At 39.7% G+C, this 57671-nt stretch carries 60 protein-coding genes and 3 pseudogenes (1 of these 63 running past the window's edge); 33 read left to right on the top strand and 30 right to left on the bottom strand.

The window, feature by feature from the left end:
• The 4 genes from BT147_RS11670 to BT147_RS11655 form a co-directional block, all read left to right on the top strand.
• A protein-coding gene (locus BT147_RS11670; protein ID WP_072335440.1) for a DNRLRE domain-containing protein crosses the window boundary here: on the top strand, positions 1-2352 show its final stretch. 4755 nt of this gene lie to the left of the window's left edge; the window shows 2352 of its 7107 coding nt (coding positions 4756-7107); its start codon lies off the left edge, out of view; its stop codon occupies positions 2350-2352.
• A gap of 112 nt (positions 2353-2464) precedes the next feature.
• A complete protein-coding gene (locus tag BT147_RS11665) occupies positions 2465-2863 on the top strand; it encodes a hypothetical protein (RefSeq protein WP_072335438.1) in 399 nt (132 codons plus the stop codon).
• A gap of 105 nt (positions 2864-2968) precedes the next feature.
• Complete coding sequence (locus BT147_RS11660; protein WP_072335436.1) at positions 2969-3379, top strand: hypothetical protein; 411 nt, start codon at positions 2969-2971, stop codon at positions 3377-3379.
• A gap of 129 nt (positions 3380-3508) precedes the next feature.
• On the top strand, positions 3509-3739 hold the full coding sequence (locus BT147_RS11655; protein ID WP_072335434.1) for a hypothetical protein: 231 nt from the start codon (positions 3509-3511) through the stop codon (positions 3737-3739).
• 316 nt (positions 3740-4055) lie between these two features.
• Here the strand turns inward: BT147_RS11655 and BT147_RS11650 are convergent, their stop codons facing one another.
• The 3 genes from BT147_RS11650 to BT147_RS11640 form a co-directional block, all read right to left on the bottom strand.
• On the bottom strand, positions 4056-4859 hold the full coding sequence (locus tag BT147_RS11650; protein ID WP_072335432.1) for a poly-gamma-glutamate hydrolase family protein: 804 nt from the start codon (positions 4857-4859) through the stop codon (positions 4056-4058).
• A 212-nt stretch (positions 4860-5071) separates the two neighbouring features.
• On the bottom strand, positions 5072-5629 hold the full coding sequence (locus BT147_RS11645) for a DUF4309 domain-containing protein (protein ID WP_072335429.1): 558 nt from the start codon (positions 5627-5629) through the stop codon (positions 5072-5074).
• Between the two features lie 53 nt (positions 5630-5682).
• The gene (locus BT147_RS11640; RefSeq protein WP_072335426.1) at positions 5683-6246 is read right to left on the bottom strand and encodes a DUF4309 domain-containing protein; all 564 of its coding nucleotides are present in this window, start codon (positions 6244-6246) and stop codon (positions 5683-5685) included.
• Positions 6247-6559: 313 nt separating this feature from the next.
• On the opposite strand from BT147_RS11640, the gene BT147_RS11635 reads away from it, so the two are divergent.
• Genes BT147_RS11635 through BT147_RS11625 form a run of 3 tightly spaced genes read left to right on the top strand, consistent with a single transcriptional unit; the run spans position 6560 to position 9113 of the window.
• A complete protein-coding gene (locus BT147_RS11635; RefSeq protein ID WP_083426539.1) occupies positions 6560-7276 on the top strand; it encodes a lysophospholipid acyltransferase family protein in 717 nt (238 codons plus the stop codon).
• A gap of 24 nt (positions 7277-7300) precedes the next feature.
• Positions 7301-8797, top strand: coding sequence for a phytoene desaturase family protein (locus BT147_RS11630; protein ID WP_072335423.1), 1497 nt, complete (start codon positions 7301-7303; stop codon positions 8795-8797).
• Positions 8798-8840: 43 nt separating this feature from the next.
• Complete coding sequence (locus tag BT147_RS11625) at positions 8841-9113, top strand: hypothetical protein (protein WP_072335420.1); 273 nt, start codon at positions 8841-8843, stop codon at positions 9111-9113.
• A 30-nt stretch (positions 9114-9143) separates the two neighbouring features.
• On the opposite strand, the gene BT147_RS11620 is transcribed toward BT147_RS11625, so the two are convergent.
• Complete coding sequence (locus BT147_RS11620; protein ID WP_072335417.1) at positions 9144-9317, bottom strand: twin-arginine translocase TatA/TatE family subunit; 174 nt, start codon at positions 9315-9317, stop codon at positions 9144-9146.
• A gap of 198 nt (positions 9318-9515) precedes the next feature.
• Between BT147_RS11620 and BT147_RS11615 the strand changes: the two genes are divergently transcribed.
• From BT147_RS11615 to sdhB, 3 genes are read left to right on the top strand one after another with little or no spacing between them, the layout of a single operon-like run.
• Positions 9516-10166, top strand: coding sequence for a succinate dehydrogenase cytochrome b558 subunit (locus BT147_RS11615; protein ID WP_255404704.1), 651 nt, complete (start codon positions 9516-9518; stop codon positions 10164-10166).
• Positions 10167-10183: 17 nt separating this feature from the next.
• Positions 10184-11947, top strand: a complete 1764-nt coding sequence (gene sdhA, locus BT147_RS11610) for a succinate dehydrogenase flavoprotein subunit (protein ID WP_072335411.1) — start codon at positions 10184-10186, stop codon at positions 11945-11947.
• Positions 11944-12696, top strand: coding sequence for a succinate dehydrogenase iron-sulfur subunit (sdhB, locus tag BT147_RS11605; protein ID WP_072335408.1), 753 nt, complete (start codon positions 11944-11946; stop codon positions 12694-12696). The genes sdhA and sdhB overlap by 4 nt, the downstream gene beginning before the upstream one ends.
• Positions 12697-12755: 59 nt before the next feature.
• Here sdhB and BT147_RS11600 read toward each other — a convergent pair whose 3' ends face one another.
• Positions 12756-13526: a YidC/Oxa1 family membrane protein insertase gene (locus BT147_RS11600; RefSeq protein WP_083426538.1), complete on the bottom strand. Its 771-nt coding sequence runs from the start codon at positions 13524-13526 to the stop codon at positions 12756-12758.
• Positions 13527-13727: 201 nt separating this feature from the next.
• Between BT147_RS11600 and BT147_RS11595 the strand changes: the two genes are divergently transcribed.
• The 3 genes from BT147_RS11595 (at position 13728) to BT147_RS11585 (ending at position 16395) form a co-directional block, all read left to right on the top strand.
• Positions 13728-14447: a YebC/PmpR family DNA-binding transcriptional regulator gene (locus BT147_RS11595; protein WP_072335405.1), complete on the top strand. Its 720-nt coding sequence runs from the start codon at positions 13728-13730 to the stop codon at positions 14445-14447.
• 228 nt (positions 14448-14675) lie between these two features.
• Positions 14676-15419, top strand: a complete 744-nt coding sequence (locus tag BT147_RS11590; RefSeq protein ID WP_286119395.1) for a hypothetical protein — start codon at positions 14676-14678, stop codon at positions 15417-15419.
• Positions 15420-15642: 223 nt separating this feature from the next.
• Complete coding sequence (locus BT147_RS11585; RefSeq protein WP_072335399.1) at positions 15643-16395, top strand: hypothetical protein; 753 nt, start codon at positions 15643-15645, stop codon at positions 16393-16395.
• A 133-nt stretch (positions 16396-16528) separates the two neighbouring features.
• On the opposite strand, the gene BT147_RS11580 is transcribed toward BT147_RS11585, so the two are convergent.
• The 5 genes from BT147_RS11580 to BT147_RS11560 all read right to left on the bottom strand — a co-directional run bounded on the left by BT147_RS11580 (position 16529) and on the right by BT147_RS11560 (position 21300).
• Complete coding sequence (locus BT147_RS11580) at positions 16529-17236, bottom strand: hypothetical protein (protein WP_143187993.1); 708 nt, start codon at positions 17234-17236, stop codon at positions 16529-16531.
• Between the two features lie 73 nt (positions 17237-17309).
• Positions 17310-18287, bottom strand: a complete 978-nt coding sequence (locus BT147_RS11575) for a leukocidin family pore-forming toxin (protein ID WP_072335393.1) — start codon at positions 18285-18287, stop codon at positions 17310-17312.
• 12 nt (positions 18288-18299) lie between these two features.
• Positions 18300-19028 (bottom strand): hypothetical protein, encoded by a 729-nt coding sequence (locus tag BT147_RS11570; RefSeq protein ID WP_072335390.1) that lies wholly within the window; start codon positions 19026-19028, stop codon positions 18300-18302.
• Positions 19029-19175: 147 nt separating this feature from the next.
• Positions 19176-20102 carry a leukocidin family pore-forming toxin gene (locus BT147_RS11565; RefSeq protein WP_072335387.1) on the bottom strand — a complete coding sequence of 309 codons (927 nt, stop codon included), beginning with the start codon at positions 20100-20102 and terminating at the stop codon, positions 19176-19178.
• Between the two features lie 244 nt (positions 20103-20346).
• Positions 20347-21300, bottom strand: a complete 954-nt coding sequence (locus tag BT147_RS11560) for an HBL/NHE enterotoxin family protein (protein WP_072335385.1) — start codon at positions 21298-21300, stop codon at positions 20347-20349.
• A 261-nt stretch (positions 21301-21561) separates the two neighbouring features.
• Here BT147_RS11560 and BT147_RS11555 point away from each other — a divergent pair, with 261 nt between their 5' ends.
• Positions 21562-22257 (top strand): hypothetical protein, encoded by a 696-nt coding sequence (locus BT147_RS11555; protein ID WP_072335382.1) that lies wholly within the window; start codon positions 21562-21564, stop codon positions 22255-22257.
• A 158-nt stretch (positions 22258-22415) separates the two neighbouring features.
• On the top strand, positions 22416-23042 hold the full coding sequence (locus BT147_RS11550) for a hypothetical protein (protein ID WP_072335379.1): 627 nt from the start codon (positions 22416-22418) through the stop codon (positions 23040-23042).
• A gap of 56 nt (positions 23043-23098) precedes the next feature.
• On the opposite strand, the gene BT147_RS11545 is transcribed toward BT147_RS11550, so the two are convergent.
• The 4 genes from BT147_RS11545 to BT147_RS11530 form a co-directional block, all read right to left on the bottom strand.
• The gene (locus BT147_RS11545; RefSeq protein ID WP_072335376.1) at positions 23099-25237 is read right to left on the bottom strand and encodes a peptidase domain-containing ABC transporter; all 2139 of its coding nucleotides are present in this window, start codon (positions 25235-25237) and stop codon (positions 23099-23101) included.
• A gap of 113 nt (positions 25238-25350) precedes the next feature.
• Positions 25351-28527: a type 2 lanthipeptide synthetase LanM family protein gene (locus BT147_RS11540; RefSeq protein ID WP_177239804.1), complete on the bottom strand. Its 3177-nt coding sequence runs from the start codon at positions 28525-28527 to the stop codon at positions 25351-25353.
• 104 nt (positions 28528-28631) lie between these two features.
• Positions 28632-28841, bottom strand: a complete 210-nt coding sequence (locus tag BT147_RS11535; protein ID WP_072335371.1) for a hypothetical protein — start codon at positions 28839-28841, stop codon at positions 28632-28634.
• A 60-nt stretch (positions 28842-28901) separates the two neighbouring features.
• A complete protein-coding gene (locus BT147_RS11530; protein WP_072335368.1) occupies positions 28902-29126 on the bottom strand; it encodes a hypothetical protein in 225 nt (74 codons plus the stop codon).
• Between the two features lie 714 nt (positions 29127-29840).
• Between BT147_RS11530 and BT147_RS11525 the strand changes: the two genes are divergently transcribed.
• A complete protein-coding gene (locus BT147_RS11525) occupies positions 29841-30227 on the top strand; it encodes a MaoC/PaaZ C-terminal domain-containing protein (RefSeq protein WP_286119382.1) in 387 nt (128 codons plus the stop codon).
• A gap of 135 nt (positions 30228-30362) precedes the next feature.
• On the opposite strand, the gene BT147_RS11520 is transcribed toward BT147_RS11525, so the two are convergent.
• From BT147_RS11520 to BT147_RS11510, 3 genes are all read right to left on the bottom strand, one after another.
• A complete protein-coding gene (locus BT147_RS11520; protein WP_072335365.1) occupies positions 30363-30821 on the bottom strand; it encodes a hypothetical protein in 459 nt (152 codons plus the stop codon).
• 20 nt (positions 30822-30841) lie between these two features.
• On the bottom strand, positions 30842-31321 hold the full coding sequence (locus BT147_RS11515; protein WP_083426537.1) for a YqxI family protein: 480 nt from the start codon (positions 31319-31321) through the stop codon (positions 30842-30844).
• 283 nt (positions 31322-31604) lie between these two features.
• The gene (locus tag BT147_RS11510; RefSeq protein ID WP_072335362.1) at positions 31605-31889 is read right to left on the bottom strand and encodes a hypothetical protein; all 285 of its coding nucleotides are present in this window, start codon (positions 31887-31889) and stop codon (positions 31605-31607) included.
• Positions 31890-32148: 259 nt separating this feature from the next.
• Here BT147_RS11510 and BT147_RS11505 point away from each other — a divergent pair, with 259 nt between their 5' ends.
• Positions 32149-33573: a helix-turn-helix domain-containing protein gene (locus BT147_RS11505; protein WP_072335359.1), complete on the top strand. Its 1425-nt coding sequence runs from the start codon at positions 32149-32151 to the stop codon at positions 33571-33573.
• Positions 33574-33820: 247 nt separating this feature from the next.
• Here the strand turns inward: BT147_RS11505 and lepB are convergent, their stop codons facing one another.
• From lepB to BT147_RS11470, 7 genes are all read right to left on the bottom strand, one after another.
• Complete coding sequence (gene lepB, locus BT147_RS11500; RefSeq protein ID WP_072335356.1) at positions 33821-34390, bottom strand: signal peptidase I; 570 nt, start codon at positions 34388-34390, stop codon at positions 33821-33823.
• Between the two features lie 136 nt (positions 34391-34526).
• On the bottom strand, positions 34527-35426 hold the full coding sequence (locus BT147_RS11495; protein ID WP_072335353.1) for a DUF1002 domain-containing protein: 900 nt from the start codon (positions 35424-35426) through the stop codon (positions 34527-34529).
• 132 nt (positions 35427-35558) lie between these two features.
• Positions 35559-37103: a fumarate hydratase gene (locus BT147_RS11490; RefSeq protein WP_072335350.1), complete on the bottom strand. Its 1545-nt coding sequence runs from the start codon at positions 37101-37103 to the stop codon at positions 35559-35561.
• A gap of 163 nt (positions 37104-37266) precedes the next feature.
• Positions 37267-37515, bottom strand: coding sequence for a DNA alkylation repair protein (locus BT147_RS11485; RefSeq protein WP_072335347.1), 249 nt, complete (start codon positions 37513-37515; stop codon positions 37267-37269).
• A 60-nt stretch (positions 37516-37575) separates the two neighbouring features.
• Positions 37576-37881, bottom strand: coding sequence for a winged helix-turn-helix transcriptional regulator (locus tag BT147_RS11480; RefSeq protein WP_072335344.1), 306 nt, complete (start codon positions 37879-37881; stop codon positions 37576-37578).
• Between the two features lie 152 nt (positions 37882-38033).
• On the bottom strand, positions 38034-38744 hold the full coding sequence (locus BT147_RS11475; protein WP_072335341.1) for a hypothetical protein: 711 nt from the start codon (positions 38742-38744) through the stop codon (positions 38034-38036).
• Positions 38745-38908: 164 nt separating this feature from the next.
• Complete coding sequence (locus BT147_RS11470) at positions 38909-40477, bottom strand: alkaline phosphatase family protein (protein ID WP_072335338.1); 1569 nt, start codon at positions 40475-40477, stop codon at positions 38909-38911.
• A gap of 153 nt (positions 40478-40630) precedes the next feature.
• On the opposite strand from BT147_RS11470, the gene BT147_RS11465 reads away from it, so the two are divergent.
• Positions 40631-41827, top strand: a complete 1197-nt coding sequence (locus BT147_RS11465) for a M24 family metallopeptidase (protein WP_072335335.1) — start codon at positions 40631-40633, stop codon at positions 41825-41827.
• A 184-nt stretch (positions 41828-42011) separates the two neighbouring features.
• Here BT147_RS11465 and BT147_RS11460 read toward each other — a convergent pair whose 3' ends face one another.
• Complete coding sequence (locus BT147_RS11460; protein ID WP_072335332.1) at positions 42012-42671, bottom strand: chloramphenicol acetyltransferase; 660 nt, start codon at positions 42669-42671, stop codon at positions 42012-42014.
• A 172-nt stretch (positions 42672-42843) separates the two neighbouring features.
• Between BT147_RS11460 and BT147_RS11455 the strand changes: the two genes are divergently transcribed.
• The 4 genes from BT147_RS11455 (at position 42844) to BT147_RS11440 (ending at position 46582) form a co-directional block, all read left to right on the top strand.
• On the top strand, positions 42844-44019 hold the full coding sequence (locus BT147_RS11455) for a GNAT family N-acetyltransferase (RefSeq protein ID WP_072335329.1): 1176 nt from the start codon (positions 42844-42846) through the stop codon (positions 44017-44019).
• Positions 44020-44257: 238 nt separating this feature from the next.
• A complete protein-coding gene (locus BT147_RS11450) occupies positions 44258-44437 on the top strand; it encodes a helix-turn-helix domain-containing protein (protein ID WP_072335326.1) in 180 nt (59 codons plus the stop codon).
• 53 nt (positions 44438-44490) lie between these two features.
• Positions 44491-45546, top strand: a complete 1056-nt coding sequence (locus tag BT147_RS11445; RefSeq protein WP_072335322.1) for a monodechloroaminopyrrolnitrin synthase PrnB family protein — start codon at positions 44491-44493, stop codon at positions 45544-45546.
• A 211-nt stretch (positions 45547-45757) separates the two neighbouring features.
• Positions 45758-46582 (top strand): undecaprenyl-diphosphate phosphatase, encoded by an 825-nt coding sequence (locus BT147_RS11440; RefSeq protein ID WP_072335469.1) that lies wholly within the window; start codon positions 45758-45760, stop codon positions 46580-46582.
• A gap of 545 nt (positions 46583-47127) precedes the next feature.
• On the opposite strand, the gene BT147_RS11435 is transcribed toward BT147_RS11440, so the two are convergent.
• Entirely contained in the window at positions 47128-47523 is a 396-nt protein-coding gene (locus BT147_RS11435; protein WP_072335319.1) for a hypothetical protein, read from the bottom strand.
• Between the two features lie 404 nt (positions 47524-47927).
• Between BT147_RS11435 and BT147_RS11430 the strand changes: the two are divergent.
• A pseudogene (locus tag BT147_RS11430) lies at positions 47928-48071 on the top strand (undecaprenyl-diphosphate phosphatase); the annotation flags it as partial.
• A 62-nt stretch (positions 48072-48133) separates the two neighbouring features.
• Here the strand turns inward: BT147_RS11430 and BT147_RS15595 are convergent.
• Positions 48134-48292, bottom strand: coding sequence for a hypothetical protein (locus BT147_RS15595; protein WP_177239802.1), 159 nt, complete (start codon positions 48290-48292; stop codon positions 48134-48136).
• Positions 48293-48445: 153 nt separating this feature from the next.
• On the opposite strand from BT147_RS15595, the gene BT147_RS11425 reads away from it, so the two are divergent.
• The 8 genes and pseudogenes from BT147_RS11425 (at position 48446) to BT147_RS11395 (ending at position 54647) form a co-directional block, all read left to right on the top strand.
• On the top strand, positions 48446-48628 hold the full coding sequence (locus BT147_RS11425) for a hypothetical protein (RefSeq protein ID WP_072335316.1): 183 nt from the start codon (positions 48446-48448) through the stop codon (positions 48626-48628).
• The gene (locus tag BT147_RS11420; protein ID WP_072335313.1) at positions 48625-50157 is read left to right on the top strand and encodes a recombinase family protein; all 1533 of its coding nucleotides are present in this window, start codon (positions 48625-48627) and stop codon (positions 50155-50157) included. Before BT147_RS11425 ends, BT147_RS11420 begins: the two co-directional genes overlap by 4 nt.
• A 41-nt stretch (positions 50158-50198) precedes the next feature.
• Entirely contained in the window at positions 50199-50864 is a 666-nt protein-coding gene (locus tag BT147_RS11415; protein WP_072335310.1) for a hypothetical protein, read from the top strand.
• A 40-nt stretch (positions 50865-50904) separates the two neighbouring features.
• A pseudogene (locus BT147_RS16000) lies at positions 50905-50991 on the top strand (helix-turn-helix domain-containing protein); the annotation flags it as partial.
• Positions 50992-51136: 145 nt separating this feature from the next.
• The gene (locus BT147_RS11410; protein WP_072335306.1) at positions 51137-52054 is read left to right on the top strand and encodes an O-fucosyltransferase family protein; all 918 of its coding nucleotides are present in this window, start codon (positions 51137-51139) and stop codon (positions 52052-52054) included.
• An 88-nt stretch (positions 52055-52142) separates the two neighbouring features.
• Positions 52143-52910: pseudogene (locus tag BT147_RS11405) on the top strand (TylF/MycF family methyltransferase); the annotation flags it as partial.
• Positions 52911-53138: 228 nt separating this feature from the next.
• Entirely contained in the window at positions 53139-53795 is a 657-nt protein-coding gene (locus BT147_RS11400) for a futalosine hydrolase (RefSeq protein WP_072335300.1), read from the top strand.
• A 3-nt stretch (positions 53796-53798) separates the two neighbouring features.
• The gene (locus tag BT147_RS11395; RefSeq protein WP_072335466.1) at positions 53799-54647 is read left to right on the top strand and encodes a 1,4-dihydroxy-6-naphtoate synthase; all 849 of its coding nucleotides are present in this window, start codon (positions 53799-53801) and stop codon (positions 54645-54647) included.
• Here BT147_RS11395 and BT147_RS11390 read toward each other — a convergent pair.
• Positions 54616-55245 carry a DUF2238 domain-containing protein gene (locus tag BT147_RS11390; protein ID WP_072335297.1) on the bottom strand — a complete coding sequence of 210 codons (630 nt, stop codon included), beginning with the start codon at positions 55243-55245 and terminating at the stop codon, positions 54616-54618. The two genes, BT147_RS11395 and BT147_RS11390, sit on opposite strands and share 32 nt — an antisense overlap.
• A gap of 110 nt (positions 55246-55355) precedes the next feature.
• On the opposite strand from BT147_RS11390, the gene BT147_RS11385 reads away from it, so the two are divergent.
• Positions 55356-56084 carry a MerR family transcriptional regulator gene (locus BT147_RS11385; protein ID WP_072335294.1) on the top strand — a complete coding sequence of 243 codons (729 nt, stop codon included), beginning with the start codon at positions 55356-55358 and terminating at the stop codon, positions 56082-56084.
• A 52-nt stretch (positions 56085-56136) separates the two neighbouring features.
• Here BT147_RS11385 and BT147_RS11380 read toward each other — a convergent pair whose 3' ends face one another.
• Positions 56137-56559 carry a MarR family winged helix-turn-helix transcriptional regulator gene (locus BT147_RS11380; RefSeq protein WP_072335291.1) on the bottom strand — a complete coding sequence of 141 codons (423 nt, stop codon included), beginning with the start codon at positions 56557-56559 and terminating at the stop codon, positions 56137-56139.
• Positions 56560-56694: 135 nt separating this feature from the next.
• Here BT147_RS11380 and BT147_RS11375 point away from each other — a divergent pair, with 135 nt between their 5' ends.
• A complete protein-coding gene (locus BT147_RS11375) occupies positions 56695-57279 on the top strand; it encodes a DUF3238 domain-containing protein (protein ID WP_072335288.1) in 585 nt (194 codons plus the stop codon).
• Between the two features lie 89 nt (positions 57280-57368).
• On the opposite strand, the gene BT147_RS11370 is transcribed toward BT147_RS11375, so the two are convergent.
• The coding region (locus tag BT147_RS11370) for an IS3 family transposase (protein WP_143187990.1) at positions 57369-57671 on the bottom strand (303 nt) is incomplete at its 5' end.

The raw sequence follows: 57671 nt of genomic DNA, 5'->3' as shown, positions 1-57671 counted from the left end.
GACACAGATAAAACATATCGTTTTGACTATGATGAAAAAGGAAATGTCCGTACAGCTGTCTATGCCAATAAAGTCGGTACGTACGCAACCTACGATGATAACAATCGAGTAACCGAAGTATCCGTTGGTAAGGGTGACGGCACTCCACTTGCTAAGTACTCATACGAATACGATGGCAATGGCAATGCCACGAAAATCAAAGACTTGGTCCAGAACAAGGAGCTTAAGTTTACCTATGATGAATGGGATCAACTTACTTCTGAAACCGATCCAGTCACGAATCATATAATCTCCTACACCTATGATTCACTTGGAAATCGGACGAAAAAAGAAGTAAAAGATACGGATGGCAAAGTCATCTCTATCACTCCGTATACTTACAATAAAGGAAATCAGCTAGTCAAAGTAGGAGATTCAGCCTATAGCTATGATAAAAATGGCAACCGTTTGGAAGATGGCAAGTTTCACTACACATGGGATGCAGGTGACAACTTAACCGAGATTAAAGAGAAGTCGTCAGATAAAGTGATAGCAACCTATGAGTACGATGAAGACGACCGCCGAATTCGCTCTACTGTAAATGGCAAAGTGACAAACTTTTTCTATGATGGAGAAAGTATCAATATTCTTTATGAAACCGATGGAAATAACCAGCTAACTCGCCATTATACCTATGGTGAAGGCGGACAACGGCTTAGTATGACTAAAGCCACTGGCGAAACCTATTACTATCACTATAATGATCATGGTGATGTTGTTTCCATCACAGACGATAAGCAGAACGAGGTGGCGAATTACATCTATGATGCCTGGGGCAACATTGTAGAGAAAAAGGGTGAGCTTGCAGACGAGAACCCATATCGTTATGCAGGATATCGTTATGATAACGAGACAGGACTCTACTATCTCATAGCAAGATACTATCAACCAGAAGAAGGTGTCTTCTTGTCAGTTGATCCAGATCCAGGCGATGAAGACGATCCACAAACACAAAATGTATATGTGTATGTTACCAATAATCCGTTGAAGTTTATTGATCCAGATGGGCATATGGGCGGACTTGGAAGACTTCTTGGTCGGACTGGTGGGAAAGGTGGTAATAAAGGAACTGGTGGCAAAGGAACTGGTAGTAAGAATGGTAATAACAAATCAACAAACTCGAATAAGAAGAAAAAACCTAGTGATAAAGATGTAGCAGCTGGGTTGGCCGGTTTGAGGAGTAAAATAGGTAGTTTAATGGATGATGTGAGTAAGTCAGTCAGGAGTGCCTATTCGAAAATTTCCAAAAAAAGTAAAGGCAAATCTAATAAACCATCCAATAAAAAGAAAGATAAATCTAAAAAACAGAAACAAAGTCGCTACCACAAAGGAAAAAAATCTAAAAAAACCAAGAAACATACTGTCAATCGCAAGTCGTCTAGCAACAAAAGCAAGTATTCTAGCAATCGTTCCAAGGGGAGTAAGAAGCGAGTAGAGTCAGGTGGTAACCGTAAGGTAAAGAAAGGTCAAAAAACGACCGTTAACAAATACAAAATCACCGCCAAAGCTCCGCAAAAAAGCCTTTCAGCACGGAAGCAGGCGATGGAGAAGTATGCTCAGGACCTAAAACGATGCCTCAAGGATGAATTAAACCTTCAGAGCAGAGTGAAACGATCTGTAAACGAGGGTTCGACTTCTGACGATAAGACTTGTAAGATTATAAAGGCTACTTTTGAGAATGTGTTATCCAACGCACTTCCAGAGGATATGGAGTTTCTGAGAGATAAGGTGAAGCCAGGTATGGATGATGATTTGTTTAAGAAACTCACTCAGACGGGTGTCAATGGAAGGTTGGATTTGCCCAATCAGTTTCGTACCAAAGGGAATATAGCGTTTGCCAAAGTGGATTTAGAGGGTCTTAACACATCGGAAGATTTCTTAAGAGCATTTGGTGCGAGTAAGCTAAAGGATACAATATTTACTGGTGCAGATTGGGTTAACGAAAAGCATTTCTCTTCTGTTCAGAGGAATTTCAAGACTTTGTGGGTAGATGGTAATAGTAAGATAGATGGTGATGGGTCATGGGATCGAAGTACTGATTCAGAGGCGATTCTTTTTGAGCATCTCGATAAGAAAATTTCTGAAGCAAAAGCTAAGAATCCAAACCTAGATGTGAAGGGCAAGATGGACCTTTTTACAGAAAGAAAGCCATGTGTAAGTTGCAGTAATGTTCTAACTCAGTTCCTAAAGAAACATAAGGGAATTGAGGTCACTATCTACTCTAATGAAAGTCATTTAGGTTTAACAAGTATGGACGTAATACGCAAAGATGAAATGGAGAAAGAAAAAGAAAGAAGAAAAAAGGGAAACTAGTGTATTAACATCCTGTTATTGCTCCAGATGATAGTATGGTGTTACATCCAAGGCGATCTCGAGTGAGATCGCCCCACTTAAGTAAAAATACAAGAAAAGTGAGAGTAAATTGATGAGATATTATCAATACTTTGTTACGATCCCAGATTCGTATAGAAATCAGTCAATATTATTGGTATTACGAAAGATGGGTTTACCCTTTAACAGAAAGCGCTACAAGGAAGTCCTGTGGAAAGGTGGAGTGTTTACTGCTCGAGATCGGCATGACCCAAATCAATTTTTATTTTATGTTGCTGGTGAAGACTTGCTAGAATCTCTTACAGTCCGAGTTTCAGAAAGTAGAAATGAAGAAATTCGTCAATATTTAGAGTGGTTAGATCAAATGGTGAGAGTACGTTGTGGACAAAGGCTGGTTGATAAGCCGTTACGCGATGAGCTTTCAGGTGGACATAACTCTATTCAACATTGGACAAACAAATTCCAAAGGGATTTCGAGGATTTCTTAGAGTAAGATCTTTCACAGATAATCCTTGAGGGGTATCTGTTAAGTATGATAGAGAGATGCGATGAAATCTCTTCTGGGAAAACATTCCACTAATTGTGAGGAGATGAACGAATGCAATACTATCAATATTCAATTGAGGTTCCATTGGATTATAGTCAACAAGCGGTTAGGCTGGTTCTAAGGGAAATGGGATTACCATTCGATAGAGAACAATTCCATGAAGTTTGGTGGGAGATGGGGATTTATACAACTCGAGATCAGTATGATTTCAATCAGTTTTTGTTTTTTGTGGTTACAGGCGAAATTTCAGATTGTCTAGTTGTTCGAGTTTCTGAAGGCAAACATGAAGAGATTCGTGAATGTCTAGAATGGTTGGACAGGGCGTTAAAAGAGCGTTGTGGAGAAAGTACTGATGATTTGAAGCCCCTGATGGATGAGTTGACAGATGACTTTAACGGTACTGAAAGTGTGAAGTATTGGTTGTCCGAGTTCCAAATTGATTTTGAAGATGCTTTCAGGTAACGATTAGGGCGATCTCTTATGAGGTCGCCACTACATAAAAGAAAAGATAAACGGATGGGATGTTATCAATATTCTCTCATAGTTCCAGAAGAATACAGTCGTATAGTAACAAGGTTGATATTGAGAAAAATGAACATACTATTTGATAGAGTGCGATATCATCAGGTTTGCGAGAGCGCTTTACTTAAAGTTGGTTGGGGAGTATTTGCTGTTCGGGATCAGATTGAATCTAATCAATTCCTATTCTATGTTTTTACTGGGAATTTGTATGATACAGTTACAGTACGAGTTTCAGAAAGTATAAGCGAAGAGATTCGCGAATATATGGAGTGGCTAGATCGATCTATGAAAGAGCATTGAGGGGGAAAATAGATCATCTTCCCCTACTAAATGAATTAGCCGATGAATTTGATGGCATTGATGGTGTCCAATTCTGGTTGGACAAGTTTCAAATTGATTTTGAAGGTGCTTTCAAGTAACGATTAGGGCGATCTCATATGAGGTCGCCCTCTTAAATCATTAACGAACGTGAGGACAAAACTAATGAGATATTATCAATACATGATTACAGTACCTGAAGAGTACCGTAACCATTCCATATGATGATTCTGGAAAATTACTGAAAAAAGTAGAGGCTGTTTATTCGACCTCTCCTGAATAATAAATTTAGCAAATGTTAGTTTAAACCCTTTTCATATTCGAGCAGGGCTTCACGAATCGTATTTGTGAGATGCCAAAAATCGGAGTTGGTAGTGGTTCTTCTTTTTTCTCGTGTGTTTGTACCAAATAGGCTTGCTCGCATACTGGTTGTCATTTCAAATTGAAGCCCTGCTTTCCGGCTTGTTTTATTGATGAGGTTTTGGGGCATATCCCCATCATATAGTTCCTGATTGGTAATATAAGCGTTAAACCCTGCTTGTTTAAGGCGTTTTTCCATTAATATTTTAAGATCTGTGTCTAGTCCACCGATGAGAATCGCCTTGTATCCATTATAGCCACCAGTAGGTTGTGCATCTGTACAACCATGAAACGCAACGCCCACTTTATTTTGCTCAACCAGTCTCAATGCGTCTTTGTCATCATAGTTGGATGCAGTCACATGGAGATTGCCATTTTGTCCAGGCGGATTCATTCCGTTAAAGTTAAAGAAATCATGCTTGGTTTGGTTAGAAAGAGTTCCTTTGTCTGCATTAAAGCCATCAATTTCGCCAGAAGTTGCTAATGCTAATTCGGTTGTTCCCATTTCAATTGATCCCCCGTGTAGAGCGGCGACGAAAATATTACTATCTGCAACTAAAGATGAGCCAGTAGAATATTTTGCTTCTTGCTGTTTCCACTCCCGGGTGTAATGGACCCCTTCTTTATTATCTGCATATAAAGCGGTCATAGAAGGGTAGTAATCACCTTTTGCTTTTGCTGTTGGTAAGACCAAGCTGAACAAAGTAATAGAAAGGATTGCTGTTTTCAAAATTTTATTCATGTTACAATATCCATCCTCATCTGTTATATATTTTTAATGTAGCACGTTTTTGTATATATCAACAATAAGAATTATACTCAACACCTGCTACTGTGAGGAGGATAGTCTGTTTCATAAGGATACCTAATTAACACATCTGCAAATAAAAGCACATCTAATAGTTAGATTTTATTTCATATCCAACTATTAGATGTGCAGTTCACCTAATCTCTTTACTTCATCACATCAATGGCTTGCAACTTATACTCATCGGACCCATTGTTCTGGCATATGAAGATAGCTTTGTAGCCGCCACCTGCTTCATAGATGAGAATCGTTTTTGCCTCGGATTCTTGCGTATGGGTGGGTTCGCCGAGTTTGCTGAGTATGTCTTTGGAAGTAAATTGGATTAAATCGGAGCCATAATAGCTAATGGTTGTGATCTGACCTCCTGTGACTTTGAACTCTGTGGATTTGTTGTTATATGTATAGGTGGTTTCTTTGCTAGAAGAGTTGGGGCTGGCGCTGGGCTTGCCCCATTTTTTTTGGACATCTTCGATGGAAGAGCCGATCCCAAATTCGCCGCTATTAAATCCTTTGCCAGACTCGGCAAGCTTTTTTACGGCAAGAAGGCTGTTGTCATCGAAGGCAGGTACTTCTGCGTTAGGCTGGGATGCATCTTCTTTTTTCTCGGATTGATTAGCCTGTACACTTGCTGTTTTGTCTGAAGAGCATCCAGTTACGGCTAAGGCAGCAGTCAGGATTATGCTATAGGTAAATAGTTTCTTCATTTTGTTCCCCTTAAGATTTGAATTGTTATTTGAATCTTAAATAAATTATAACACTAAGAAGTGGAATGAATCGAGTACTGTGTAAGTTTTTGTTCATTTTGGTTTTGATGCATAGGAAAAACAAAGGTGATTGTGGAAGATTTGATAGTGTATGTTAACTGGATCGTATCTCTATCTTTTACGATATGACTGGTTTCCCCGAGTTTCTCGATAACATCTTGATAGGATATAGAAGACGACCCTTGGTTCCAACGATACAGGATCGAAGAGACCGTATCTTGTTGAAATGTGAAGAAGACCTGATGGTTTTTGAGATCATAACTGTAGTTTTTTTCGGAAGAATCTGCTTGAGGTTTTCCTAGAGCGGATTCGATTTCTTGTTTACTAGCTCCTAGTTTAGCTTGAAAAGGTTCAAGGATTCTACCTTGCTTAGCATTTATGACCAGCTTATCGGTCAACGAGGAAGTAATAGGGTCAGATGAAAATGATGGTGCTGTTTCGTTTTTTATAGGAGGGGATGAGTTTTCCGTTTTTGTGGGAGTACATGCTGTTAGCAGGAACAAGGTACTAACAACACCTATTATTTTGAGTGTGGGTGGGAAAAGTTGCCGATTCATCGTGTCACTCCTTTTGAAGGAATAGATATTAGATGATATAAGCTTACCAAATATACAAATAAAATGGGTGGGTTTTTGAGATTTTGATTCGAATTAAGTTCATTTATGAAAAACAACTTTATAATTTTATATGGCATAATTAGAGAAGGAAATCCATAGATAAAAAACATATCCTATAAGTAAATACATGTTATTTTTAAAGATTAGGAATTTTGTTTATAGATAGGACATTTCGGTATAAACTAGGGATAGGAATAGCAACAATCGTAAGTCTGCTACGAGAGTATGATCTTCTTAGAGTGGAGGCGCGGACTTGATTTTAGCAGATAAGAGCAGAAGCTTTACTAAGGCTTATCACATGTATAATCGTTGGTTGTTACGCCGATCTTTCGAGCAAATCTATCTGGATGATCGTGGAAGAATGGCGGAAGGACGACCTACTCTTTTTATCGCAAATCATAGTAACTGGTGGGATCCTTTGCTGGTACTACAGTTAAATGGAGACATTTTAAAGAAAGATATGTATGCGATGATGGCCCCAAAAGGGTTAAAAAAGGAGTTCCGCTTCTTTCATAAGTTAGGCGGATTTTCTGTGAATCCAGATTCGACAGTCGAGATTCAACGATCGCTCCGGTATTCTGTACAACTTTTATCAGAGGCGGCTAATCGAGCATTATGGTTGTTTCCTCAAGGAGAAATGCAACATCAAGAGATTAGGCCGATTCAACTGATGAGTGGACTTGGATCGATTGTGGAGCGGATGTATGATCTACAAGTGGTTCCGGTTCTATTTTATTATACCTATGATGGAAACCGAAAACCCTCTGTATATATTCGTATTACAGATGCCTTAGTGCTGGACGAGGAGTGTCGAAAAAGGAAAATTGCCACACGAATCGCTCAAGAAGCATTACAAACTCGATTAGATCATCTCCGTCAGGAAGTTATTTCATGTCAGACAACACAGTTTAATCCGTGGATGAAAAGATGGAGTGTTTTTACATTATTCGAGACGACCATTTTACGGTGAAATGAGGAAGGGAAGTATGATCTTATGAAAAAGGGTGTGGTGATTGGTGGAGGAATTGCAGGGCTTGTATCGGCTAGTATTCTCTCTGCACAAGGATTCGAAATCACGCTCCTCGAACGGAATGAGCAATTAGGTGGGAAACTGCAGGATGTTCGCATGGGCGAGTATCAGTTTGACTTTGGCCCCTCTATGATTACGATGCCGTGGGTTTTCGAGCAGGTATATCGCGAGGCGCAATGTACACTCGATCCAGAGCTCCGTTTCCAGCCGCTTATGATTAATAGTCGAAACTTTTTTCTAGATAGTAAGTATATCGATCTCACGGCAGATCCAGAGTACATGGCTCATCAGATGGGGGAGTTATGCCCAGAAGATAGGCAAAGTCTGGTTGCGTACTTGCATGAAACGAAGAGAATGTATGAAGTGGTAGAGGAGATTCTATTAGATCATTCTTCTATGGAGTGGAAGGATTTTCTCAATCCGAGTATGACGAAGGCTTTATTTAGCGTTCATGCCTTTCAAACGATGGATGCCTTTCATAAACGCTACTTTGAGGATTCACGCCTTCTAGCGATGATGAATCGCCATGCTACTCAAATCGGTTCATCTCCCTATCAGGTTCCGGCAACGATGGCGTTTACTGCGTATTTGGAGATGGTTCAAGGAGTCCACTATGTAGAGGGTGGAAACTATCGATTGATTGAGGCATTTGCTCGTTTGGCAGAGGATTCAGGGGTAGCTATATGTACGCAGTCTGGGGTCGAGGAAGTGCGAATTGAAAATGGACAAGTTCGGGGGGTTCGATTGGAAAACGGCGATGATATATCTGCCGACTTTATCATTTCAAATGTAGATGTACGAACGATGCAGGAGTCTCTTTACCCAGAGAAGCATCGGAAAACGGAGCGGGCTGAACCTACAGTATCTAGCTTTTTGATGTTACTAGGTACGGATCGAAAATGGCCTCATCTTCACCATCATAATCGCTTTTTCCCCGTTGATTCTGGACGTGAGTACATTGATGTTTTTGAGCAAAAGAAATGGTCCTATTCTCCTATGATCTCTATCTGCAATTCTAGCTATACGGAGCCAGAGCGGGCCAAGCAGGGCACAGGAAGTAACCTATCTATCATGGTTCATGTTCCTGCTAATAGAGGGAATCAACGAGATGAAAGCTGGTTTGAACGATATTATCAATATCGGGATGAGCTAATCTATCAACTGGAAGGCACATGGGGGCTGGAGGGACTAGAAGATTCGATTGAAGTTCAGCAGTTATACGGCCCAAAGGAGATAGAGGCGATGTCAGGTGCGTGGCAAGGTTCCTTGTATGGACCTGTATTACATGGACGTAAAGCGTTTCTGCGTCCTTCGATGAAAGAGAGTCGTTTTCAAGGGTTGTATTACACAGGAGGCTCAACACATCCAACTGGTGGTGCTCCGATGGCTGCGATCAGTGGTATGACAGTAGCGAAGATGGTACAACAAGATGCGGAGCATAAAATGAAAGTGAACGTATAAACATTCCTTAATCGGGCTGTTCCTGTAGAGGAGGTTGTGATAAATGGAAAGTTTGGCGTATGTGATTGTCGGATTTTGGTTGACTCTTCTATTTATTGCATTGCTGATTAGTTTTGTATGTACGCGCTTTTTTTTCAAATGGAGATATCTAAGCCTTTTGATCTCCTTCCTTATCCCTATGCCTCTATACATGGATTCGGCAAAATGGGGCGTTTTCTTATTCTTCGGAGGGATTCCCACTGGTATAAGTTTCCTCACCATTTGGCTCACAACAAAATGGATGAATCGAAAACAAAAAAGCGATCGTTCTGCCTGATCAGCAGAACGATCGCTTTTTTCTCTATCTCTATGAATGGGTCTTATTTGATTCGTTGTCATCTTTGTCGTTTCCATTTAGGGAGCGACGAAAGTTTTTAATCGTTTCTCCTGCGGCCTTACCTAGTTCAGGCAATTTTTTTGGACCCCAAAGGAGAAGTGCGACGGCGATTAAGATTAATACACCTAATGGCTTTATCATCATTCCTTCAACTCCTGTCATGTGTACCCAACGACATTATAGTCTAGAATGAAAGAGATGTAAAAGGAAGGTTGTAGAGTTGGCGAATCGAGTCGTTTCTTGACGCTCTAGCAACTTGGGAGTAAAATTAATAGCGTTGAGTCAATGGCTTTACAATAAAATAATTTTCACTGCGAACCATTATGGATGGGAGGCGCAAAAGTGAGTAGTCAGCGCAGTTTTTTTAACCGTCGGTTACATTCCTTGCTTGGCGTAATACCGGTCGGATTTTTTTTGCTTGAGCATTTGTACACAAATTATCTTGCGACAAAAGGTCCACAAGAATTTATCAAGCAAGTTGAATGGTTATGGGGTATTCCGTTTCTACCCGTGCTAGAAGTTTTCTTTATCTTCTTGCCACTTCTGTATCATGGTGTTTATGGATTGTATATTGCTTTTCAGGCGAAAAACAATCTGGAGCGCTTCGGGACGTTCCGTAACTGGATGTTTGTCCTACAACGGATTACAGGTGTGATCACATTAGTGTTCGTGACCTGGCATGTATGGGAAACTCGTCTTCAAGTAGCGTTAAATGATTCTACAGCAGTTGAGCTAACTCGTGATTTTGCTCAATTGATCGCAAATGATGTTACGTTTGTTCTGTATATCATTGCTGTAGTGTCGGCTGTTTTCCATTTTTGTAACGGTATGTGGACATTCCTGATTACTTGGGGAGTCACTGTTGGACAACGTGCACAAAGAGTTTCATTTGCAATCTGTACTTTCTTATTTGTAGTGGTTTCATATTTAGGAATCTCTGCTTTGGTGGCTTTTTCGAAAGCTGATTTCCTCCAACATTTGGCACTGAAGTAGAAGGGAGCTAGTCCAAAATGAATGAAAAAATTATCATTGTCGGTGGCGGACTTGCAGGTCTCGCAGCTGCCATGAAAGCATCGGAAACAGGAGCTAGAGTCCAAATTTTTTCTATTGTTCCTGTTAAGCGCTCTCATTCTGTGTGTGCACAGGGTGGAATCAACGGTGCTGTGAATACCAAAGGAGAAGGGGATTCTCCTTGGGAGCACTTTGATGACAGTATTTATGGTGGGGACTTCTTGGCGAATCAGCCACCTGTTAAAGCAATGTGTGATGCAGCGCCTGGAATTATTTATATGATGGATCGTATGGGTGTTCCGTTTAACCGTACGCCAGAAGGTCTTTTGGATTTCCGTCGTTTTGGTGGTACCAAGCATCATCGCACTGCATTTGCAGGGGCAACGACGGGTCAACAGCTCCTATACGCATTAGATGAGCAGGTTCGTCGTTATGAAGCAGAAGGCCGTGTTGAGAAATTCGAGCATTGGGAGTTTCTAACTGCAATCATCGATGATGAAGGTGTATGTCGCGGGATTACAGCACAAGACCTACGTACAGGAGAGATTCAATCTTTCGCTGCTGATGCGGTGATTATGGCGACAGGTGGTCCAGGGATTATCTTTGGAAAATCGACAAACTCGGTGATTAATACGGGTACCGCTGCTTCTGCTTTGTATCAACAAGGTGCTTACTATGCAAATGGTGAGTTTATTCAGGTTCACCCGACTGCGATTCCAGGGGATGATAAGCTTCGCTTGATGTCAGAATCTGCTCGTGGTGAAGGCGGCCGTGTTTGGACCTACGATAAAGACGGAAAACCGTGGTATTTCTTAGAAGAAATGTATCCAGCATATGGAAATCTCGTTCCACGGGATATCGCGACCCGTGCGATCTTCAAAGTTTGTGTAGATGATAAGCTTGGAGTAGGCGGAGAAAACGTTGTATTCCTTGACCTCTCTCACAAAGATCCTCATGAATTAGATGTTAAGCTTGGCGGAATTATCGAGATCTATGAGAAGTTCATGGGTGAAGATCCACGCAAAGTTCCAATGAAGATCTTCCCAGCCGTTCACTATTCGATGGGTGGTTTATGGGTTGACTATAACCAAATGACAAACATTCCAGGTCTCTTTGCGGCAGGTGAGTGTGAGTACCAGTATCACGGTGCGAACCGCTTAGGCGCGAACTCTTTACTGTCTGCGATCTACGGTGGTTTGGTGACAGGTCCTAAAGCCCTTGAATATGTGCGCGGCTTGAAAAAGTCTTCTGATGACATTAGCTCTACTGTATTTGAAGCGGCTCAGAAAGAGCAAGTGGACAAGTATGATGCGATGTTTAAAATGGAAGGTACTGAAAACCCATACCAGATTCATAAAGAGCTGGGTGAGTGGATGACTGATAACGTGACCGTTGTTCGCTATAATGATAAGCTACAAAAAACGGATGAGAAAATCCAAGAGCTTATGGCACGTTATCAAAATCTAAACATGGTGGATACGCTTCGAAATAACAACCAAGCGGCACCGTTTACTCGTCAGTTGTGGAACATGCTTGAGCTGGCACGTGTGATTACCTTGGGTGCTTTGAACCGGAACGAAAGTCGTGGAGCACATTATAAGCCTGAGTTCCCAGATCGTGACGATGAGAACTTCCTTAAGACAACGAAGGCCAAATGGTCTTCTAATGGCCCTGTTCTAGAGTATGAAGACGTTGATACCTCTCTAATTAAGCCTCGCCCACGCCGTTATGACGTGGCAAAAGAAGGGGGCGGAAGCAAATGAGTGAGCAAAAGACCATTCGCTTAGTTGTAACCCGTCAAGATGGACCAGACGAAAACCCTTATAAGGAAGAGTTTGTGGTTCCGTATCGTAAGAATATGAACGTCATCTCTGCCTTTATGGAAATCCAGCGGAATCCAGTCAATGCGGAGGGCAAGAAAACGACCCCGATTAACTGGGAATCGAACTGTTTAGAAGAAGTATGCGGAGCTTGTTCGATGATTATTAATGGCCGTCCGCGTCAGTCTTGTACGGCATTGATTGATAACTTAGAGCAACCGATTCGCATCGAACCGATGAACACATTCCCGGTATTACGCGACCTGATCATTGACCGTGGTCGCATGTTTGATGCTTTGAAAAAAGTAAAAGCTTGGATTCCAATCGATGGGAGCCATGACCTAGGCCCGGGTCCTCGTCAATCCGAAGAAGAGCAACAATGGCGTTATGAGCTATCGAAGTGTATGACATGTGGAGTATGTATGGAAGCATGTCCAAACGTCAGTGGCAAATCATCGTTTGTCGGGCCTTTTGCTGTGGGACAAGTTGCCTTGATGAACTCCCATCCAACAGGGGCCATGCGTGCACAGGAGCGGATGGAAGCCCTGATCTCCGATGGAGGACTTCAAGAGTGCGGTAACTCGCAAAACTGCGTACGTGCCTGTCCGAAAGGAATTCCACTAACCAAAGCGATTGCAACGATGAACCGTGCCGCAACAAAGCATATGTTTAAAAAGTGGTTGGACTTTTAATCAAAACAAATGGCAATCAAAAAGACACGATCCGCGGATCGTGTCTTTGCTTTTCCTGCTTACTTTTGTTCTGCCAGTTCTAATTTCTTTTTATAGTTATTAAACCAGATGGTTTGTACAACCGAGAAGCTACTGGAGAAGAACCAGTACAGACCTGCCGCAGATGGGAAATTCATCGTTGCGATGAGGGTAAAGACTGGGAAAATCCACTTCATCATTTTCATTTGCGTTTGCATCATCTGTGCTTGCGGGTTATCTACAGCAGAAGCGCTCGCTTGTTGGGTAGAGATATGCATTTGTAGAAATGTCGCCGCAGCCGCAAGGATTGGAAGAATATGATAGGGATCTGCCGCCCCTAGCTTCAAATATAGGAAATCTGCACCAGAGAGGTGAGGGTTTTTGATAATGGACTGATACAATGCGAAAAAGACTGGCATTTGTAAAAGCAAAGGAAGACAGCCCATTGCTGGATTTACATTGTTTTCGCGGTAAAGACGCATCATCTCTTGTTGCATCTTCTGGGGATCTTTTTTATGTTTTTCTCGTAACTGTGTTAGCTCGGGCTGGATCTTTTGCATGCCCATCATGCTTTTTTGCTGTTTCCATGCGATAGGCAGGATCGCGAAGCGGATGATCAGGGTAAGGGCTAAGATGGCAAGCCCGTATGATCCAATTAGGTTATGTAATAGATCGAGAAGATCAGACAGCGGGACAACAAAATAGCGATCCCACCAGCTATTTTCTGGATCTAGTTTTGTATTGGTACTACAACCTGTTAATACGAGTATCATCATTCCGATTGCGAATAGACTACGTGCTCTCTTGCTCAAGTGTATTGCCTCCTTCAAATGGCAGAACGAATCTAGATTTGTATGGTGCTATTTTACTATATGAAGCAAAGAAAAGATAACTAATTATTCATCTGACCTACCTTAACTTGTATCCCCGTATGGGCAGCCATTTAATCAAAGCTATGAAAAATGTTGTATAATAGGGGAGTTACTAGATTCAATGTAGGAGAGAGGTACAAAATGGGTCGTAAATGGAACAACATAAAAGAGAAAAAAGCATCCAAAGATGCGAATACCAGTCGTGTATATGCCAAATTTGGTCGTGAGATATATGTAGCTGCCCGGCAGGGTGAACCTGATCCACAAGCGAATCGTGCGTTAAAAGTCGTGCTCGAGCGAGCGAAGACATATAATGTGCCAAAGGCAATCATTGACCGCGCACTCGAAAAGGCAAAAGGTGGAGCTGAAGAAAATTACGTGGAGCTTCGATATGAGGGCTTCGGGCCAAATGGGTCTATGGTGATCGTAGATACACTTACCAATAATGTAAACAGGACAGCCGCTGATGTTCGAGCAAAATTTAACAAGGCTGATGGGAACTTAGGTGTAAATGGTTCTGTATCCTATCTATTCGATGCTACAGCAGTCTTTGGAATAGAAGGAAAGACAGCAGACGAAGTGCTAGAGCTATTAATGGAAGCAGATATAGAAGTCCGTGATATCCTAGAGGAAGAAGGATCTGTGATTGTATATGCGGAGCCGGATCAATTTCATCTAGTACAAGAAGCATGTAAAAATGTAGGTATTACCGACTTTACTGTTGCGGAGCTAACCATGCTGGCGCAAAATGAGATCACCTTATCAGAAGAAGCCCAAGTTAAATTTGATAAGCTGATTGAGGCACTGGAAGATCTAGAAGATGTCCAACAAGTGTACCATAACGTGGATGCAGGTGAATAATACAAGTTCTGGTACAACAAATGAATAATGACAAACAGCCAAAAGCCGCTTTGCCTGATGACCATGTCATCAGGCAAAGCGGCTTTTTTCATCTGTCCAATCGCTGAAGGGTCTGCTTTATTTTCATTGATTACGACACGGCCCTGTCAAATTCTACTCATGATGAATAAAATATAGAGTTAATACAATTATTGAATAGTTGAATAGGGGGAGTAAGGCTTGGCTATTGTGGATACTAGTAAAGGCGGATTTTTTACGAAGGATCGTCCCGCACATCTTGGTTTCATTCATATTGATGAGGATAAAGATTCTGAATTTCAATCTATTACTTCAGTTAAAGACCCTCAAGCTGCTCTTGAGCTTCTTAAGTTAACGAAGTATTTCGATCCCGCTGTAAAAATCATTCCAGGAACCGATGAATTTGCAGGGGGCACTGAACTTGATCTTGTTAAAGCTCAACAGTTAGCTCATGCATTACCAGATGGAGAAATGGATTATATTAATAGTATTAAGAAAACAACAACAAACGTAAGGATTGGAAATCATATCGATCGAATATTACCGGACTTAATTAATTGTGTATCAGATATCCTTGTAGATACAGCAAAAGCTGGTCTGGAAGCATTGAAAAAATTTGTTACCGATACTTATACAGACATATCAAAAGAGCAGGGACCAGAAAAAAACTGGGCGATTATTACACGTCAGGCAGATCATGAAATTTCTTATACTTATCAACAGGCTTTTGGTTATCAATCAACTTTAGGGGAAGGATCGGGTGCTCTAAAGCTCGTTCGAATCATGTTCTTATCCTCTAAAGTGAAAATTTCTAAGACGAGTGGAAAGGTATTATTTCTTAACACTGATGACATAGCAACCACTGAGAATGAAACCAAAATTATAAAGGTATATAAGTTATTTGAAGCCACTCCAGATATTCATCTTCCGGTATTTCCAAACATTCATGTTTAAAGCATCTGATGTATGATGTAGAAAATGGAAGACTTCGACCTTGAATTTTTTCAAGGTTTTATTTTTTATCTATTGATCAATAGAGTTTTGTTGAAAAGTGCACCTCTATCTCTCCCTCACATTCGTACATTTTTTTTAAAAAAACAGATCTTATACACAATTCTATTCATAATGAATAAAATATAGGGTTAAGAAAAAATTATATGAACAGGGGGAGTAAGCGATGGCTATTATTGATACTAGTAAGGGCGGATTTTTTACGAAGGATCGTCCTGCACATCTTGGTTTAATTCATATTGATGAGGATAAAGACTCTGAGTTTCAATCTATTGCTTCGGTTAAAGATCCTCAAGCTGCTCTTGAGCTTCTTAAGTTAACAAAGTATTTCAATCCCGCTGTAAAAATCATTCCAGGAAACGATGAATTTGCAGGAGGGACTGAACTTGATATAACCAAAGCTCAACAGTTAGCTCAAGCATTACCAGATGGAGACATGGATTATGTCCATACAAGTAAGAAAACCACGTCAGATCTGAAAATTGGAGATCATATCGATCAAATATTACCAGGTCTAATTGACTTAATATCTGATGTTCTTGCAGATACAGCGAAAACTACTTTAGAAGCACTGAAAAAATTTGTTACCGATACTTATACAAACATATCAAAAGAGCAGGGATCAGACAAAAACTGGGCAATTATTACACGTCATGCAGAGCATGAAATTTCTTACACTTATCAACAGGCTTTTGGTTATGAATCATCTATAGGATCCGGACCGGGTGCTCTAAAGCTTATTCGAATCATGTTCTTATCCTCTAAAGTGAAAGTTTCTAAGACAAATGGAAAGGTATTATTTCTCACAACTGATGACATCGCAACAGTTGAGAATGAGACCAGAATTATTAAGGTATACAAGTATTTTGAAGCCACACCAGAAATCCATATTCCAGCATTTCCAGACATTCATGTTTAAGCATCTTAAAAATATGTTTTATAGATGAAATGTCAATTAGGTAGGGGGCTCGGCTGGCCCCCTACTATTCTATTAAAATCAAAAATGATTTCAAGTAATGGGAAAAAGTGAATTAAATAAAGTGTTAGACTTTCTAAGATTGTTTTTTTATTTGATACACTTTAAAGACACTGGTTGTACTGTCAATAGATGCAATATTAGAAGGCGTTAAAAATAATGGATTTACTTTTAAATTAGTAATAGTGACTTGAGACGAAAGTAACAAGAGCCGAATAAACAGATCCGATTCATAACCAAAAACCTGCTGATAGGTATAAGAAATTTTACCATAGGTAATGGGAATGGTTGTGAGAGTAGGTTGAGTCAAATCTGTAATAACGGTCCAATCTTTCCCTTGCTCTTTGAATAGCTGTGTATCCAGATCACTGACTACTTTTTTCATTGCTTCTATAACTTTTGTCTCTAGGTCTGGAATCACATCTCCTATTGCAAGGGAGGATAATTCGTGTGTGACTTCATCCATATGCTCCGATATTTCCAAATCAGCTATACTCTTGCTAACAGATCGATGGTAATCATAGCCACCATCATCTAACGCGTTAGCTAAGGTGATCACTTTAGCTACATTGAGTCGAGATCCTTTCTGATAAGGACCAGATGTAATGGTTTCTATAGCAGGCTCGAAATACTTTATTAAATCAAGAATTTGTGAATTGAGCTTAGGATCTTGAACTAATGAGGTGGATTGAAATTTGGAATCCTGGTCTTCAGGGACATGAACGACCATGAAATGTGCAGGGCGACTCCTAGTATGAAAACCCATATTGCAATGACTATTCATAATGCATCCCCTTTCAAAAGGATACTATCTCTATAAGCATGCTAAACTTGATGTTCCAATCCATCAGAGCACATCAAATGATCTGAACAGAATTTCCTTTTCTTTCGTGCCCGAGATGTAGGTTTTGTTCTTGTGGAATCAACTTGTGATTTTTCCAATCGACTTTAAATGTTTGATTATACTGAACTACGCCGATGTTTTTGAAGTTTCGTCCGGTATATTTATAGCCTACGCCGATCGAGGTTCTTACCAGTTCATACATATCAACATATTTCAAGTATTTCACGGTTACGTCATAATACGGTTTTGCTTTATCTGAAATGATAATGCTCATCATGTGAGGGGAAAATAGGTTAGCTGGTAAGCCTCTAATTTCGTCCTTTTTATCTAGATTTTCATAAGCTGTACCAGATAGTGTTGTTGTTTCTTTCATAAATAGTTGATTTCCAAAGGCCCCACTCGAACGATCTCTATCAAATTCAGTACGATCATAAGAGTGACCGTATTTATTTAAACTGACCACCCATCCCACATTAGTTGTATCATGATGATTCATTTCTGTTCGATAAAACTTTTGGTCGTAGGAAATACTCGTATTCCAGTTTTTACTTTGGTTGATATTAGGAAATCCATCTTGGAAACCTTCTCTAAGGGTATATCCAATATTATCTGTTACAATCACTTCCTCGGTTCTAACTTGGGGATAAGCTCTAAATATCGTTACGTCTTGCCCTGTGAAAATCTGTGTATGGTATTCAGATGCCCATGCTAAAAAAGCTGTGTTATCATTTATTTCTGCTTGCCAAGCTAGAGCCTCCATGGAACCACCAGTTTTTAATGCTAGATAAGATTGATTCTTGCGATGATCTTCGATAAAGATAGCCTCTAAAGACATGTGAAGAGTTCCCGAAGCATTTGGAGCATGATCATTCGCAATAATCCCTGTTAAAGGTTCATATTGACCTCCAGAATGCTGAAATGTATCAATCCATGTTTTTACATTATCGGAACCATTAGGACCTAATGTTGGAAAGTCAAAATAACTTGTCATAATCTCATCACCTTATAAATGTGCCTTTATATACTGTGAAAAGGCCTCATTGTGCCGACTTGTGTCTAATCGTTCCCGATATGTCATTCCGTCCATTCTGACATGATACTTAGCTTTTTTGTTAATAGTCCAACCTAAAAGCTGTGTTAGATCTTTATATACTTGAATTTCAAAGGCTATGGGAAAAGCATAAAGGTATGGGCCCGTATTTGGACCTTGCTTTAATATAGACATAGCATACGAATAACTGACGAAAGATTCTGTTATATGTCCATATAATAACCAGGGATCTTCTCGTCCTTCAGGGTTACCTATATCAGTAAATGCTGAGGTTACAGCACTCTTTATGACAGCACGATCATCATCAGAAAAATAAAAACCAGCGTCCCGACGAGCGAACATTTCAACATAGTCAACCATTTTTTGGACTAGCGACTCCACAACGATTTCTTTATCATCATCAAAGCCTTGACCAAAAGGCCAAGCTTGACCGTGTCCAGGAAAGTTAGGTGCGTTTTCTGCAGCCTCGTACTGATTAAAAATTGCCAAATATCCACCGCCATCAGCTTGCTTTACTAACTCTAAGTATTCAATAACTGCTTTACTGAATAGTAGCCCCTGATAAGCGTATGAATGATTAGACAGTGCGTTAATCTGATCCATGACCAGACGCGGAGAGTCAGGAGGAATCGATCCACTTTTATGTACTGCACTTAGTCGAAACCCACTTGCTATTGTCATCTTTATACCCCCTTCGTTATGTTATATTTAAATAATGACTGAAATATGTCAATAAAAAAACTACAGATGGGGATAAGCTCACTGTAGATAATAAGTTTATCCCATCTGTAGAGGATCAGAAAAGATATTCCTATTCCATTTTCTTTCTTAATCGATAGGCACTAATCTAGAGTTTTTCCAATCAACATTAAATTTTTGTTTATACTGAACTACCCCAACATTTTGAGTGAGTTGTGCATGATATTTATACACGCCAGCGATAAACGTTCTGTCCAGATAATATGAATCAATATATTTTTCGTACACAACGGTAATAGGATATTGGTCTGTTGTTTTATCCGCGATGATAACAGCTAACATATCAGGAGAAAATAAATAGGCTGGTAAGCCTCCAATTTCGCTTATCTTCCACATATTGTCATATGCTGAGCCAGAAGTGGTAATTGAATTTTTCCAAAATAACTCATCGTCGGTCCTACTGTACGGTCCATCACCATTAGGTTGTCGATACCCATCTAAGCTGACTTTCCACAATGCATTGTCTACACCATGACTAACTAATTCTGTCTTATAAAACTTCTGATTATAGGTAATATTTGTTCCCCAGCTTACCCCCGCATTTATAGAAGGAAGACCATCTTGGAAAGTACCACCAGCATTATATCCAATATTATCTGTTACAGATGTTTGATCAATTTCAGCCTTAGGGAAAGTATTAAATATTGTCGCTAAGTTTGAATTATCCGACTTAACTTGGATCCGATATTCAGATGCCCATGCGAAAGCAGCCGCAGACTCGTTAATGGGAAACTGCCAAGCTGCAGCACTCAATGAACCATAAGTTTTCAATGCTACATAACTTTGATTCATGGAAGGATCATCAATAAAGGTAGCCTCTAAAGCCATGTTAATCGATTGAGTCGGAGGAGGACGGTGAGCAGGATCATTAACAATTACACCGGAATTTATCACTATATATTGACCACCAGCATGTTGGAACCTGTCAATCTTTGTTTTTACGCCATCAGCAGCTTCAAAGGGGCCTTCCGTGTTATATTCAAAATAAACGGTCATAAAAAATTCACTCCTTCTTTAAGATGTGCTTCTGAAATCTCAGAACGATGCGTGCCTTCAATAGAAATTTAAAGTCACCATGTTGTTGAGTTAAGAGCCACTTCGTCCCCGAAGATGATTCTGTTCTTTTATTCTGCAAAATCAAAATTATATTATTCTTTGCCTACTACATTTGTGATAAAAATGAGTCAATTAACTAGAGTTCTTATCTCATGAAAAGAAAAAACTAAAAGCCAGGTTGTTGTCAATTATCCGTTATTACTTCAGTTACAGGTACTAGATTTGTATTGTCTCCAACTTGCATTTCATTGAAGGCGATTTTGTCTGCGATATCCTTCCATAAGCTAGCATCTACTAGTAATTTATTTCTTAAAAAAACAATTTGATTAGTTAGTAGTATAACCTGCTCTTTTTTAGCCATTTTTTCCAGACCAATCGATATGGTTTCCCATGTGCCTTTAATAATTGAAAGTTCGGGTAATACATCCTCTAGTGTGCTAGATAAATCTTCGATTTGATTTTGCGCTTTTTTAATTAAATCGATATAGTCTAATTCCCTTCGTATATCTGCTGGATGCATTTGAAATTGTTGCTTGAATGTGTCAATTTGTTGCCGGCATTCGCTTACGGCATCCGATTGAGTTTTGGCATTACTCAATGTTTGATTTAATCTATCAGTCAATTTCTGTAATTCATTATCTTGTAGATAATTTGATAAAATCGTTTTTAAATTATTTATACTGAGTTGATCCTGCTCTAAATTAGTAATAAATTTAGAAAGTAAATAATAGGTTGCATCTACATTATCAGAGTATTCGTTTGCTTGATTGTACAACTCTTGCATTCTTTTTTTCAGAACAAATAGTTCTTTTGAATTTCTTCTTACAAAGTTAAAATGTTCTGCACATTCTTCATAAATACATGGTGCTTTTGTTGCATAATCAGATAAATCAGATAAACACTGCATCATACTTGGAAAAGTGCCGTCCTTGTAGTTAATAGTATGATTTTTGATTGAGGTATAAACTGGATAGATGTGCTCAAAAATCTCTGGAAGTGTAGCGGTATTTGATACGTTTAAATAGCTTCTCATTTCCGATGAATTTGTTGGTAAGACAACTCCATCCTCCACATATTGATTAATACCTATCCAGCATTTTGGTTGTAAAATGAAACCTTTGCTGATATTTTCACTCATACGTAGCTTCCTCCTTTTTCTCCAACACACGATTTCTCCGAGGTCAAATGTGTAATTATCCAATAATCCATAAGAACCGTTGTCCATCATGATCGCCTCTAAATTCTACATATACATTGATATTATGACTACAAAAAGACAAAAATACCAAGCTCAAGAAGATGGTTGAATCACCTTGAATCCAGAGGCCAATCTTCATTATTAATTTGGTATAGACTTTGTTATCATTGAATACTTGTTAAGAAGGAGTTTTAGCTTAGTATGAAAGGAAGATTGATAATTGTGCCAAATAGATCATCTTTTCCTAGGAAAAATCAGATAAGAAGGTTAGTTTATAAAGTAGTTAGCAACAACGGAGATGGTGCTTATAATTATAGTTCGGTTTATGCAGTGGATCCTGAATATATAGATCAATGTCTACAAATGGCATCGTTATTTGATAGTGCCATTGACCCTAACACTTTTCATTTCGACTTACAAAAAGCGATAGCGATTGCAAATGACCCTGATAATGATTTAACACTTTTAGGTCAGTTAGATACTCAGGTTTATGAAACAAAGTACCTTGAAATTGCAACTATGGCAGATCAAATCATGAACCAACTATCGGATTTTTTAAATGCCCCCTTTCCAGAAGGAGATTTAAAAAACCAATTAACTGCAGCGATGCAAAATACGTTTGCTAACTTAAATACTCAAGAGGACTCTGCTTGGATTTTTTGGAGTGACGAACAGGCTTCTAATACAACTTATTTATACAATATTCTATTTGCAGTCGAAGTTCATACAGTGTCAGGGCCTGCAGTATATGTATGTCCTATGGGGTTTGAAATTTCGGTAGATATTGAAAAGGAAAAGGTATTATTTATAACGATCCATGATTCCCATACATATAGTGTGAGATTACAAGCTGTAAATGCAGCATTTTTTTCAGGTGATATCTGCGATAATTGCTAAGTAGGTTGCAAATTTACTTCCACTACCGACTTAGCTAACACTTGAAGTTAGAGGGGTCTTCCCTAAAAACAGACCTTTAAGTAGACAGTGAGAATTAAGCTCGGTACTGTTTACTTAAAGGCGATTTTATAATGTTTTTAAATATGGAGATGGTATAGATGAGTACTTTGATTGTTTCAAACAAAGATAGTAACAATAAATATAATTTTATATATGCTGTAGATCAAAGTGATATAGATAATGCAATAGAACAAGCTACAGCATATGATGCAGCTATCGATCCTCGAACGAATGGATTTGACTTAAATAAAGGACTGCAAATTGCAAATCGTAATGGAACCCTTCTAGGACAAATAGATCGAACGATTGTTAGTGAAACGATTCAAGTAGATTATATGGTAGATCGGGTAATGGGCATATTAAAGGATTTTCTGAGAGTAGATTTTCCTACAGATCAGATAACTAATGAATTAACTGCAGCTATGCAAAGTACATTTACTAACCTTCATACTCAGGAGGATTCTGCTTGGGTTTTCTGGAGTGACGAAGGGTCTTACAATACGACTTATCTATACAATATGCTTTTTGGTATGTCAACCACCCTTATTGGTCCTGATTATGTATCCGTTGTGCCTATGGGTTTTGAGATTTCAGTTGATATAGAAAAAGAAAAAGTATTGTGGGTAACGGTAAAGGATATTCATCGATATTCAGTTAGATTAACAGCATTACATTCATCAACCTATATTGGTCAAGATTCGTGCTCTAGCCATTCTCTTTGTTGACAGAACTATTTACCACTATAAGAATGAAGATACATTTTTAGTGTAAGGTCTGCTTTTTATGTTAGTTCAGTTTGAATGTTTCCTTGATTTCTACAAAGTTGATAATAAACTCCTTGATTCTTTAGTAGTTCCTCATGCGTACCCATTTCGGTGATTTGTCCCTTGTGCATGACGACGATTCGATCACAATTTCGTACAGTGCTTAAACGGTGAGCGATAATGACCTGGGTGCATTTGAGTTTCGATAAGCTGTGCTGGATATTTGATTCGCGTATGGTATCGAGAGCGGATGTAGCTTCATCGAGAACGAGCATCTTAGGCTGGTGAACTAAGGCGCGAGCGAGTAGCAAACGTTGTCTTTGTCCACCCGAAAAATTTCCGCCCCCCTCTGAAACCATAGTGTGAAAGCCCATCATCTGCTCTACAATATCTGGATATATATCTGCCCTTTTCGTTGCATGGATAATCTGCTCCATAGGCACCTCATCATCTAATAGCGAGATATTTTCTTGAATGGTTCCATGGAACAAACGAGTTTCTTGTAAGACCACCCCTATTTGTCGGCGTAAGGTTTGTAAGTTCATTTCTTGTAGGGGTGTGCCATCAAAAAGGATATTACCTTCTTGGGGATTGTACAACCCTAATAAAACTTTTGCTAATGTACTTTTACCTGAGCCTGATTCACCCACAATCGCGATTTTTTCACCCGGACGAATCGTAAGATTGATTGATGAAAGCACATTTTCACCGAAGTAACTATAGCGAAAGGATACATTTTTCAGCTCAACCCCTCCGAGTAATTGGAAATCCTTTCTTCCACCACTTCCTTCTGGTGTGCTTTCCATGACATCCCGTAGACGGCGAATATAGGAGCCTAGAACAAGAAACTGCGAATAAGTTGAACCAAGAGAGGTAAATGGAATCATAAAGGCTGTTGATAAGGCACTGATTCCTAGGAGTTGCCCGAGTGTAAGATTTCCCTCTAGTACAAAGCCAGCCCCTATCCAGAGGATAAATAGTGGTGTGATAAACTGAATCCCACCACTAATGGTGTCAAATACAGCTGACAACAGACCATATTTTTTATTTGTTTCTAGCTGGTCTTTAAATAAGCCCTGCCACACATGAAATACTTTTTCTTCCGCACCTAATACCTTTACATCACAAATGCCAAAAATATTTTCTGTTAGATAGGCTTGTGTTTTGGTATTGGCGGAAATTTGTTGGTCAGTTAACTTTCGTGTCAGCCGTGTACTCAAGCTGAGAACGACAAATAATAGAGAGCTTAATGAAATAATAATAAGTCCGAGACGCCACTCTTGATATAGGAGTAGACAAGCATACGAAACAACTAAAATGCTGTCAATCACGAGCGAAATCACTTTACTAGACAAGATTTGTCTTATGTGTACATTTGAATTTGCCCGAAAAACGAGTTCGCCACTTTTTCTACTTTCAAAAAACGGAAACGGAAGGTGAAACAATCGGCTAATAAAGGTGGACATTAGCGCATAGTCCATGTTTGTTTGCAATTTCACGATGAAGAAACTCCGTAAATAGGAGAAGATCTGATGGAATAAGAATAAGCCTAGAACCCCGATTCCCAATACAGTGAGATATTCCTTGTTACTAGGGATAATGACTTGATCTGTGATCCATTGTGTTAATTGAGGGATCAAAAAGCCTAGTCCTTGTAATAAGAACGAAAACACAATGAGGCTTGTTATTAACTTCGATTGATCTTGTATAAAACGGAGAAAAAAGCTCCATTTTGACTTCTGATGCCTTGTTTCAAATTTTCCACTCGGTTCCGCTGCAAAAATATAGCCAGAATAATGCTGTTCTACTTCCGATAGTGGGATCTTATGACGTCCATTATCAGGATCTATAATTGTGGCGTTTCTCTTACCTAGACGTTCTAATACTACATAGTGTTGACCTTTCCAATGAAGAATGACTGGTAATGAGGAAGATAGGTCTTCTAAGCTACCTTTATAGACATTGCATTTTAGATGAAAGTCATCCCCTATATCTAACAAATCGGCAAGGGAACTTCCTCTTTTTGATACGCCATAGCGCTCTCGCATTTCTGTTAAAGTAATCTCATGACCGTGGTAATTTAAGAGCATAGCCATCGAAGCCAAACCACATTCACTATGCTCCATCTGTTCGATAAATTTCACACGTTTTGACATGATCTCTCCTCCTTTCACCAGATGCTAAAAGGTTTTCTTTTCAGATTAGCTTTATAACAAGTAGAGTAGGCATACATGGAACTCAGATGCCTACTCTACATTATCTTTTTACTTCACTTCATAAATGGAGGTTGCAGAGATACTACTGACGGAACTTGATCTGGATATGCTAATCTCAGTAATTGATATCCAATTCCGGATAGCCCTAAAAATAAACTGGGTGTTTCTAAGAAATGGGAGACACCTGTGAGATACTTGCCATGCTTTTTCTTGGTTTGAATGACATTGTGCCCAATTGACTGAGCAGATTGAATCCAGTCTTCGCGTTTAAGCGATATACCCGCCATCAATAGTAGGTCAGCATTCCCTAAGTCACCGTGGCACAGAGAGTGAGAAAAGCCGATTCCTTCTTTACTTGTTGTTTCTACAGAAGTAGATATTTCATCGATTATATATGGGTCTTCTTGCAGATAAGGGAGGCAGAGAACACGACCTAAACCAACTCCCGGTGCACCGTGGCACCATTGTACTGGGGAAGATGATCCTTTTTCATGGCGAATATCCCGCCAATTTTTCGTCGACTCATCATATAAGGAACGATCATACTGGAGGGCCTTTAAGCCCCATTCGTGATATTTATCATGACCCGAAACATTGGCAAGTCGAAGAAGTGACCAAGCAATTCCACTCGTTCCATGAGAGAAGCCACCAAGTAAAGCCTTATCTTTGCCAGTATGCCATGCAACCCCATTATCAGTTTGAATCGCATGTTTGATTAAGTGATTTCCAACCTTTTGAGCGATGAGCAAAGGGTGTTCCCAATTAAATTGCTCAGCTATATTTAATAGCACATGAATAATCCCCGCGCCACCGTAGATGAGATCAAAATGTTGATCTTGCTCTATCTTTTGCTCTATGTTTGGAAGCAACTCTTTCATAGAAGACATCCATTCTTCTTTTTCTCCATAGAGAGCTGTCATATGAGAGAGAGTATAGAGAATCGATGATTGTCCAACAAAAGCATTCGCATCTTGTATAAGTGGCCCCGCGTTACATGCAGTCTGCAAGGCTGCCTTTGCTAAGTTGCCAAACTCACGATTTTTACATATTTGATCTAAGTAGCTGTAGAACAACGCCATTCCACAAACCCCATTGTATAAACCAAAATCCATAGGGGCGATCGTCCACAAATTGTTGGCAGTTGGTGCTAAACCTATCCAGGTTACATCATTTTTATCTCCATAAATTGCCCTTTTTGAAAGATAGGATCCGATTTTCTCCGCTTCTTCGACAAAGGATTGGACAGGTAAATCCGTATGTTTTATAGGATCAGGAGTAAAATCATATTGTTTGATTTGCAGGTGAGTTTTGGATTCAATCCCACCTAGAATGGAGGCGGTAATGTAACTTGCTTGCCTCTCTATCTCATCAGGGGTTAAGCTCTTTATTCGTCTTATCACCCTCTGATAGCTAGATTCTTTGAAGAAGTTAGGGATGATTTTACCTGTACTGCTATAAAGATCTGTATCATCAATCATCGCCGTAAATAGAGGAATATCTCCTTCTAATAAATCTTCAATCTCGTAAGGAATGGCTTCATCATGCATTTGAGTAAACCAAAGTCGATCTAATAACTTTTCACGTTCTAAGGAGTCTTCCAGATAATCAGGGTGCTGGGTTTCTAGCAGGAAGTCGGCATAAAACTGTGTATTACGTAACACGATTCGAACTTGATCTTGCTTAAAGGAGGCAATCGGTCCCTCATCACTAAGTAGTTTGACTTGATGTTCCTGTATGAATTGACAGGCTTGTTTAAAGCCACTCACTATATATTCAACATAAGGCTTGATATCGATTAACTGATCATGTAAGCGTGGCAAATTCCCACTTAATCGTAAAATGGCATTTTTTCGAACATAGCGCATCTGATCTGTTCCGTATTCTTCTACTTGCAAAATAGGAGTGGGGTATTCTTGTTCTCTTCCTCCTAAGCCACTAACATCAATCCCTTTTCCATCCTTATCACTAAAATGGAATAGAGGAAGTAGGGCAGTCTTCAGCACTGAATTTGCCAATCTATCATTTGCTTTTACTTGTGCAAGCATTTCCTCTGCCACGTTTGGAGAGGAAGAGTTATGAAAGAGGGTCTCCAAGTCGATTAATATCGGATTCTCTCCATTTGCAATCATATTTTCATAATGGAAGTCGATGCCGTACAGTGAATAGACAACTGCTAATAAACCGCCGAATCGAGTATAAAAGCGTTGAACTTCTTCTGTAGAGGAGCAACCTTTTTGAGTGACAACCTCTTCCCACGCATAGTGGTTCTTATTTAGAACTTTATAACTCGATAACGGAGGAGTGAAACCACATCCGTTTAACCAATCCAGTACCTGGTGGAAATGATTCGATACGGTGAGATTTTTTGGTTTATAAATCACCTGCTCCGATTCAAACTGAAAGTGCATTACCGTTCTACACCTTTGGTGTGAATCTCCCATTCCTGCTGAAATCGCGGTGAGAGGTTTATCTTGTATGTTAAATTCTTGTAGAATTTGTTTTCGGTCGTTGAGATATCTTGTAATCGCCTCTGTGATCGCTTCCATAAAGTGATGGGTTCGGATCATGAGAAGACGAGCAAGGGTTGGGTACTCACTGTATATAAATTCAAGATGATCGGGATTCATTATTTTTTTCTGTATGAATGACTGAAAGCGTGCTTCCGGGGTATCTCCTTCTAACTGCCCCATCTCTCGCTCAATGTGTAGTTCTAAGACGAAGGTTCTTCCAGCTATTATGTTTAGCCCATCTACCAAATTACCTAAGATTGAATCTAAGACCGTATGAATTTGTATGTATGGATCGACTTCTGAAATTTGCCCGAAATAATCAGTTAATCTTTTCTTTGCCCATAGTACAAACGGGCGAACTGTGAATTGAAGTCCCTTTTCAATATCCTCTGGAATCGGTGTAACTCGATTTAATTGAAGCGCCTCCTCCAACCAATCCATCCACGGGAATTTCGAATGATGCAAGGTTTTCATTTCATTGATCCAATGATCACTACTCATTTCATATAGTGCGCTTTTAAACCTTTGCATCTCCAAATCGGTAGCAGATAATCTATTTGCTAATGTCTTTTCGTCTAAGAATGATACATTTTGCCAATCATGAATCACTTTTTCTGCATCAATCGAATCCACCTTTTTTTGTCCGAGATTCGGTAGGTGATCGAATCGTTCTTTTAAAGTAAGCGACCTATATAATTGTGTCCGAAAGTTTGTATTCATCATAATTCCTCGCAGATGTGTGAGTTTAGTAGAAACGCGATAGCATATGAAAAATTCATTATGCTATCGCGTTGTAGTGTATTCCAGTAGTTAAATAGGGCTTACTAGCATCTTTTGCATGGAGTTGCGAGAGAACTTTTCATTCCGCAATTTTCATTGATTGTAGCTCGAGCCCAATCACATACTAAACTTGTAAAATCATCAGTTGAGCCATTTCCGCCACTAACACGTTCTAATTCCTCTCGTGAAACTTCCACATCTCTCTGTCCTACTGCAAAATATTTAATTTCTTCTTTGAAATAATTACGAGACATTATAATTCCTCCTCATGGATCTGATATTGATATCACTTTTGGTTTTACCGATAGAGCTTATTAGCATCTTTTGCATGGGGTTGCTAGAGAGCTTTTCATCCCACAGCCATCATTTACTGTAACTTCAATAGCTTTACAAACCATTGTTGTGATAAGTGTGGTGATTTCTTCGTTTGCACCATTTCCGCCGCTAACACGCTCTAATTCCACTCTCGAAATTTCAACATTCTTTTGACCTGCTGGGTCATACATTTGAATCGTTTTCTTTGCATCTTGGCGTGACATTATAACATCCCCTTAATTTAAATTTATGCAACCGACCTAAAGGAGGGTTGATTGCAACTACAGTATAATAGTATTTATTTAATAAATGCAATAAAAATTTTATAATTTATATGTTCCTGCAATTATTTTATTTGTTCATCATAGAAAATAATAAATGGATACACTTGTTGATTGATTAGCGAAAAACGTGATAAACAAAGGGTTTTTTCTATTTATTTGAATCATCTTTGAATAAAAAAACACATGATAATATGCTGGAAATATCAATTAATAAAAAAATATATAAAACGACATGTAAGACCTACTTGATCATTTTTATATCCAAAATTGGATGTGATTTAGTTAATTAGTAAATATTTTTATACACCCTGAAGGAACATTGTCAGTTAATGTCGAATAGTAGTGCTTGATGAGGATAATAAGGTGTTAAGGAGGAAGAGAATATGTATCGAATAGCAGAGCCACCAGACTTCGATTATACAAAATAATCGTTTAATAAATATTTTCTATCTATATTAGAAGGAATATTGTCTATATATGTCGAAATCGGGTACTAGAAGAAAGATGAAAGGGGAATTCGCGATGTATTTGTTTGCAGATCCACCAACAGAGTGCTAATGATGAACAGATAACTGCATAACAAGTGACCATTTTCTAGCTAGGGGGGTGCTTCCTAGCTTTCTTGTTTTGGTGAAGCATGTAGGAGGGAGACTATTGATCATTGAGGGCATAGAGGCTGGAACTGTTTTTTGTTATGAACGGACATTTACGTTAGAAGATGTTCAACAATTTAGTGCTATCTCGGGGGATGAGGGAGATCATCATACGGTGCCTGATGAGTACGGCAAGGTAGTCGTTCATGGCTTCTTGACGGCCACCCTGCCGACTAAAATCGGTGGAGATTTTAATGTGGTGGCGCGCGATTTTACGATGAAATTTGTCAGACCTGTTTTTACAGGGGACACGATTCGATGTGAGGTAACGATGCATCGAATTGAGAAGCAGGAGCAACGATATCAAGTTTCTACTACGTATGTGTGTATGAACCAAGATGGTAAAGAAGTATTGAAGGGTGAAGTACTCGGATTTGTTTATAGCTAAAAGTAAACCAGCAACCTTCTCATACGAGAAAAGATTGCTGGTTTATTTTTTGCTGGCTATTTGGTGCTGCCTGGAAGGGTTTTTTCTACATATTTAGAGAACTCATCATCTATCGTATTCAAGCCTGACAATCGCTTAAAGCTTATGCGGGTACAAGGCGGTCAGATCTTGGAATATACCTTGATTATGCAAAGCTCGAAATAGCTCTTCAATCGTTTCTTCATTTTGTGTGTCAATTGCTTCCATGAGCAATTTCTTTGCTTCTTGATAGGAAGGAGGGGAGGGACTGTATAGAATATCCATAGACACTCCGGGAATGTTTTTCTTTAAAGTCTCTTGACCTGTAAGTCTGTTCGTTAGAACGGATTTGACTATTCCCAAACGTGTTCGCGTATCTCCAAAAATGTTATGTTGGACACACCAATCCCAAAAAGCGTATTTCTCATTTGTTACTTTCGAGAAGGATAAGAATTCAACCATTTCTCGTAATTGAGCCACTTCTTCTTTTAAAAGCTCTAATTCACTTTCAGGCTCTTGGACGTACTTTTCTTTGGCATCTTCCAGTTCTTTTAGTCGACGTTCATATTCGTTCAACTACTTCACCTCTTACTAGACTAGAATAAAAAGAAATTGATAGCCCACTTTATAGCATCTGCGATTTGCATTGCTGTGCCGGAATTCATATTCATTGGACCTTTTAAGAATTGGTACAACCTTGTCTTAATAATTTCCGCAGTCACGTCAGGGATATTGGCTAAATCATCAATTTTGTCAGCAATTGTACCGCTATGCTTTTTGAAAGCCTTCGCCGCTGGACCGTCTAAAAACTTAACCAACTCTCCAACTACACTCCCGCCATGTCGAATAGCAAATGCTACAGCTTCCGCCGCCAACTTGACAAGGTAACCTCTTATACCATTTTGTGTTACTCCGTCCTGGAGTACCTCTGGGTTTGTTTTTACATTCTGGACAATAGGGGCATTGGTTTCTGATGCAAAAGCTTGCAAGCTTGTACCTAGACCAGTAACTAAAACAGAAACAGAAACTGTCAACGTTAAAATATATTTTTTCATCTTTACCAAATTTCTTTTCAAGATAGCCAACTCCTTTTTAAGTGAATAAAAAATACGAAGGACGAGCTATCTAAAATCTTCTACATCCCTCGTATTTACATAATGAAACAACCAATGAAAATACCGTCAGGATAGATCAAATACATCAAGCAACTAGATACGTGCTTCTAAAGGCGGATCGCCTACAAACAGTCTGTACATTGGTCGTGTCTCCTCCTAAGAAAAAATGATAGAGAGGGTAAAGTCTGAGAACAGGTGACAAGTAAATAAATGTCGAAATTAGATAAGTGAGAGAGAAACAGGTCTAATCGGAAAAAATATCATATCCATGTCCATAAAAAATAGTGTTGTTGTCGTCCATTTTGAATGGTTTCCATGTGATGTTTGGTAGATAAATCTTCACTTTCGTGTCAGTAGTGATAACAAGCGTCTGCTCTGTTTTTCTACGACTGGCAATATAGACTGCTTCCGTAGTTTCATCAGATAGTTGGATTGTCCGACGTGCTTCTAGGTCAAACACTTGCTTTAAAGCTAATTTAGAGCATTTTAAGGCTTCTAAAGACTTGGCTTTGATATGAAACCGTAGCATGTTTTTCCCCCTCTTTATCAAGTTTTCACAGTTATTACTGCACAAACTTAGTGTACTAGGATACGTTATTTATATCAAAAATTTAAAATATTTAATTCCTATTTCATTTCGAAATAACTTTTCCGCCAATTTAGCGGAATATTTATATTTACTTTCTAAAATTACTTAGTTAAGTTCTTGTTTGATGGAAAACGGCTACTATAATAGATTTTTGGCTGAAAAAATTTCTTGAAAAAATTTTCTTAAGGATGATTGATAAATGGGGAAGAATACCAATTCGATTTTTGTTACTGCAGAGTTAGGTGAAATGTTTAAAAATGAAAGGAGAGTTAGGAAACTGAGCCAGTTGGAGTTGTCAGATGAGATTGGTTTGGCTAATTCAACCATTAGCAAGATAGAGAAAGGTGTGTGTAAGACAAATAAAAGCTATTTAGAGAAGCTATGTAGTTATTATGGTTTGAGTATTGATGAGCTTTTAGTCCACTATACAACTCAACCAGTTATTGACAAAGCAGATACACTTCTCCAGTTGATGGCTATAGAATATGATATTGATTTAACAGATTTAGATCAAGGGATGGAAGAACTAAGACAAATGGAAGAGTACAGCAAACTTGATGGGGTTTTAGAAGAATATTCGCTCGTTCCGTTCCCGTGTTATCTTAAGGGTAAATTTTATGAGAAAAAGAGAAAATGGAGTTCTGCACTAGAACAGTATGGAACGGCTGTTCAACTCATCAGCTCATCTATGAGAAACGCAGACGAAGAAAATTTGAAATCAGCTTGCCTTAATGGGATGGCTAGGGTTTGTTTACGCCGAAACAATTTGGATGAAGCGTTATCTTATGTAAACAATGGGATAGAAGCATTTAATCCCGATGGTAAACGCCATCACATCCAGTATAACTTGTGGATTAATAAAGCTATTATCCTGGAAAGGTTAAACAGAGACGTCGAAGCTCTACTGTTAGTTGAATCGGTTTGCGAGAAAGGGAGTACCAGTATACGAAGTAGTGATGCATGGTTAAACCTGTTACTTATTCGAATTGAGTTGTTAAACAAATTAGGGAGGTATGATGAAGCCATTCATTATGTGCAAGAAGGTTTATTCCTTGCACGTGTAGATGGACTGTACGATCATGCCTTTGATCTCTGGTCATCATTAGGTGAGAGCTACGCCCAAAAGGGATTAATGGTAAATGCTGAATTATGTTACCAGTCAGCATTAAAGTTAGAAGGAAGGATAAAAAGAAAGCATTTAGCAATCAAGACACATACGCATCTAGGCATTGTTTACTGTGAATGTGGTAAATTGAAGTTGGGCCAATCTACACTAGTCAAGGCTGTCAAGTTGGCCCGTGAATATAAAGACGTTCAACGACTAGTGAAAGCCCTTGTATCTCTGAGCCAAAGCCTAGTAATGCTAAATAAGGATATGGATGCCTACAAACATCTAGAAGAAGCACGAACCATAGCAAAAGAATATAAGTTCGAGACCCTGCTGTTTGACATTTTACTGAATATGAGCGATATTTGTAAGAGATGGAAATTGGCCGATTATCAAGAAATAACAGAAGAATTTCAAGAGATTTCTGTTCATTTGTTGAAGGGAGGTAGAACACTAATGTTGCATCAAATCGAAACGATCAGAAGAGTTTCTATCAGCGACCCACCTAACGACTGATACATAAACAGGAAACATGAACAACCCAGTTCACTCAGGAATTGGGTTGTTCATGTTGAAAAGATGTTAGGAGATGTGGGCATGGTATTCCACCACTATCCGCCAGATACAGATATTCTTCCTTAGTAATGATCCCATACCGGGTTAGGAAAGCATTATAATTATGCTGAATAATTTATTAAGTAAACCAAAATAAAACCAGCAACCTTCTCACACGAGAAAAGATTGCTGGTTTATTTTTTGCTGGCTATTTGGTAAACAATGCTACACCCAAGACATGATCGATGGGGACAGCTCCTATACTGCGGCTATCTCGGCTATGATTGCGGTTATCACCTAATACAAAGACAGAGTCTTTTGGTATGGTGTAAGGGAGTTGTACTTCTACAGGATTAGTAGAATTCATCGCTTCCTTGATATACGTCTCGTTCAGTTTTTCACCATTTCGATATAGCTGGTTGTCTTTAATATCTATGACATCTCCAGGCTTTCCGATTACTCGCTTAATCCAAATATTGTCACTGTGGTTTCCTGTAATTAAACGTACCAATCCATTATCGTACAGATCATCTTTAAAAGAGCGCTTCTGTGTTACCCGGCTATCGATGATTACGATTTCACCATAATCAGGGTGATAGTTAAATGTGTTAGGTAGTTTCGAGATAATAATTTGTTCTTGTTCGTGTAGCGTTGGTTCCATCGATTTTCCTAGCACTTTTGTTGGTTGCACTACATAAATGCTGAGGATGAGAGCGACTACGATTCCGAGCAAAATGGAAAAGAACCAAGAAAAGGATTGTTTTACGATTTTCTGCATAGGCCTGCCCTCCATTACCTTCATCTACCACAGGGCTATTTATTACATTCATTGTAAATCAAATCAGCTAGTTTGTGGTAAGTGTTTTTTGTGAAAAAAAACTAGCCTCATCGTGTAAGGCTAGTGAGCTGTGACACTACTTAAAGATGGAACTAAAGAAGTCTGCGATGGCTCGGAAGATACTAGCGATCCATTCTAGAATCGAATCGAGAAATCCTTTAGCTTCATCTGAACTTAACACCTTCGAGATGTCCCCACGTAATTTATCTAGCTGACCGCTAATCGCGCCCCAGTCAATGTTTAAGCTACTGAAGTTTTGCGAGAATTGCACCAAGTTATCAATGGTTGCTTGATCGAGATTGATGTTAAATTGGTTGGATATATTGACAATGATATTCTTGTATTCTTCCACCGTTTTCGGACTTTGGGTTGCTATTTCTTCTTTAACCTTGTTGATAAACTGAGCTGCTTTGTCACCCGTAATTCCTGTTTTTTCGGCTATATCCTGTGTGCGAACCATTTCTTCGTTCGCCACTTGTTTTTTATTTTCATCGATCTTCTGACCGGTTGCTTTTTCAAAGGCTTTAATAATCCCTGTAAGTGCAGCAGTACCAGATACTTTGAAAGGAGCTGTTACGTAGATATCAGCATCTTTTACACCCGCCGTAATAGCAGCGTTTGCGTACATAGCAGGGGAGATATTGGTGATATTATTGGTTTTCACCGCGATCCCTTTACCGGAATCGGTCAATGTAATTTTAGCGGAAGAAAGGGCACGATTCCCTATCACAGCCTTACTAAGGTACTTACCAAGGTAGGTGTGTTCTTCTTGGTTTGTAACTGATACTTGCTTGACTTTATCATCCACTTTCATCTCGGTCATAAGAGTTTGTTTATCAGCGGCAGATAGGTCTTGACCAAATGTGACCACCGTTTCACCTGCTACGGCATCCGCAAAGGAAATGTTTTGCGCAGTCAAGGTGAAAGCCGTTAAACCTGTTACAAGCAAAATCGACAACTTTTTTAAGAACTTCATAAATAGGTACCTCCCATAAAAGATTTTAGATGAATTACAAAAAAGGCCTAATGAAACGATAGTACCTTTCGAACGCTGTGATGTGAGAAAAGGGGAGCGTTCTACTTCTCCTGTCTTTTCCACAAACCTTTTTTATTTAAACACTGGATCCTTAAATAAGGATAATTTTTCCAGTGAAGTTTTGTCCACATCCGCATGTAGACTGTTGCCGTGCGAATCCATCGTTACAATCGCGGCAAACCCTTCTACTTGTAAATGCCACATAGCTTCTGGAATGCCAAACTCTAGAAAGTCTACGCCATCCACTTGTTTTACACTCTGTGCATAATACTGGGCAGCTCCACCAATGGCATTTAGATATACAGCTCCATGTTCTCTTAGACCCGCCAATGTTTTAGGCCCCATGCCGCCTTTCCCGATCACCGCACGAATGCCAAATTTCTTGATAATATCTGCTTGGTACGGCTCCTCACGAATACTAGTTGTCGGACCGGCTGCTTTGACATGCCACGTTCCTTTGTCATCCTTTAGCATGACAGGCCCACAGTGGTAGATTACGCCGTCAGTAAGGTTAGCTGGTGAATCGTGATCCATTAGATGTTTATGTAGCGCATCACGGCCTGTATGAATAAGGCCATTTATAATGATGACATCACCTACCTTTAGATTCCGAATTTGCTCTTCTGTAATCGGTGTAGTGAGAACGACTTCGCGATTATTTGTTGGAGCGGCTTCCCTTTCTTCTTGGTCTATAGTAACTTTTTCCGTGCTTTGTGGAGAAGTATCTTTATAGATCCAATTTATGATTTCTCCTGTTTCTGGATGAATAAGGGCACCTTGACGGCGAAACGCCCAACAGTTATAAGCAACCGAAACAAAGAAACTAGCTGGAAGACGATTCATAGATCCGATTTTGCAACCGAGAAGCGTTGTATTGCCTCCGAATCCCATCGTCCCAATACCGAGTGTATTTGCTTTTTCTACGATGTAAGCTTCTAATTCTGCTAAAGAATCGTTTGGATTTTGATCATCAACAGAACGGAAAAGTTGCTCCTTCGCTAATTCATAACCAGTTGTGCGATCTCCTCCGATACCAACGCCGATAAAACCAGCACTACATCCTTGCCCTTGTGCTTGATAAACAGCATGAAGAATACATTTTCGGATGCCGTCGAGGTCTCGTCCTGCACGACCGAGTCCTTCTAGTTCACAAGGTAGACTGTATTGAATGTTTTTATTTTCACAGCCGCCTCCTTTGAGAATAAGCCGGGCATCGATTTCATCTCTTTCCCATTGATGAAAATGAATAACAGGAGTACCTCTACCGAGGTTATCGCCTGTGTTTTCTCCCGTTAGAGAATCGACTGAGTTAGGACGTAGTTTCCCTTGTTTGGTGGCGATGGTGATAGCTTCGTGAATCGCCTGAGTCATCTTCATTTGGTTTGCTCCTACGGGCACGTACAAGATAAAGGTTGGCATGCCTGTATCTTGACAGATAGGAGAAACATTTTCTTCTGCTGTGCGAATGTTATCTGTGATGGTTCCGAGCGCAAGAGCAGAGCGGGTGCCTGCATCTTCACGATTGGTTGCGGATTGGATTGCACGGCGAACGTCCGGTGGTAGATTTGTGGATGTTTCCGTGATTAAGTGTAAGATTGAGTCTTTGAAAGCTTTCATCATATATCCCTCTTTTATTCCCATCATATGTCTGTCTGATGTTTCACAGTTCTATTATATAGAAAAGTAGTGCTGATTTTTAGGCTAATCTTGATTTTACCAAAACAAAACACCCCTACCGACACAATTTCAACAAGAAAAAGTGTATCGATAGGGGTGTTTTTTATGTGGATAATGGGTGGCTTTCTGCGAATCGGAGGAACATTTCTTCCGTTTCGATAAGACCGCATACTCCACATTGAACTCGATATCGATCCCCATGATATTGGACTTGTATGGGATCTGACTGTGAGATATATTCAATGATCTCACCCGTATGCATATCGAGTCGAACGGATTGAGGAATCTGTTCGATCACATTAAAACGACTTCGGTTGGTACCGCACTTAGGACATAAATAAGGAGCTGACATCGTTTACGCCTCCACATAGAGATTGCCCAAAGTTAGGTTTCCCGTAGATCAAGATATTATTCAAAGATGACGTTCAGCCCAGTGCTGAATCTCATCAAGAATGGGTTCTATCGAACGTCCTTTATTGGTAAGTTCATATTCGACACGTACAGGTGTTTCTGGATATACATTCCGAACTAATATTCCATTTGATTCCAGTTCTTTTAGTCTCTCTGCGAGCATTCTTTCGCTCATCTGGGGGATTTGCTCACGAATATCGCGGAAACGACATGTTTTTTCCATTAGGACACGGATAATGAGGCCTGTCCATTTTTTAGCAAGGACTTCAATGGCAGCTTCAAATTTAGGACAAATACAGCGATTCATAAAAGCTCACCTCCCACTTTTATATGATGGTTTTCAAGGATTTTGTTTGTACAAATGGAATCATAGATCCGCGCACTTCTCTTTTATAAGTTAGTTACTTACATGTCAGTATACCAAAATTGGCTAAAAAAAACCAAAAAGAAATGTGGTTTTTATTCTATGGTTTCACTATGCTCTTGTCTCCATCTATGAAAAAGAAGGCGTAAATCGTGTTTACTGGTACCTTTATGGTGTTCTTGTAAAAAGATATCTAGATGGAAAGGGGACCAAGGAATTCCGAATATTGTTTGTGTAAAGGTATGTGCAGCGATCTCTCTTGTTCTGGAAACAGTTTCCTTCCATATGAAAGGTCCCCATCGTTTGACGATAACCTTAGGTACTTGGAGATCGGTTCTAGCTTTGTCGTTCTCTTCTAGATAATGGTAAAATTCATGGGCTAGATGTAAAACGATGAGATCTTCTTCATAGACAGGGTAATCCATAGCAAGGAAAAAGGAACGGAGTTGTTCGATAGAGGAACGATATATTTGGATGGTTTTTAATTTGGGGATATAGAGAGCTCTTATCCAGCGATCATGCTTTGGTTCTGAGAGGAAACGGACTTTGATGTGATGTTTAAGTAAGAGATTAATCCAACCGGAGTAAGATTGGATATGTAGATATGGTTGTGCGGCATTTCGCCCACAAGCGATGGATGATTCTATGTACAAGGATACTTGATCAGGTGGGATGAATGAATAATGTGGGTCTTGCTTTAAGTCTATCCAGGCAATGATCTCGTTATCTAGTAAGGGGTACGTGTTCTCCAAATGAATAGATGAGAGATGGAAAAAGGTTTGTTGGTGGAGGATTTGGTTTTTCATTTGTTTCTCCTTTCCATTTTCAAGGGTCCTTGCAGATTTCTATGTTTTTTCTTGCTTGTCTCATGCAGGAATCAGATGAAAATAGGAGGTTAATTCGGAAGATATAGATATGGGTAGAGAGAAATTGCCAAGAAAGCGTTAGGATCTTGGCAAAAATAAAAAGATCAATTCGTTTTCGTAAGACGGATCATCCATTCCTTTAGGTCTACGATTCGTTTGTGGCGGGGTGCTTCGGTTGTGCCGACTACGATCATGGGCACGAGTGAGTCTAGATGATGAAGTGAGCCGTGGGAGGCCCCTTTGTGAGTGGGGGAGCTTCCATAGACGATTTCACAGCCCGTTGTAGCGGTCACAATGATCACATTTTCAGAGACATGTAGGGCACTTACTAATCGATAAAATGGATCAGGATACGCATTGTATTGAAGGGTGGTCTGATCTTCTGATAATGTGATATCAAGAAGAGAAAGATCCCCTCTTATTTGCCAGGATTGTCCGTATTCATCTAGATAGGGCCCTTCTTTTTCGAACTGGAGTTTTCCTGGGAGAGTTCCGCTTATGACTTGATACGTATTCTCTTCTTTCCAAACGATCAAATCAAGGTCTGGGTTAGATTGCAAGGTTGTTGCGATGTCTAATCGGGAAAGGGAAGGATCAATGATATGTACATAGGCCATACGTTCATTTACTGCAAGAACGATCTGGTCACTCTCACGGGGTTTATCTAGATTGGGAGGCTTGATTTGATAATGTGAAAGTGTAGTGTCTAGATGAATATAGGCTCTTTGAGAACTAGGCAAGGTATTCGTTTGGCCGCTATCACCAAGGACAATCCAGGTATAACGGGAGATGGCTTCCTCCCACGTAGGAAACGTATTTAAGATCGCCTGTAATTCTAAGTCCGCTTTTTCAATCCCTTTAATCGTGGCAATACCGTTTTGATGGACTTGATCGTCATTTCCCGGAAAATAAAGGACTGAGTAGATCGGGACACGTCCGGTTTGGATTAAGGACTGCATTTCCATGGCTGTAAATCGATCATTCATTCCAAATCGAGCGATTGTTCCACCGGGTTCACTGAGAGACGAGATGGGATACATCGAACCAAATGAAAAAATGGTAGGAGCCATGGTTCGGATTTTTCTAGGAAGAAGCCCAAGTATCCAGGTGAAAAAAGGAGAGTGAATTTGGTGTTCTGTCTTTCCTCTATAAACAACGGCATTGATTGAAGCGGTATCGTACGGGATTTCTTCATGGATGGTTTGTACCTCTTTGCTCAGCAGTCGTTGATTAAACATCATCATACTTGCTGTTAAAACGCGTTTTATGCCAAACGTAATTGACTCTTTTGCCCCGGTTCCGAAATTCCAAAATTGTTTTGTGTGTTCATCATAATAACAGAGTCCATATATTCCGTGTTCGCTGGGCATGGACCCAGTTAGGAGTGTACTATCAATGACTACAGACATAGTGGGGAAAGATGAGACAATTCGCGGATAGTAAGTACCGTTTTTCATTAAAAACTGGAGTGCCGGAGCTTTATCTACGTGAATGGCATCCTGCAAAGGTGCGTCCATTAAGGAATCGATGATGATCGTTATGACGGGCTTCGTCCCTTCAGGAATATGAGGCTTTGGAATAGTTGATAAAGTCGCTCGTTTCTTCTGTGCTATGCGTATTAAGGTTGATAAAATGAGAATGAGTCCAATGATGATGAAGATAGTGGTTAACATGTGTGATACACTCCGCTCTTATGACATGGTTATAAGTAGGGTTTGATGAATGGGAGAGAAATATACAAAGAGTTGAAGGAATATGTTTGTTGATTACGCATATTGAGGTAAGCCTGAGGCATTGATGATTTTATTTATAAAGGAGAATGAAATATGCACACACTTCCGCTTGTACCAAAGTCAGAAATTGAACAGCGTATTCATCGTTTGCAGAATTATCTTCAGGAGCACGGAATAGATGGTGTGTTATTGGTACAAAATGTGGATTTGTATTATTTTACGGGAACGATGCAAAATGCTCTTTCTTATATACCTAGGGAAGGGGAGCCTGTTCTGTATGTGAAGAAGAGTGTTGCTCGGGCTGAGTTTGAAGCACATGTAGAAGTTCAGCCGTTGGGTAGATTGAGAGAGCTAGGGACTGTGTTAACGAAGCGATATGGGGCGATACATAAAATTGGTTTCGAACTGGATGTTTTACCGTATGCAACAGCTCATTTTTATCAAAAATTATTTAGCGAGTCAGAGATGGTGGATGTCTCATTTGCGCTTCGGCATATTCGTAGCGTGAAGTCTGCATATGAGTTAGATCAAATTAAACAGGCAGCACGAATCGTAGATGATACATTAATGAAAGTCTCTTCTGGGTTACGGGTAGGTATGTCGGAGTTAGAGTTAGTTGCGCGGATTGAGTATGAGTTTCGTTTACAAGGAAATATCAATTTATGGCGTATGAGAGGTTTTAATCAGGAACTAGCTCTAGGTATGGTTGCTTCGGGGAACTCTGCCGCTACCCCCACTTATTTCGATGGGCCAGCAGGGGGGCTCGGAGTAAGTACGGCGTCGCCACAGGGAGCTAGTTTTCGTAAAATAAAGGCCAATGAGCCTATTTTGATTGATGTGAGCATGATTGTAGAGGGATATATGGTGGATCAAACTCGTATAGCGGTCATAGGAGAGTTGTCAGAGCCGATTCTTGAGGCGTATGAGGTAGCACGTTCGATTTTACGAAGAGTAGAAGAACAGGGTAAGCCGGGTGTGGCTTGGCAAGATTTATATGCAACTTCGTTAGAGATGGCCAAGGATGCTGGACTATCTAACTATTTTATGGGTTATGGTGCGGATCAGGCTAAGTTTCTAGGGCATGGAGTGGGGATTGAGTTAGATGAGTTACCGATTTTAGCGAAGGGATTTAGTCAGCCATTGGAAGAGGGAATGGTTATTGCCATCGAACCGAAATTTACTTTTCCGGAGCAAGGCGTGATTGGGATTGAGAACACGTATGTGGTGACCGCGGATGGATTGGAGTCGTTGTCGATTACGTCGGAGGAGATTATGAAGATAGAGCTGTAGCTAGTTGATAAAAGGGTCTAGATGTTGATTAGCTAGATATTGGATATAGACTGTGGCTATGTATCTGTTTACAGCTCAACTAAGCTCCACAAACATCGCCGTGGTCAGATACATAGTCCCTAGTCTATTCGGTTAGTCGTTATCCTCTATCAAAACTGCATTCCATTTTTTATAAGCTACTCGACTAGCTATTGAGATAGGTGCTTTTCGTAGCATAGGAGTCCATGTTATCTAAGTACTCTTGAAATAGTAAGTAGTATCGCCCGACATGTTCGCCGTCCATGAGAGAGTGGTGAGCGTGGACAGATAGAGGCATTTTGACGAGTCCATTTTCTTCAAAGTATTTGCCCCAAGCGATTCGTGGAATGCTATCAACAGGGGATAAGGAAATCGGGTGCATGAAACTGGTGAATGAGACCCAAGGCATGCTGGTGAAGTATAGTACGTCATCTCGATCGACTCCATCTACAAGACGAACTTGTTTCTTGGCCTCCACTGTTAACTCATGAGCTACTTGAATGAAGGTAGCTAGATCTGGATGATGTGGGGCGGTTAAATAGTCGTATACCCCTTCATCGGTCATGATTGTATAAGATGGGTGCGCCACTTCGTGTTCAACAACTTCCTCCCCACGAATGCGATAACGAAACTCCGGAATTTCATTCGCTACTCGACTAGCTAAATACGTGATGGTTAAAAAGAAGGGAAATCGATTCTCCTTACACCACACCCGAAAACGGGTAATGTCCACATTTGCCGTCGTACAGAAATGTGGCATATCTAGTTTGCGGAAATAATCAAAATGCTTTGCGCGTTTCCAAGTTTCACGATTAATGGTTTTCATGTGAAGATCGCCCTTTCTAGTATGAAAGTAAAGTCTTATGTTTTTGTAATGTATATTTGAAAGAATATCTTTAGTATATAGGATTCATTCTATTAGAAAAAGGGTATAGAGACAGAATGCGATATGATGATTAAAATGAAATGAAATAATATACATATCACAGGAGGCTCCTATGTCAAACAAAGTGTTTGAAGTTACCGAAGCTAGATATCGAGATGCTATAAAAGTAGCAGAATACGCCTTTCAATATAAAGTTGCAGATGACGAAATGGAAGAGAGAATGGAGCAGTACCGAAAATATCATTCTATCTATGCCATTCAAGATGAGCATACGAAAGAAATCGTTGCGAAGGCACATCTCATCTCCTTTCATATTACATATCACCAGCAAGTAATAGAGATGGGTGGAATTGCAGGGGTAGCGACTTATCCTGAATACCGTCGCCAAGGTTATGTACGGGATATGCTGATTCATAGTCTGAAAGAAATGAAAGAAAAAGGGATGACTGTCTCGGTCCTTCATCCTTTCCAAGTAGATTTCTACCGTCGATATGGATGGGAGCTTCTCTGTAATCTGTTGACGATTAAGTTGACGAACCATGATCTTAAGCCACTTGCTCCGGCTAAAGGAACGATTCGACGTTTCACGAAAGAAGAGCATTTTGTGGAGATTGAACAAGTATATCATCAGTATGCACTGCAGTTTTCAGGGAAGCTTGTCCGGAATACGGACCAATGGCTTAAGGTGTATGATGAGGGTACGATTGCGCTCTATTATGATGAAAAGAAGATGCCACAAGGATACATCCTTTATGGTATGGAAAATGGGAAGCTAGTAGTGGAGGAATTAGTGGTATTAACAGAGGAAGCTAGGAGAGGATTATGGAACTTCATTTGTCAACATGATTCCATGGTGAAGGAGATTGAGATTCATACCCATTCGAGAGATCCACTCCTATACTTACTAAAAGATCCTTGTGTTCCTACTGAGATAAAACCATATGGGATGGTTCGGATTGTAGATGTGGAGCAGTTTCTGGCTTACTGTCCGTTTCGGTGGGATGACGCACAAGGGAAAGAAGTGAAGTTACGGATTACAGACCCTTTCGCACCGTGGAATGAACGTACATTTGTGATGGGAGATAAAGGGATACATGTAAAAGACTCATGTGACGAGGAAGCAGACTGTATTCGATTATCTATTAACACGTTATCAGCGATTCTGTTTGGATATAAACGCCCACAGGAGATGCTTAGGCTAGGATTGATTCAAGGCCCTACTGAGGGGATTGAAGTGCTTGAGAGTTTCATACCCGAAACACATAGTTATATGATTGATTACTTCTAATTAGAACAAGCAAACTCTTGATTGGGTTTGTTTTTTACATTCTCTTTTCACTTCACCCAAGTCTTCTGCATACGATGGCAATGCATAGATGAAATGGCTTGCATTTGAGGGTAGTCAGAATCACCCGCCTATTTTTTCATCCGTGCTTCACTCAATCGTAAGCTCGTTCATACTATACTTTGACTGAATCCCTGACCCTCGTGTTGTTAGTGCTCGAACAAGGAAGGGTGGCAACCAATTGACTAATCAAAAAGGCAAACCCTTGTTGACGAATCGGGAGAGGGAAGTTTTCGAACTGCTCGTACAAGATAAAACTACCAAAGAAATAGCTGGGCAGCTCTTCATCAGTGAGAAAACCGTACGCAACCACATCTCCAACGTCATGTGTACCCATTGCAGAAATGTTGCCATAAAATAGGATTCTCTTACATAACATCTAGTAGTAAAAGGTTATATAAGGAGGTTGCCCCAATGAGTGGAGCGAATTTATCGATTGAAATAGATCCTCTGTTCCCTTTAGGGGAGTTTAGTCATTATGTAGTGGAGATGTTACCGAAGCATAATATGAATGACGATTTCGAACAGGTAGCGAAAGGGAATCACTTCCTTCCCGACTTCTACACCATTCAAACAGTTGCTTTTTACTCCCCATTTGAGGTTCGGATTCGAAGTATGGGGGATTTAGGAATATATTTAGTTAGCTGTTTACGTGCTGGGATTCCGATGGAAAAACTAAGTCCTATCTATGATTCACTCTGTTTGTTATCGCCTACAACAGGAGTGGTGCCAAGGGATACCTACTGTTCGTATGCGACTCATAATTCAGAAGAAGCGATGCGGACCTTTACGGGCCATGAGAGTGAGATCGGATTTATTCGCCAACATCAACGTTCTGATGAAGCACTCATGCCAGCTGTCGATCATCTGCTCCAGCTACAAACAGCAAACGAGCATGTGGATTATGGTAAAAGTTTAACGATGATCCGAGATTGTGTGAAAAAGCTTATTGATGAGAACAAAAACGTTCATCAAGCTGTCGATCCGGTATTCTTTATCAAGTATTTTCGGGAGTATTTTTTCCCTATTGAAATACAAGGGAAGATGTTAAATGCTCCGAGTGGGGTTCATCTGGCTAATATCATTCTTTTGGATATTGGAGTTGGAAGTGCAGATGCCCGTTATCTAGATACTACGGATGAATTGATGATGTATCTGGAGCCGATCGAAAGGCTCAAAATCATGCAAGCAAAGGCATTACCGTCCTTAAGAGAAAAATTCATAAAAGAGTATAAAACGAATGGCACCAATCGAGAAGAATTGAATCTTCTGATGGAAATATACAAGTACATGAGAATTTACCGATACGTACATCAAGGGCTTGTCACGAGGTATATTCGTAAGCAAGATACCAATGTGAAATTCGGGACAGGTGGCTTTCCCTTTGATGAGTTTTTAGAAGAGCGCATCCAAATTGTAAAGAAAGCAGAAGAGGATGTAAGAAAAGCGTTTGCACAGGTGAGGGAGTAGTGGATCAAACCCATACTCTGTAACCTGGCATCGAAATAGACATCCTACAAGAATCTCTTTTCCACATTTTCTCAGGCAACTTTTGGAGTAGAGACACCTATCTTTCACAACTTTTAGGTGACATAGCGTGGAATATGTATCAATATAGTCTTATTGGTTGTCTTACATAGGGAGTATATGATTCTATCATTTCTTGATTAGAAAGGTGAGCTTGAATTTGTGGGAAATCTTTGTAGCGTTTGTACTAGGGATCGTAGAAGGGTTAACGGAGTTTGCACCTGTATCATCCACAGGGCACATGATTCTTGTCGATGATATGTTTCTTCACTCAGATAAGTTATTTTCTAAAGAAGTGGCTACCTCGTTTAAAGTAGTGATTCAGCTAGGCTCTATTTTAGCAGTTGTCATCGTGTTTAAAGAGAGATTTATGAACTTGCTCGGCTTGAAGAAAGATCTTTCAGTAGCAGAGCAGGGGCAGAAGCTCAATCTAAAGCACGTGATTGTGGGAATGATGCCAGCAGCAGTGTTAGGTTTCTTATTTAAAGATTATATTGATGACTTATTTTCGGCTAAAAGAGTCGTAATTGGTCTAGCAGCGGGTGGACTTCTGATGATAGTTGCCGATTGGTTTCGTCCAAGTAGAGCGAAAGTGAAAACAGTAGATCAAATTACATACAAGCATGCAATTGGAATTGGATTATTTCAGTGCATCGCGTTATGGCCTGGTTTCTCTCGCTCAGGATCAACGATGTCAGGAGGAGTACTGATGGGACTAGGGCATCGCGCGGCTGCCGACTTTACTTTTATTATGGCGGTTCCTGTGATGTTTGGTGCGAGTGCACTTTCCCTCGTTAAGGGCTGGAGTTCCTTTACCATAGATGCCCTGCCGTTTTTTATTGTCGGGTTTATTAGTGCCTTTATCTTCGCCTTAATCTCGATACGCTTTTTCTTAAAGTTAATTAATAAGATTAAGTTGGCTCCTTTTGGGATGTATCGTATTGTGCTGGCAGCAATTATTTACTTCTTCTGTTTGTAGAGGTTGGAATGTTTTAGACTGTTTTATGTTCATAAATAAAAGCCAAGCTCGAATGTAAGTTCCAAGCTTGGCTTTCCTCTTGCATCAGAGTTGTAATGTTCTTTGCTTTTACACTTTGCGGAATCGTTGAAGCAATGAGCCGGACCCACGCTGATGATTGCTCTAAAGTTACTTTAGTTACTTTTCCGAACTGATTCCCATTCTAGTAATACACAAGTATATGGTGTGGATTTGTAGAGTTTTTTGTAATCTCTACAACAAGAAAAGAAGATAAACTTTGATTGTGCATACTTGGATGGAAGCTTTCTAGAGAGGAAGTGGAAAAACAAAGGTAGATTTATGATAGTTGCTGATAAAAGTGGACTCGTGTAGGCATATATCGAGTTTTGCTAAGCAATGAATACTCTTAAAAGCCAACTGGATACCAACTAGTCATGGATATATGTAATAGGAAAAAACGAAAAGGCCGCCCACTTACATTGGACAGTCAGTACGACTGGAAAATCAAGTATTGCTAGGTTAGACAGTTGTCTAGACATTCAACATCATAGTCCGCTGACGGCAGAACGTTCCCCAACGCATTTAACAGTTCCTATTGCTGTTCCACCATTAATATCAGCTTTGACAAGAATTCGATATAGACTTGATCCTGCATATTTAGCAACCAATTTGTAGTTTTTACGACCCTGCATGAGTGTAGTATTTATTGTAACCCATTTTCCACCAGATAGTTTTTGTAAATGTGCTCTAGTTGATAAACCATTTTTGTGTGTAATATAAAAGACAAGGTCTGTATAACTAGTCTGACAAGCTTTAGTTCCATCATACCCCCCCGCAGGAGCTTCATAGCTAAAACTAGATGAAGATGCAAATGATGAGACTGGTACTAATAACAAACAAAAAACACTAAACATTATTGTAGAAAATATTTTCTTTATCATAGATTAATCCTCCTATATAATATATAGAATAATTATATTATGTTTTTTATTAAAATTCTACTATTAAGTATAAATTATACAAAAATATTTTCTATGGAGTAGGTAGAAACGCAAAACAATAATACAGACTGTAGACAAAACCCTTCTGATGGTGTTTTTCAGAAGGGTTTTGTCTACAGTCTGTAATTTTATTTATATAGTAGTATATAAATAAAATTAAGTCATAGGTAGAATCATAATCTTTAAAACAAGTTGTACGTGGGAAGATTTACCTGTCATACGGTTCTCACACTATAATCTGGAGAAAAAAGATACGGGATTGGCAAAAATGGGATATAGGAGTGGATATGGAGAGAGGGTTTGCAATCTTTGCACAGGAAAAGAAGATAAACCTTGATTGTATATACTTGAATAACTTTATTAGTGCATTTATCTTCGCTTTAATTTCGATTCGCTTTTTCTTAAAGTTGATTAATAAGATTAAGCTCGTGCCTTTTGCCATCTATCGAATTGTGCTGGCAGCGATTATTTACTTTTTCTTTTTATAGGTATTAATAAAAGCCAAGCGTGAGCGTCGTTCAAGCTTGGCTTTTATTATATACTGATGCTCTTATTTTGATCTCATGCCTTGGATAATGGCCGAAGAGATGAAACCAACACCCACTCCAATAAGAACTCCCGCTCCTGTATTCCCCAGTGCCATTCCGATCCCCAAACCTAATAGTATAAAACCAGGGAGAAGCATCCCCCAACCTGTATTCTTATCCATTATTACAACCCCTATAATCATGATCGCCTGTATTTACGTAAAATGTACCATACCGAAAGGGTACCCGTCATCTGACAAATGTAATCATTGTTACTAAAAATAGGCTTGTATCCCTGTACCTTCTGCATAACTTGAAATACAGGGGTGATGAACTTGAAGAAGTTTCGATTGAAGTTAGGCAATGAAACATATGGTACTAAAAATATTCTTCAAGCATTTCAAGAAGCCTTTTCTCCCACCTTTTCACCAGATAAATCGAATCAACGGGTGAACTCCACATATGAATCTATGATGAAGGGAGTACACGACCCAAAAGAGGGTGACAAGAGACAGTGAGTAAGAAGATTGCTGTGTATATTCGTGTGTCTACAGATAAAGATGAGCAAATATCATCGGTTGAAAACCAGATTGACATTTGCCGTAACTGGTTAGAGAGACATGGTTTTGAATGGAATGAGGAGTGTATTTATAAAGACCATGGGATTAGCGGGACTCTTTTCTTAGAGCGTCCTGCGATTCAGCAAATCTTAGAGCAAGCGAAGAAGAAAGAAATTGACATGGTGATTTTTAAATCGATTAGCCGTTTGGCCCGGGATCTTAAAGATTCTCTTGAAATTAGAGAGGTATTTATTGCTCATAACGTTAGGATTATCTCTGTAGAAGAAGGATATGACTCGCATAAAGCTGGTAAAAATGATATGGCATTTGAATTATGGTCACTTTTTTCGGCTCAATATAGTAGAACATTATCGGCTGGAGTATCCGCCGCTTTAGCAGCAAAAGTTCGCAGAGGCGAGCACATTGGAAGAATTCCGTATGGATTTGTTCGTATAGATGGCAAATTGCAGATTTTAGAAGAAGAGGAAATAGTTGTAAGAATGATATTTCGTTGGTATAACCAAGGCTGGGGATTTAAGAGGATTACCAAGGAGCTAAACGGTCTGGGCATCCCATCGAAACAGCGTAATCTATGGCAGATGACGTCTATTCAGAGATTGATCGGCAATCCGATCTATTGTGGAGATTTTATTTTAAATCAGTATACGACTGTTAAAATGGGTGGGCGTAAAAAGCAGATTCGAAATTCCCCTGAACAGTGGATATGGTTTCGCGACCACCATCCAGCGATTATTACACGAGAAGAATGGATGCAGGCAAATCCCAATCACACGAATAAGGATAAGAAGAAGTTTACTCCGTGGAATGACCTACGTAGTATTTTGAAATGCGGGGTGTGTGGTTCCAGCATGGTCATTCTCCAATCTCATAAGGTTCTTAGTACCGGAGAAAAGCATTATTATCGATACTTAAAATGTTCAAGATATAGAAGGATCGGATCAACTGGTTGTATCAATCATAAACCCATCACATATGAAGAAATGAAAAACTTTATAAGGGATCAATTGATCGAAAAGGGGCGATTTCTTGAGTTGCATTTCGTACACGATCCATCCAAGGATTATGAAAAAAGGAGAGGAGAAGCCGAAAAGTCCTTCAAATCTGTGCAGACCAAAATCCAGCAGTTACTCGACCTATATTTGGATCAATTCATCACGAAGAATGAGTTTGAAGAGAAAAGACTCGAGTTGGATCGAAACGCCCACCATATACAAAAACAAATAAGATTACTTCAACAGGAAAACCAGAAAATCAAGAAAATTAATACCGTCCAACAAGCGTTTTACGCTATAGAGGAACGGAGTCAGAGCTTACTACATGCATTTAAGGTATTGGTGGATGTAGTTCTACTTCATCCAAACTTAGAGGTAGATATGGTTTATAGCTTTGAAAAACCGTGTATCGACTTAAAACAACAAAAAAAACATATTTTCTCCACAAAAGAAGGATGTTCTGAATTTTTATAGAATCTTAACTAGTGTAAATTTATATGTGGAGAGTGAATGATATGTTGAAAAAGCTTTCAGTAACATTTGCATTTGCATTGGCAGTATCCTCTATGGGTAGCATGGTATCGGCTGCTGACCCGATTGGAACAGAAATTGCGATAAATGAAAAAGAGCATACGGAACAGGTTTTTATTAGAGGCGGGGAATATGATTTAAAAGTAAAAAATGACTCCTTCCGCTCAGATATCGAATACTTCATTGAAAGTAATGGAGTAAAAGTGGCAGAAGGGAAGATTGAGAGAGGTACCTCCACTACCGTTTCTAAGGAGTTCAAGGATCGTGGACGATATACATTAGGGCTTCGTTGTGTAGAGGATCGTGGATGTAAGGGTGCTCTTACGCTAACTCCGACTGAGCAATGGGATAAATGGATCGAGATTGGGCAAGGTCAAAAAGAGCATACGGAAAATGTTTTTCTCCGAAAAGATAACTATACAGTGAAGGTAAGTAGTGATGGATTTGGTTTCAGAAACAAGCTTAAGTACTTCATTGCAGATAAAAACGGTAATAAAATTGAGGAAGGTGAAGTGGGCAGAGAGCCAAAAGTGATTACGAGAGAGCTAAATGGTACCTATCAATTTGGTCTTAGCTGTGAATCGGAGCGAGGTTGCAGAGGTCATATGACCATCAAGGGTGAGCGTGATGGTTGGGGACCAAACCAGTAAGGTCTAGTCTCTTTAGGGCAGTAGTTTGCAAAGGTTATGCATCAGTAACGTCATGCAAAAGCTCAATGTAAAAGGTCGCTCTCAGGCTGTCGTTGATCTAGTGAGATTGGGTGAGTTAGAGATCTAATTCTCCTCTGGAGAAATGGATCAAGATTGGCCAAAAACCCCCTATATTCATAGTAGGGGGTTTTAACTGTGGAATAGGCCCGCCTAAATTGGAATAAAGATTACATAACAAGTTTGTAGTTGACTATGGTAGAGGTGGTTCATTCGTGTTGTATATTCAATATTCAATTCAAGGAAACGAAGGACTGTGTAACCAACTGATGGCCATTTTTAGGGCAGTGGGGGAAGCATTATTCTATCGAGGACAAGGGATGGAAGTATGCCTTGTTTTAAGTGATGTTCAAACACGGACTACGGTGGATTTAACCAGTAAACCTCACTTTCAACCAATTAAGATTGACTCATTTTTAGATGTAGATGGTTTAACGGGAATACTGGAAGAGAAAAAAATACAAGTAAGACGTGTAGAGGAAGTTCATAAGCTTGATTCGGATTTATTACTCACCTGTAATCGAATGCCTATGCGCACATCTACTCCAGAAGAAACAAAAGATTTAGGTTTCCTATTTGGAAATGTTTTTCCCTGGTCTAAGGAGCTCATAAAGTTATCCAATTTTGTCATGGATTCAATGTCTATTTACCCTCTATGGACTGCTGCCCAATTGCGAATCGAGAGGGATTTATTAAGTTTTTCGGATATAGGAGAAGATAGGCTATCATCCATTCGAGAAAGTCAATTTGATAGTGTAATCAAGTTTTTCTCGGATACCCAAAACATATCAGCTATCTATGTAGCTTCTGGATCAAAGGCTAATGAGTATGAGGCTCTAATAACCCGATTAAAGGAAATAAATCCTTGCATAGTGGCTATAAATAAGAAGGATATTTTTGAAAGAAACTTAGAATTTAAAAAAGAGTTTAATGAGTTGTACCTTGAGCAACAAGCGTTAATTGATTGGATGGTATGTACGAGAGCTCCTTTGTTCATAGGGCCACATTCGTCTTCTTTTGCTTACCTAGCAGCTTATATTCGTCATTATCAACACTTCACCAATCTCCATCCTGATTACCAAGCATGTTGGGAGGATTGGTTCCCTCGTCTTGCATCAACGGGAATGGCTTAGGTTTATCCTTATATAATTTTGTGCAGTACTATCAGTAAATTTCTCGCATATTTATTAGTTATTATGATGTGAGAGGGGTTTTGTAGGTATGTCTGTTAGTAAAGAGCAAACAAGCAGGGAATTATATCTGGAGATGTTAAAAAAGTCTATTCTTTTTGAGATCTATATTGAGCATGAACAAAAATATGTACAATTCCTGGATCCGAATAATGCTCTTTTTTCTCCTACAAAGGAAAATAGACAAAGGGGTCAAGACTGGCCTCCTATTGCTCATAGTATGATAGGTAGAGAGAGAATGAATAATCTGCATCAATGTATGAATGCCGTGATAAACGAAAATATTGAGGGCGATTTTATCGAAACAGGGGTTTGGCGAGGTGGCTCTTGTATTTTTATGAGAGGATTTTTGAAAGCTCATGGAATTACAGATAGAAAGGTCTGGGTTGCTGATTCGTTTGAAGGATTACCTGCTCCTGATCCTCAGTATCCGGTTGATGCGGGTGTAACACTTCATGAAGTAGATTTTTTAAGAGTTTCGGTGGAAGAGGTAATAGAGAATTTTAGAAAATACGATTTATTAGATGGTCAAGTAAGCTTTTTAAAAGGTTGGTTTAAAGATACATTACCAGTAGCGCCGATTGAAAAAATTGCGATAGCTAGGTTGGACGGTGATATGTATTCGTCTACAACAGATGCTTTAGTAAATCTATACCATAAGGTGTCTGTTGGTGGCTACGTTATTATTGATGATTATACTGTGCCTCTTTGTCAACGAGCTGTTCATGATTTCCGAAATAAACATAACATTACGGAATCGATTGTAAACATTGATGGATTTAGCGCGTTTTGGAAAAAAACAAGAGAAATAGAAGTAAACCGGCGAGAAGAAGTAGAGGTTGAAAGACCAACTGAACTAGCACAGGGTCACAACCGAATATATCGTTTTTGATGGATCAATAAACGTTTAATTCAGCTTGCCCTCACCTATCACATAGCTGGGGGCTTTTCGACGTGGGTCCGTGCAAAAAATGAGGTCTTTTTTATGGTATGGTAGAGGGAATAGGAAGTAAAGGAGATCGCCCGGATGGATATATCACGAGTTTTGATTGTAACTGCCGTAGAGTTAGAACGAGAGGCTGTTCTGCGTGGGGTTGGTCAAGAAAATGAGAGAGTGACAGTGATTGCGGGTGGAGTGGGTCCTGTGACATCAGCCGTTCAAACGACACTTGAATTGGTAAAGAATCAATACCCATATGATCTTGTGATCATCGCTGGAGTGGCAGGTGGATTTGTGGGACGAGCTGATGTGGGGCATATTGTTGTCGCTAGCCAAATACGATCAGGAGATTTAGGAGCAGAGTCACTGAATGGATTTATCTCTATCGATGAATTAGGGTTTGGTTCGGGGTCGATTGAAGTAGATGAGAAGATGACGAAACGGATTTATCAAACTCTCATTCAGGCTGGAGCTCCCGTGTCGATCGGTCCGATTCTGACTATGAATACGACAACCGGTACGAAAGAGACTGCAAAACGGTTGATAGCAAACTATCCAGAGGCACGAGCGGAAGCGATGGAGGGATTTGGGATTGCTACAGCGGCTCAGAAGATGAACATCCCTGTATGTGAGATTCGTACGATCTCCAACCTAGTAGGTCCCCGTGATCGTGATTCGTGGAAATTAGAAGATGCCTTATTACGGTTAGAAGAAGTATTTGCAAAATGTAAAGAGGTGCTATAGTTGATGAAAATAGTATTTTCTCCTTGTCCAAATGATACATTTATCTTCCATGCTTGGGTGCATGGTTTGATTGCAGGAGCTCCTGAGCTGGATGTTACGTATGCTGATATTGATAAAACGAACACTTGGGCGTCTGAATCCACTACATATGATCTATTAAAAATCTCTTGTGCGGCTTTGCCATGGATTCGGCCGGAGTATACCTTGTTGCCGTGTGGTGGAGCGTTAGGCAGAGGTTGCGGTCCTTTGGTGCTGGTAAATAGTCAGCATAAAGAGGTAGGAAGTAGCTCATTATCAGGTACGCGAGTAGCGGTTCCAAGCAAGAGATCGACGGCATATTTACTGTTTCGCTTATGGATTGCTGGACATGTTCCAGGTGGGGTGGGCGAGATTGTGGTTATGCCTTTTCATGAGATCATGCCTGCTGTGCGGGATGGGCTGGTTGATGCGGGCTTGGTCATTCATGAGGCCCGTTTTACGTATCCGACCTTTGGTTTGCAATTAGTAAAAGATCTAGGTGAGTGGTGGGAAGAGGATACAGGGCTTCCGATCCCGTTAGGAGCTATTCTTGCACGTCGTGATTTAGACATTAGAGGGATCACTTCTACCATTCGGCAATCGGTTCAATATGCTTGGGAGCACCCAGAAGCTTCACAAGAGTATATCCTCCAGTTAGCACAGGAGATGGATATAGAGGTTGCTCAGGCTCATATCAACTTATATGTAAATGAATTCAGTGCCAATCTAGGTTTAGAAGGATATCAGGCCATAGAAGTATTACTAGGAAGAGCAGAAAAAGAAGGATTGGTACCCGAAATGCCTAGCCACCTTTTCCATCCATTTTACCCGTGACCGACGCAATTTGTCGGTCCTGCCATTTACCGAGCCATAACAAAGAGATGCCTCCGAAAAGAGCCATTACCATATCCCAATGAGAATCAAATATATCCCCTTGATACCCCAGAAATTCCTGTACATCTTCAGTAAACAAAGACCCGACGAGAAACTCTAATAGCTCATATGCCGCACCGAGAGCTAATGTGATACAGAGAACCCAGATAGGAAGTAGTTTTTCTTTTTGAATCTTAATGGTTCGTATCGCGATTTCTCTAATAAAAGCGGCAACGATCATCCCAAAGAAAAAATGTCCAAAGCGATCAAAATGGTTTCTTGAGAAATGAAATGTTTCCGTTGTTTTTTTCAATAAAGGGACTTCTGCATACGTATAGTGAGCGCCGATCATCATAATAATGCACGAAATAAATGTGATGGTGTAAGTCAAAGTAGTAAGCGGAAAACGACGGTACGTAAAGACTAAGACGAGAATGAGGAGTACAGCGGGTCCAGCCTCAAAAAACCAGAGTGATTGTTTAACAGGGTGAATTCCAGACCAAATGAGTACTCCAGCTAAGATACATATCATAATCCCCAATATCCACCTACGATTCATCTTCGTCCCCCCTTTTCTTTTCCATTGTCATGTATTATTTCCAATCGAATACGTGTTGACTCTCTCGTAACGTAATACCTTATAGTTGGAAATAGAAAGGAGCACGATTCATGAAAGTGAAAGAAGTAGCTGACCTAGTGGGAGTAAGCGTTCGCACGCTCCATCATTATGATGAGATTGGATTGCTTATCCCAGATGAGACTACAGAATCAGGTTATCGCCTATATTCTAATGAAAACTTAGAGCTGCTCCAACAAATTTTATTTTTTAAGGAGTTAGGTTTCTCCTTACAAACCATCAAGGAAATCGTTTATAGTCCCACATTTGATCGGCAGGAAGCTTTACAAATGCATCACCAGACATTAGTAGAGAAACGGAACCGTCTAGATAAATTGATTCAAACTGTGGAGAAGACGATTCAACATAACAAAGGAGAGATTCAAATGATGACAGAAGAAAGGTTTGAGGGATTTGATTTTCGTTCGAATCCGTATGAACAAGAAGCACGGGAACGTTGGGGCGATGAAGCAGTGAATCGGTCGAATCAGAAAGTCGCTCAGATGGGACCCGAGATACAAAAAGAAATGAATGATCTCTATCTTCATTTAGCGAGTATTCGGCATGTGAGCCCCGATTCGGAAAAAGCACAATCCGCTATTGCCAAATGGTATGATATGCTACAAAGCTTTGGTGATTATACGCCAGAAGCATTTCGATCTTTAGGAGAGATGTATGTATCGGATCAGCGATTTACTAAAAGCATCGATCGATTTGGTGAAGGATTGGCTATGTTTATGCGTGATGCAATGGGAGTTTACGCAGACCGTCATCAAAAGTAGAACAAAGAGCAGAGAACTTCTTCCTTATTTTTTGAGGGGAGAAGTTCTTTTGTTATGTTTTACGAATTACGTTTTCTAGATCATCTTTCATCATCTGCATTCGCTTAGCACCCAAGTTTTCGATTAAATGTTGCTCGATCTCATTAAGAATTTTTTCTTTCGTTTCTATAGCTAATTGGCCACGTTCGGTTAGCACAATGATTTTTCCTCGTTTGTCAGTTGGATGAGGCTTTCGCAGGACATAATCATTTTCCTCTAGATAATCAACTATTTTACTCACTGCTTGTTTCGTAATTCCTAGATGGTCGGCTAGTTCAATTCCTGTGGCTCCCTCATGCAATGCGATATATTTGAAGATATATCCATGTACAGGGCGGATATCATGAAACCCTAGCTCTGTCAGTCTCTCGTGTAATTTATCAACTAAAGTATGAAAAGATGTGGATAATAAGGACATAAGATCTAAATCATTCATTTCAAAGCCTCCTGATCAAATTAGTCTACTGGGTTGACTATATGTGATAATAAGTGTACTATTTCATATATGGTCAATCAAGTTGACTATATATGAATGCAAGAAACGATAATAAATTAAATGGGGGCTTTTGATATGGCTAACATTGTAAAAATTAGAGCGAGTGTATTTGCTCCAGTGTTTTGGACAGAACCTCAACCAGATGGCGATACGGGGAATATGGTTCAACGTTTAGGGGATGGACGAGAGTTTACACCTCATGCAGGAAATACATTTCGTTCAAGAGTGGAGCAAGAGGTGGTAGTGGACTTTCAGAAGCGAGAGATCTTTTCGATTGAGAGCACAGGAGTTTCAGTAGAAAAATTTATTCATCTAGATGGCTCGATTAGCTATAAAAAAGACAGAGCGAGTATGGAAAACATTAAGTGTATTCATACGAAATGGGAAGAAGATGGCGTTCATTTTCAGATGACAGCCAGTGCGGGAAATCCATTGCAAGATATTCCTACTGTGGATTATCTATTAACAGTGCATGTGAAAGAGGATGGCACAGTTGAAGTGACAGGGAAGCATGATGGATTCCCATGTTTTGAATTTTATAAGCAAACTGATTTTGGTCCATTTGAAGAGATTTATACCCATGACTTTAGAAAGACAGGCGACACTCGAGAAGCGCTAGGTGGAGAGATGGAGTACAAGTTTCATAAGGTGATCTCATAAGAGATTGCCTTTTTTGGTCGTTATATAGACGTAATGATAGGGCTGTGCTGAATATTCTGAAGTGAACCCAAAAAGTTAGACATGAAGATTTAAGCAGCCTGTAGGGTATGTGTTCGGTATTGAACCGGACTCATGCCCTTTAGTTTTATCTTCAATCGTTTGTGGTTGTAATAGTGAATATAATCCTCTAGCTCCTGTTTGAAATGATCCATACTCACAAATGTGTGAAGATAAAGCAACTCACTTTTGAGCAAACCAAAAAAGTTTTCTATGACGGCATTATCCAAGCAATTTCCCTTACGGGACATGCTCTGTGTAATTTCTCTTTGTTTCAAGGAATGTTGGTACTTCTTCATTTGATAATGCCAGCCTTGATCGGAGTGGAGGAGAGG

It is taken from the genome of Thermoactinomyces sp. DSM 45891, from assembly GCF_900119485.1.
Classification (GTDB): Bacteria; Bacillota; Bacilli; order Thermoactinomycetales; family Thermoactinomycetaceae; genus Baia.
Note: the sequence above shows the minus strand (reverse complement) of the source record. Positions and strands in the feature narration are given on the sequence as shown.

Coding starts and splice junctions, on each gene's coding strand:
- BT147_RS11540 (WP_177239804.1), bottom strand. CDS start 28,527: ATGAATACAAACTTTCGGACACAATTATATAGGTCGCTTACTTTAAAA.
- BT147_RS11550 (WP_072335379.1), top strand. CDS start 22,416: ATGAGTACTTTGATTGTTTCAAACAAAGATAGTAACAATAAATATAAT.
- BT147_RS11510 (WP_072335362.1), bottom strand. CDS start 31,889: ATGCTACGGTTTCATATCAAAGCCAAGTCTTTAGAAGCCTTAAAATGC.
- BT147_RS11575 (WP_072335393.1), bottom strand. CDS start 18,287: ATGACAAGTTATTTTGACTTTCCAACATTAGGTCCTAATGGTTCCGAT.
- BT147_RS11385 (WP_072335294.1), top strand. CDS start 55,356: ATGAAAGTGAAAGAAGTAGCTGACCTAGTGGGAGTAAGCGTTCGCACG.
- BT147_RS11380 (WP_072335291.1), bottom strand. CDS start 56,559: ATGAATGATTTAGATCTTATGTCCTTATTATCCACATCTTTTCATACT.
- BT147_RS11475 (WP_072335341.1), bottom strand. CDS start 38,744: ATGAAAAACCAAATCCTCCACCAACAAACCTTTTTCCATCTCTCATCT.
- BT147_RS11585 (WP_072335399.1), top strand. CDS start 15,643: ATGGCTATTATTGATACTAGTAAGGGCGGATTTTTTACGAAGGATCGT.
- BT147_RS11435 (WP_072335319.1), bottom strand. CDS start 47,523: ATGATAAAGAAAATATTTTCTACAATAATGTTTAGTGTTTTTTGTTTG.
- BT147_RS11495 (WP_072335353.1), bottom strand. CDS start 35,426: ATGAAGTTCTTAAAAAAGTTGTCGATTTTGCTTGTAACAGGTTTAACG.
- BT147_RS11470 (WP_072335338.1), bottom strand. CDS start 40,477: ATGTTAACCACTATCTTCATCATCATTGGACTCATTCTCATTTTATCA.
- BT147_RS11645 (WP_072335429.1), bottom strand. CDS start 5,629: ATGAAGAAACTATTTACCTATAGCATAATCCTGACTGCTGCCTTAGCC.
- BT147_RS11580 (WP_143187993.1), bottom strand. CDS start 17,236: ATGAATAGTCATTGCAATATGGGTTTTCATACTAGGAGTCGCCCTGCA.
- BT147_RS11560 (WP_072335385.1), bottom strand. CDS start 21,300: ATGAGTGAAAATATCAGCAAAGGTTTCATTTTACAACCAAAATGCTGG.
- BT147_RS11665 (WP_072335438.1), top strand. CDS start 2,465: ATGAGATATTATCAATACTTTGTTACGATCCCAGATTCGTATAGAAAT.
- BT147_RS11400 (WP_072335300.1), top strand. CDS start 53,139: ATGGATATATCACGAGTTTTGATTGTAACTGCCGTAGAGTTAGAACGA.
- sdhA (WP_072335411.1), top strand. CDS start 10,184: ATGAATGAAAAAATTATCATTGTCGGTGGCGGACTTGCAGGTCTCGCA.
- BT147_RS11505 (WP_072335359.1), top strand. CDS start 32,149: ATGGGGAAGAATACCAATTCGATTTTTGTTACTGCAGAGTTAGGTGAA.
- BT147_RS11485 (WP_072335347.1), bottom strand. CDS start 37,515: ATGTCAGCTCCTTATTTATGTCCTAAGTGCGGTACCAACCGAAGTCGT.
- BT147_RS11535 (WP_072335371.1), bottom strand. CDS start 28,841: ATGTCTCGTAATTATTTCAAAGAAGAAATTAAATATTTTGCAGTAGGA.
- BT147_RS11620 (WP_072335417.1), bottom strand. CDS start 9,317: ATGATGATAAAGCCATTAGGTGTATTAATCTTAATCGCCGTCGCACTT.
- BT147_RS11490 (WP_072335350.1), bottom strand. CDS start 37,103: ATGAAAGCTTTCAAAGACTCAATCTTACACTTAATCACGGAAACATCC.
- BT147_RS11455 (WP_072335329.1), top strand. CDS start 42,844: ATGTCAAACAAAGTGTTTGAAGTTACCGAAGCTAGATATCGAGATGCT.
- sdhB (WP_072335408.1), top strand. CDS start 11,944: ATGAGTGAGCAAAAGACCATTCGCTTAGTTGTAACCCGTCAAGATGGA.
- BT147_RS11390 (WP_072335297.1), bottom strand. CDS start 55,245: ATGAATCGTAGGTGGATATTGGGGATTATGATATGTATCTTAGCTGGA.
- BT147_RS11480 (WP_072335344.1), bottom strand. CDS start 37,881: ATGAATCGCTGTATTTGTCCTAAATTTGAAGCTGCCATTGAAGTCCTT.
- BT147_RS11375 (WP_072335288.1), top strand. CDS start 56,695: ATGGCTAACATTGTAAAAATTAGAGCGAGTGTATTTGCTCCAGTGTTT.
- BT147_RS11395 (WP_072335466.1), top strand. CDS start 53,799: ATGAAAATAGTATTTTCTCCTTGTCCAAATGATACATTTATCTTCCAT.
- BT147_RS11625 (WP_072335420.1), top strand. CDS start 8,841: ATGGAAAGTTTGGCGTATGTGATTGTCGGATTTTGGTTGACTCTTCTA.
- BT147_RS11630 (WP_072335423.1), top strand. CDS start 7,301: ATGAAAAAGGGTGTGGTGATTGGTGGAGGAATTGCAGGGCTTGTATCG.
- BT147_RS11595 (WP_072335405.1), top strand. CDS start 13,728: ATGGGTCGTAAATGGAACAACATAAAAGAGAAAAAAGCATCCAAAGAT.
- BT147_RS11640 (WP_072335426.1), bottom strand. CDS start 6,246: ATGAATCGGCAACTTTTCCCACCCACACTCAAAATAATAGGTGTTGTT.
- BT147_RS11445 (WP_072335322.1), top strand. CDS start 44,491: ATGAGTGGAGCGAATTTATCGATTGAAATAGATCCTCTGTTCCCTTTA.
- lepB (WP_072335356.1), bottom strand. CDS start 34,390: ATGCAGAAAATCGTAAAACAATCCTTTTCTTGGTTCTTTTCCATTTTG.
- BT147_RS11545 (WP_072335376.1), bottom strand. CDS start 25,237: ATGTCAAAACGTGTGAAATTTATCGAACAGATGGAGCATAGTGAATGT.
- BT147_RS11465 (WP_072335335.1), top strand. CDS start 40,631: ATGCACACACTTCCGCTTGTACCAAAGTCAGAAATTGAACAGCGTATT.
- BT147_RS11555 (WP_072335382.1), top strand. CDS start 21,562: ATGAAAGGAAGATTGATAATTGTGCCAAATAGATCATCTTTTCCTAGG.
- BT147_RS11530 (WP_072335368.1), bottom strand. CDS start 29,126: ATGTCACGCCAAGATGCAAAGAAAACGATTCAAATGTATGACCCAGCA.
- BT147_RS11460 (WP_072335332.1), bottom strand. CDS start 42,671: ATGAAAACCATTAATCGTGAAACTTGGAAACGCGCAAAGCATTTTGAT.
- BT147_RS11565 (WP_072335387.1), bottom strand. CDS start 20,102: ATGACCGTTTATTTTGAATATAACACGGAAGGCCCCTTTGAAGCTGCT.
- BT147_RS11660 (WP_072335436.1), top strand. CDS start 2,969: ATGCAATACTATCAATATTCAATTGAGGTTCCATTGGATTATAGTCAA.
- BT147_RS15595 (WP_177239802.1), bottom strand. CDS start 48,292: ATGGATAAGAATACAGGTTGGGGGATGCTTCTCCCTGGTTTTATACTA.
- BT147_RS11650 (WP_072335432.1), bottom strand. CDS start 4,859: ATGAATAAAATTTTGAAAACAGCAATCCTTTCTATTACTTTGTTCAGC.
- BT147_RS11655 (WP_072335434.1), top strand. CDS start 3,509: ATGAACATACTATTTGATAGAGTGCGATATCATCAGGTTTGCGAGAGC.
- BT147_RS11570 (WP_072335390.1), bottom strand. CDS start 19,028: ATGACAATAGCAAGTGGGTTTCGACTAAGTGCAGTACATAAAAGTGGA.
- BT147_RS11415 (WP_072335310.1), top strand. CDS start 50,199: ATGTTGAAAAAGCTTTCAGTAACATTTGCATTTGCATTGGCAGTATCC.